Raw genomic sequence first — 47,653 nt, forward strand, 5'->3', positions numbered from 1 at the left:
AAAACCTAACTGCCCAGTTGTAACTCTTCAGTAGTTACTTTTATTTCCGTTAGTGTAAAATTACCTTAATACATCTAAGTAATTAATTTCTGTATTTTTGCGGAATCATCAATGGTTAATTCAGAGATATTGCTTATTCTGTAAGTGATACAGAGTTTTTTAATAAAATCCTAATTTACAGACAAATTTGTATATGAGTTGGCTTTCAAAGAGAATATTTATCACAGATTATTGTAATTGACACCTTGTAATGTAAGGTAAATGTAGGATTTTCACGCCTCGTTACAGCAAGTGAGGCTTTTTAAGTTTTTATCAGTGTGATGCAGAAAATACACTCATTACATAAAATATGTGCTAAATATATTTCATAACCTATCAGAGTAAGCCGAAGTTAGATATTTTACCTTCCCCGCAAAAACTATTCTGAGGAAAAGTTTTACATCACTCTTCAGTTAGATTTTCTGCATAGCAAAATGTTATAAATCTTTATGTAACGTGTGGACAAAAAGACAAACAAAATTTATGAAGACAAATTACAGCAAATTGCTGATCGCATTAGCAGGCATAGCAGGATTTAGTAGTTTCAACCTAGTTATTACTTTACCATCTGAAGCTAAAGAGGCACTAAATTCTAAACCCAGTATTTTCAACGAAGCCCCCTATAACAAGGGTCAACGCCTTCAAGTAAACGCTCAATACACGCCTACTGAGGCTGCTTCCGAAATAGAAAAGGGCAATGCCAAGCGCAAACAAGTAGCACAGAAAAGTGGCGGAACAAATCCCAGACCAAGTATTTTCAACGAGCCTCCTTATAATCGTGGTGGTAGCGCTACACCTACTGAACCAGCACCCAGCACACCAGGTACTATCCCGGGAACTCAACCTAGTGAGAAACCTACTATAACTCCACCAGGGCCAGGGGCAAGCGACAATCAAGGCAAAAACTTGTTAGCCTTGACAGAATCAAACGCTTCCTTTAAAACCTTAACCAAGGCTTTGAAAGCAGCAGGGTTGACCGGGGCTTTGCAAGGAAAAGATAACTTAACTATTTTTGCACCCACTGATGCAGCTTTTGCTAAGTTGCCAGCAGATGCTTTACAAGAATTGTTAAAACCAGCCAACAAAGAAGTATTGCTCAAAATCCTAACTTACCATGTAGTAGCTGGTAAGGTATTGTCAACTGATTTAAAATCTGGTGAAGTAAAAAGCCTTGAAGGTGGCACTATCAACATAAAAGTTGATCCTGCTACTGGTGTGACTGTCAATGACGCTAAAGTGACACAAGCAGATATCACAGGCTCTAACGGGGTAATTCACGCAATTGATCAGGTAATTTTGCCTCCTGACTTGTAGCTTTTAGATATTAGTACAATCAGTAACAGAATTAAGTGGGCATAAAGTATTAATACATAAAAATTCCGTTCAAGTTTTAATTTTGGACGGTTTTTTTGTAATAACGGTGAGTGAAATTGGCAATCCCACCCAATACTTCTTGATTAAAAGGTAAGAGTAAAGAAAAATCTTTAACTAAAATAATATATTTGGTTTATAGCTTAACTCTTTGTCAAGTTATTTTTTAACGTAAACGCATTTGTAGAGCGTCTCGTCGAGTACCGCAAACAAAGAAATCCTTAACTGAACTATATTAAGCGGTACTCAAAAAAAGTGGTTTTATTTTTTGTGGGCAATTAGCCTTTGGTCTTTATCTTGCATTACTAAAAGTTCAGGGATAGTAACAAAGCTATAGCCTTGTTTCCGAAAGTTGGCAATGATTTCTGGTAAAGCTTGTACGGTTTTAGAGCGATTACCACCACCATCATGCATCAACACAATCCCACCTGGTTTAGCTTTTCTGAACACATTATTAATTAACTTTGATACAGCAGGACGCGAGTAGTCTACAGAGTCTGATGACCAGCGAATGATAGCATATTTGTTATTTCTAGCGTAATCAGCCACCCCATTGTGCATAATTCCTCCTGGTGGTCGAAATAGATTTGTTTTAATCCCTGTAACTTGATAAATCAGGTCTGCTGTGTGGTTAATTTCATAAGCGGCTGCTTGGGGATTCATGAATTGATACCAATGATGCCAAGTATGATTGCCAATTACGTGACCTTCAGCAATCTCCCGTTTTACTAAGTTTGGATAATTCTTCACATTTTGCCCAATGAGGAAAAATGTCCCTTTGATTTGATTTTGTTTAAGAATATCCAGTACTTGCGCGGTACTCTGAGGCCATGGACCATCATCAAAGGTGAGAGCAATTACTTTCTGTTCGGGAGTAAGTTTTGCAGCATCAATTGTTGCCCCTTGAAAGCTTGGTGGCACAGCATAGGTAAGACCCTTTGTTTGTGCTTGTTGCTGCCAACTTTTAAGCATTATTGTTTTTAGTTCTTCAATCTGCTGTTGAATTCCAATCTTAGCTGGTGGATTGTTTACATTTATATTTTCTGTACTTTGAGCCTCAGACGATCTTGACTTGATAAGCATCATCGTAGTAGTACTCAAGACAAGCAACGCCATCAATATTTTTTGCACGCCAAAAAATGACTTATTGTCCTCCACTTCATAGCTCCTTCAATGATCGAACCGTTTTTTTCACAATACTTCTGGCAGTTTTTATCCTCTTTTAAACATTGCCATACAAACTACGCCATGATTGGTAATATCTTTTAAATTTAGCTCCACCCCTGACTCATAAAAAATACCTTATCCATCGAGTAATCTAAATATCATATAGGATTACTATTTGATTTTTGAACGAAATTAGGTATTGTAACGTGTGTTAGAACAGAGTTCGTAACGCACTATTATCGAGGGTTTGATGCCGTACTCTCCGCACTCACATCCTACGGATATTTTCTCCAAATCAAACTGGATTCCTATATATAAAACCCTCACCATGAAGGTGAGAGCCTTCTTGTGCTTTAGTTTCTGTAGACTATGAGGTATGAGAAGAATTTAGAGAGCTATAAAAAGCAATTAATTATGCCTTATAAAAAACATGAATATGCTTAATGTAGTTTAAATATTGCATATCTCATTGACGAAGCCATTGCGAAATTATGACGAAGGTGTGACCTAACTTAAGTGATGACGGTACAACACAGACCCATTAAAAAATTTGGCGTTGCATATTTGCGGCATGAATTAGCAGTTGGAAGCATTGAAAAACTATTCCGCATTAAACAAAATCATCCCATGATTCAGCAACGCCAAAAATTTAACAGTTTACACCCGGATTTCTCACCACATCTCGATTAAACCTGCGCTTGAGCAGGGGAGCAGGGGAGCAGGGGAGCAGGGGAGCAGAGGAGAGTTCAAATACCAAGTTCTTTCCCCTCTGCCCCTCTGCCCCTCTGCCCCTCTGCCCCTTTGCCCCTCTGCCCCTCTGCCCCTCTGCCCCTCTGCTCCTCTGCCCATCCTTCCCCTCAAGCTTGTGAAAAATGCGGGTTACAGACTAGACATTACATCCCGTGCAACTGCTAAAGTTTGCTCAATGTCTTCTTCAGTGTGAGCAAAAGACGTGAACCCAGCTTCAAATTGAGAGGGTGCTAGGTAAACACCACGCTCTAACATACCTCGATGGAAGCGTCCGAATTTGCCTGTATCAGACTTTTTCGCATCTTCGTAGTTATGAACTGGGCCAGAGGTAAAGAATAAGCCAAACATTGCGCTGATTTGACCGCCGCAAGCCGCATGACCTGTTTCTTTAGCAATTTGCAGCAAACCATCTGCTAGCTTTTTAGTTATCCGCTCAAGATAATCGTAAGTACCTGGCTTTTGCAGCAATTCTAAAGTTTTAATCCCAGCAGTCATCGCCAAAGGATTACCAGAAAGAGTCCCAGCTTGATATACGGGCCCAGCAGGGGCAACCATTGACATAATATCTCGCCGACCGCCATAAGCTCCTACTGGCAAACCACCGCCAATCACCTTACCCAAGGTTGTTAAATCGGGAGTAACCCCAAATTTTTCTTGAGCGCCACCGTAAGCAATGCGGAAGCCTGTCATCACTTCATCAAATACCAATAAGGCTCCATGCTCGTGAGTCAGTTCCCGTAATCCTTCTAGGAAACCCGCGTCAGGGGCGATAAATCCAGCATTACCAACAACTGGCTCAAGAATAACGCCAGCAATATCGTCACGGTTTTCTTCAAACAAGGCTTTGACGGATTCTAAGTCATTAAAAGGTGCGGTTAGAGTGGTGCTAGTTGCCGCTTTCGGAACTCCTGGTGAGTCTGGTAAGCCAAGTGTAGCAACACCAGAACCTGCCTTCACTAAAAAGGTATCGGCGTGTCCGTGGTAACAGCCTTCAAACTTGATGATTTTGTCTCGGTTGGTGAAAGCCCGCATTAGCCGCAAAACTCCCATACAGGCTTCAGTTCCAGAGTTGACAAATCTGACCATTTCGATACTAGGAACGGCATCGATGACCATTTCTGCCAAAACATTTTCTAGCGCTGAGGGAGCGCCGAAACTAGTGCCTTTTTCTAAGGCTTCATGCAAGGCTGCAATTACTTCTGGATGAGCATGACCGCAAATAGCTGGGCCCCAAGTGCCTACATAGTCTATATATTGGTTGCCATCTACATCCCAAATATATGCACCTTTAACACGATCAAAAACGATGGGTTGTCCGCCCACAGACTTAAAGGCACGAACTGGAGAACTGACTCCTCCGGGCATGAGGTTTTGAGCAGCAGCGAAGACCTCTTGTGATTTTGTTGTTTTAATTGTGGTATTTACCAAGGTTCTCTCCTAACAGTGGGCAATAAAAAGCTCTATCTCAGGATAGGGTCAAAAATTGCTTAGAATTTCTATCCTATAGAATTAATAGAACCAAAAAAATAACAATATGTTATACAAGTCCAACAAAGACTTGCCTCTAGATATTCAAACTCGATTATCTGAAGCATACCAGGATCTTTACCGAGCGGCTTTTAACTCGGCCATCCATTGGTATGGTGAGGCATCAAAAGCTCATAAAGTCGCGTTGAGTGCTATAAAAATGCAGTCTGCTATGGAGCGGAATGCACTTGTTTCGAGCTAGATAAGATAGTTGATTCAAAAAACATACCAGTTGCTCTATTCAGAATGGTATCGTGAATCCATAAGTTATTCTCATTAGAGCAAACTAGCTGGTATGTCTTCTAACGATTCGCGAGCGCTGCATTACGCCATCCCTATTAATGAAATTTGCTACGATGAACGGGGTCTAGTGCCTGCAATTGTCCAAGATTATTTGGATGGTACTGTCCTGATGATGGCGTGGATGAATCAGGAGTCGTTACAAAAAACTTTAGAAACTGAAGAAACTTGGTTTTGGAGCCGTTCCCGGCAAGAATTATGGCACAAGGGGGCGACTTCTGGACATATTCAAAAAGTGCAGAGTATCCGTTATGACTGTGATAGTGATGCGTTGCTTATAGGGGTAGAGCAATTAGGAGATATTGCTTGCCACACTGGAGAGCGCAGTTGCTTTCACCAAATAGAAGGGAATATTGTCCCACCACCAGGGGATACATTGTCGCAATTATTTCAAATAATATGCGATCGCCGCGACAATCCTACTGAAAGTTCTTATACCTCTAAGTTATTCGCTGGTGGTGATAATAAAATCTTGAAAAAGATCGGTGAGGAAACCGCCGAGGTGGTAATGGCCTTTAAAGATGATGAAGCAGATGCGATCGCAGGTGAAGTTGCTGATTTGCTATATCATACTTTAGTTGCCTTAGCTCACCATAAAGTTGATTTGAAATCTGTATATCGCAAACTCCAAGAACGTCGCCGATAAAGAATTATGGTGCTTGGGCAAGTTAGATTGCCAACTGAGTCATTTTGTCATGGGTTAGTCTAGACTCCAGTATTTAATATTTCTTTCGAGATTCAAAGGGTATTAACTATAACTTCAACACTACTGGCTCCAGGAACAGCATTTGTACCCACCTATTGAGATGGCGCGGACACATAGAAAACATCTTTGTTAAAGGTTTGTTTGTTACCTGTTGCAGTTGTTGCCCTCCAAGTCGTTCAAAATTTATATCAGAGTCGTCCTACTATCCACTTGGTTAATCCAGAAATCTAATTCATCGCGCGGTAGTGGCACATATATGTGCGTCACTACGATTTTTGATAACGCATCTATCCTATGGAGTAATTTATACCAAGTAAAAATAAATCTTTATATAGTTATTTAAAGATAATGTAATTTCAGCATTCAAACCCGACACTGTAATGCTGAGAACTTAAAGCATAGCCATCTATCAGAGGTGGCAGAACCAAAGTAGGAATGTCAAGATTAGAGGATGTATCTTTAGGTATTGATGTCAAGTAGCTGAAATATTTATTAATATTAGAAATAGGAAGTGTAACTTCAACATCAGGAGCCAGAAAAAATTCTTAATGGCAGCTATTTCGCATCAATCATCAAATTCCTCACCAACGGGACAGAAGATCGTGAAAGACCAAAAACCATCAGACTCTAAGGAATTCGTCGGAAATCTCAAGAATGGGATTTGGCTGTTTGGACTGTCATCCTGGGTATTCGGTATTACCGATCGCAGTATTGCTTCATTTGCAGATGGTTATCTATCGGCTTTGGATTTGACGCAACTATTCACGGCGGCTACGTTCTTTGTAGCATGGCTATTTTTGAAACCGACATCTAGAGTTTAAGATCGGCAACTGGTGAAATATTGAGTAAAGATTGGGAAAAGTATCTAAAGGAGAACACTTTTGCTCGCTATCTGGGGTGCTACACAGGATGCATAGATGCTTTCCTTTTCAAGTCAGAGTTCTAACTTCATTAATTTGGGTGTATCTAAAAAATTTTTCTAATTTTCCGGAATTGATTATGTTCAGATGGTAGTCTCTATCAGACAAGCGATTTATACTGAAACTCTATAACGAAAGCTTCGGGGTACATAACCCCAAATAAAAAGCCCAGTCATCAAGACTGGGCTTTTTTAATAATCAGGAGGTGGAAATTGTTCTTAACTCCTCACTACTAATTAAATTAGGCAAAAGCAGCAGTTGTTACATCGTTATTCGATAGGATTTCTTGCAACTCTTCAGCGTCTACCGTTTCTTTATCAACCAACATTTGGGCGATTTGATCTAAGATGTGGCGGTTGCCTATTAACACTTCTTTAGCGCGTGTATAGGCTACATCCACAAGTTTGCGGACTTCTTCATCAATGGCGGCGGCGGTTTCTTCAGAGAAATCACGCTCTGACATGATATCTCGTCCGAGGAACATGTTACCTTGCTGACGACCAAGGGCAACAGGGCCTAAGCGATCGCTCATGCCAAATCTGGTGATCATTTGACGCGCAACCCGTGCTACTTGCTGCAAGTCATTAGAAGCACCAGTGGTAACTTCTTCTTCACCAAAGATTAATTCTTCAGCAATCCGACCACCTAAAGCCACAGCCATCTGATTTTCCAGATAAGCGCGGCTGTATAAACCAGTGTCCATCCGGTCTTCGCTGGGGGTAAACCAAGTTAAGCCACCTGCGCGACCACGAGGAATGATGCTAATCTTCTGCACTGGGTCATAATCTGGCATCAAAGCACCAACTAAGGCGTGACCAGCTTCGTGATAAGCTACCAAGGTTTTGCGCTTTTCGCTCATTACCCGGTCTTTCTTCTCTGGGCCAGCTAATACGCGATCGATCGCATCGTTGATTTCATCCATTGAAATCTCAGTTAAATTCCGGCGGGCTGCCAGAATTGCGGCTTCATTTAGTAGGTTAGATAAATCTGCGCCAGTAAAGCCAGGGGTACGACGGGCGATTTTATCCAAATCTACATCTTTCGCCAAGGTTTTGCCACGGGCGTGTACCTTGAGAATTTCGCTGCGTCCGGCATAGTCGGGACGGTCTACCACAACTTGACGGTCAAAGCGACCAGGACGCAACAATGCTGCATCTAGGACATCAGGACGGTTAGTAGCGGCAATAATAATGATGCCAGTGTTACCTTCAAAACCGTCCATTTCGGTGAGCAACTGGTTGAGGGTTTGTTCCCGCTCATCGTTACCACCACCTAAACCAGCACCCCGTTGACGACCTACTGCGTCAATTTCATCAATGAAGACGATACAAGGAGCATTGGTCTTAGCTTGTTCAAATAAATCGCGGACGCGGGATGCACCCACACCTACGAACATTTCGACAAATTCCGAACCGGAGATTGAGAAGAAGGGTACACCTGCTTCACCAGCTACAGCACGAGCAAGGAGGGTTTTACCTGTACCAGGAGGGCCAACTAACAGCACACCTTTAGGAATTTTTGCACCAACGGCGGTAAAGCGATCGGCGTTTTTCAGGAAGTCTACGACTTCGTTTAATTCCAACTTGGCTTGATCGATACCAGCTACATCGCCAAATGTCACCTGAGTTTGTGGTTCCATTTGCACTCTGGCTTTGGATTTGCCAAAGTTCATGGCTTGGCTACCTGGGCCACTTTGAGCGCGACGTAACAAGAAGAATAAGCCAACCAAAAGCAATACAGGGAAAAATAAGCTGCTTAGTGCTTTAAACCAAAATCCTTCATCGGTTTGGGGCAAAACAGAAATATCAACGCCTTTTGAAGTCAGATTATTGATCAGGTCTGGATCGTTGACTAAGGTAACAATCTTTTTATTTGGGTCATATTTGGGTGTAACCAGTGCTGTAGAGCGATCTGCACTCAAACTGACTTTTTCGACTTTGCCTTGTTGAACTTCCTGAATAAAGCGACTGTATCGCCATGTCTCTCTGCTTTGGGGTTGTTTGTCAAAAAATGCTGTTCCCAGCGCAATGACGACAATGAACAGCAGCGCGTACAGCCCTGCATTTCTCCATCTTTTATTCACTAAGGTCTATCCTCCTGTATGTTTCGCGCCATCGCTTACCGTCTCTGCTCGGAAAGGTCATTATTAAGAATTATGTTAACTTATCTTAAGTGTAACAAAGTGCCGTAGCTATCATGCTACGAAAAGCTCCCTGATTTGCTGAAAGCTAGGATGGTAGGGATCATATTGTAGCGACCCTGAAGGCTGATTAACGGTATGAATGGGAATAATTTCGACGATACTATTAGTGTAGGCGATCGCTTCAAATCTCTCGACTAGCTCCACCGTCCAAGCTTCTTCCCGCACTCGCTGTTGGTGGTTTTGCAACCAGTTTACAAGTTGCGATCGCAAAATCCCCGGCAATATTCCTGCCTTTATTGGTGGTGTCCACCAAGTGCGATCGCACCATCCCCAAAGGTTGCCTGTACTGGTTTCTAGCCAATTTCCTTGAACATCGACTAATATTGCTTCTTGAGCATCTAAGCTAGTTTTTGCCAACCAAGCACTCAAATAATTTCCAGTTTTATGAGAGGGGAGAGAACGATAAAATTCCGAGCTGGCGACGGCGCATATTATACCATTATTTTGTTTTTCTATCAAGTCACGTGTTAAAAATCTACCTGTTATCCACTCTCGGCCATCGGGAAAAAGGGTAATTCTGAGAACGGGGAAGTGTATGAGGAGAATTTTAGCGCCTTGATGCACACGATTCCAATCTGGTTGTTGCCAACCAAAAGTTTGAATTGAGAAAAGTAAGCGATCGCAGTGTGCTTGCCAATTAGTTAAATTACTATCTAGGGAGTTCTTATAAATTCGCAATGTTGTAAAAACAGTTGCTCCATAAAGTAAGCCTGGATCGTTAATGTCTAACTCTAAAGTTTGGGAGTGAATTAATTTGCCGTTGTACCAAAAAATATCATTTTTCACAACCAGATTGCTTGTTCCTACAACTCTATTCCAAAGTGATGACTTGTAATCCTCATGCGTTCCATGAGATAAAACCTGTGAGCGCCAAATCGCTGAACCCCAGAATCAAGACTGAGGTGTTCACAGCCATGATTTTTAGCATATTCAATTAGCCATTGAAATAACTGTTTACCATAACCTTGCGATCGCTTCAACTCATCAACAACTAAGTCATCAACATATAAAAACTTTCCCAATGCTAAACACGTAGAGATGCGAAATCCAGCTACTGCAACAGCTTGCTCTTCTATTTCCAAAAATGCAATTTGATATCCTTCTTTCATTTGATATCGAACTTGTTCTAGAAACTTAGCCTCTTCAAAGTGAGGACGTAACTGGGAAATAACAGGAAAACACCCTAATATTTGAAATTCAGATTTTGCCAATTGTATTGACATCACTACTACTCCTCATATTACTTTACTAAGCGATAGAGATGAGCGCGATTTCAGATAGTTTTATTTGCAGTCAAATGCTATAAATAACAACTTAATCTTTAGGTGGAAAGAGAATTTTATTATTACCTTCAGGAGTTTTAATTACTTTTCCGCCCAAAGACTCAATTTCCCTAATTGCTCGTTTCCTAGTTCTCTCATCAACTTGATTATTTAGAACCATTGCCCATGTAGAAATCTGAGCATATTTACTGTTAGGATTTCGGCTCAAAAATTCCGCAGTTTTTTGGGAAGTATTAGCTACAAGCTGACTTTCTGGATCTGAAAATTTACTAGCCCAGTTTGCTGCCGTTGCAAAAGACTTTTGGGCGGCTTGAGCATTGCCTAAAAATAATAACTCATCAATTCCTTTGTAACGCCATGGGTAATAAGACTTATCGGGAACGAAGGGAGATAGCGATTTTAAGCCTTTCTCGGAGAGGGCGATCGCCCGTTCTGGCATAGCAGCATATAATGAAGTACTAATAGAAAGACTCCGATACGCTGCTAAAAATCGCGGGTCACGTTTTAGAATAACTTCAAAATATTCTGGACTTAAACCATAACCTGTTTTATCCCGAACTTCATCATCTCCGAAGTACTGCGAAAAATTGAGATATACCAAATCTGCGATGAAATTATCATAACCAAAACTAGGTGTTTTTTTGAGAAAATTAAGACGGAGACTTTCTGATTTTATTTCTTTTTCTAAAGTCTCTACAGATACAGATTGTTTGCTAGCTATCAGTTTTTGCAATTGGGGAAATTGAATCAAAGCAACTCCTAAAATACCCACACAAATTATAAAAGGTGTCGCAATGGCTTTACGTGGCAACAACATATTTTTTGTCTTCTATAACACAAGCAACTCATTGTATATAATATAGTTCTTGTAAAATTACTCAGCTACATAGTCACAATAGCTTACATAGGAAACTAGTTAGTATAGAAGTCTATCCTAAGCTTAAAAAAACTTAAAATAAATATGTCAATGTACTATGTATAATAGTATACAATTATGGTTTGATTTTTTAGGGTGTAATTTACGCCTCCTGATTTACAGCATCTAAATATAAATTATTTTCTTTTTTGAGATGAAATTAGATTCTAGAAATCTAGCTTTACTTTTGTTGAGTAACAAGCTATTCAATTATTAAGTTACTTTGGTATTACTTAGTTTTGTTAAAAAATAGCAGTAAAATTTGTGACATGATTTAAAATTCGATTTTGTTCTCAATTACACCTTTCTCCTTCTTAATCTTATGCTAGATACTGTAGTTACGAACAACTTGGAAAATAATAGTCTATCCATTCAACCAAAAATAGTGATTTTAAAACAATAGTTACTAATCTCAACGCTGATAAAAAAGGACTGGATGTTGACGAGATTATTGATGCCATTAAAACAGTAATAGTTGAAGCGATTGATTTAAAAATTACTACTTGGGTAGCAGAGTCATCTGAACAGCCACAAAATGAGATAGAAGCTGCCAAACCAGGCAATCGAATTTATACCCGAATTAATCTTGTTAGTGGCGATATCCAAAATGAAATTGGTAGTCAATTTACCGATAGTGGTTCCTATAAAGAAATTCGTGAATTTCATTTAACTCAAATTCGAGACGGTAGGGAGATTATTCGTAACTGCTCAGGCGATGGATCTTGTTTGAGGCTTTCAGCAACCATAAAAATAAAAGTACTTGTCTTGCAAATACGATCGCTGCTAATTCAACAGCGTAATCTCATACTACTAAAGTTTTATTCCGGCTAATTCGGCAAATTATCAACCCGCATCAAATCCAATTCCCGCTCAAATATTTCATCAATTGGCAACATTTGACCATCAACAGTCATAAATTTGTGGTCTTTTGTTGCCCGAATCAACGAACCATCTTCCAAACAATACTCAAATACTTCTTGTTGTCCGCGATCGTGCCACTGTGCTACAGGTTGCGTGTAAATATTCCCATTATTATCAACACTGTACACAGTACATTCAATGCGTTTTTCTACAATTTTACCAATTGGCAACAATCCATATTCTACTGTCAATATTTCCGTGTCATAGCTTAAACAATATTCAGCAAACTTCAACATTTGCTCAAATAATTCATCCGCAACTTTTTTCTGTACACCGTTTTTAGCTGCACCATCCACGAATTTTTCTCGCTGCTTTTGCATCTCAGAAACTTTCTTTTTACCCATCGCCCGACGCAACAAGTCAGCTTGTCCTAAAGAATATCCCGCCATATCTTGAGCAATTTTCATGATTTGCTCTTGATAGACCATAATTCCATAAGTTTCGTCTAATATTGGTTCCAGAACTTGGTGTTGATAATCAATGTTTTCTCGACCATGTTTGCGATTAATAAACTTAGGAATCAGCCCTGCATCTAATGGGCCTGGTCGATAAAGTGCCAAAATTGAAGAAATATCTTCTATATTAGAAGGTTTCAAATCTCGTACAATCTGACGCATTCCAGAAGATTCTAATTGAAATATCCCCTCTAACTCACCTGCTTCTAGTAATTCATAAGTTTTTTGGACATCTTTTGGTAAACTACTATGTTCACCTTTAGCTAATATCCTCTGGGCTTTTCTTTCCTGGCGGGGAATTTCATCAGGATCAACCCGATATCCTCTGGTTTCTTGAATCAAATCCACAGTTTTTTGAATCAGCGTCAGGTTCCGTAAACCCAGAAAATCCATTTTCAACAAACCCATTGATTCCAGGTCTTCCATGAAATATTGGGTAATTACGGAACCGTCATTATTCTTCTGTAGCGGGACAATTTCATCAAGTGGCTCGGCAGAAATTACCACACCTGCGGCATGAACACCAAAGGTTTTGTTAGTTCCTTCAATTCGCATCGCCATATCAAGCCAATGGCGAACATGGGGTTCTTTCTCATATTTATCTTTAAACTCTGGTTCTGGAGTTTTATCGGAAACCATCACCTTGAGTTTCGTTGGTTTCCCCCGCACCACAGGGATCATTTTCGCCATTTTGTCAGCTTCCCCGTAGGGAATATTTAATACTCTGGCGACATCTTTCAAAACTGCTTTAGAAGTTAAGCGGTTAAAAGTAATAATTTGGGCAACTCTATCTGCACCATATTTTTCAGTGACATAATCAATCACTTTATCCCGTTGTTCAATACAGAAGTCTGTATCAATATCAGGCATTGATTTACGTTCTGGGTTCAGGAAACGTTCAAATAATAGCCCATGATGCACAGGGTCAATGTTAGTAATTCGCATTGCATAGGCAACTAATGAACCAGCCGCAGAACCCCGACCTGGCCCCACAGGAATGTTATTATCTCTAGCAAATTTGATGTAGTCCCATACAACTAAAAAGTATTTAGAAAAACCCATTTGCTGAATCATTTTTAGTTCGTATTCCAATCTTTCTTTATAGACGGAATCGACTTCTTGGCGAGATTTGCGATTTAAGCGTTCTAAAAGTCCACTCCATGCAACATCTTCGGCGTAAGTGTCAGCAGTATGACCGGAAGGAATGGGTGGTGTAGGAATCTGAGGCTCACCCATGATATGGTAAGGCTCGACTTTATCAGCGACTTCATCTGTGGTGGCGATCGCTTCTGCAATCACATCATCCGGTAAATGGTCACGAAATAGCTGCCGCATCTCCTCACCAGATTTGAGATACTCTGTGCCGCTATAACGCATCCGCTTATCTTCAATAATTAACTTCCCAGTTTGAATACATAGCAAAGCATCGTGGGCTTCAACATCAAAACAAGAAATAAAATGTGAATCATTAGTGGCAACAATTTTAATGCCTAGCTCCCTAGCAATTTTGACTATTTCTACATTCACAATTCGGTCTTCTTGGGAACCGTGGTCTTGAATTTCTAGATAATAATCATCACCAAATACATCTTTATACCACTGAGCAACTTTCCGGGCTGCATCTGGCCTACCACTGAGAATTGCTTGGGGGACTTCTCCACCCAAACAAGCGCTGGTGACAATCAAACCTTCATGATATTGTTTGAGTAAATCTTTATTAATACAAGGACGAGAAAAAATTCCTTTACCTTGAACACCCTTGAGGTGAGAAATCGTGGTTAATTTAACTAAATTTTTGTAACCTTTAGTGTTTTTAGCTAAAACAACTTGATGATATTTCGGACGGCGTTCTTGTTTCTCAATATCGCCGTTAATTATATACATTTCATTGCCGATAATCGGCTTAATATTTTGACTACGGCAGATTTTGATCAGTTCAACCGCTCCATACATGACACCATGATCGGTAAGAGCGATCGCTTTCATCCCCAGTGCGATCGCTTGATCCACTAACTCTGGTAGCTGACTTGCTCCATCTAGTAGACTGTAGTCACTGTGAATATGTAAAGGGACAAAGGACATAAGCATCTCCAACCACAAGCCAAGATATCTCTAGGGGTCTACCTTGTGGTATACCCTTTCAAGCCGGATTTTGCAAAGCAACGGATATTACATTAGCAGTTTTTACCTCAAATTAAAGCTGTTCTTTTTCCGAAATTATCACTGTTATCAGTGTTGTTTTAATAGTTACAGCAGTTAATCAGCATCTAACTAATGAGTGAAACAGAGAGTACTACTTCGCCTGAAACCAAAGCTAGCCCTTGGTGGCAGCGTATCCCTCTCACATTGCAAATTCTCATCGCCCTTGTCGCCGCAGTCAGCGTTGGGATTGCCCTCGGTGCGGGGAATCCCAATCCCAGCAACGCCACCTTAATCAATAATTTAGCAATTCCAGCTGATTTAGTGTTAAAGGCTCTCCGCGCCCTAGCTACGCCCCTGATTTTGGTAGCGGTACTACACACCTTAATGACTACCAACATCCCCGGTACAGCCGGACGGCGACTGGCTGTACTACTTTTAACTAACACTACCGTAGCGATTTTAGTAGGACTTTTAGTCGCAAATGTGCTACGTCCAGGGACTTGGGGTAAAGTAACCACCTCAACAACTACACAAATAACTGCTCAGAGTATCGATCCTTGGGGAATACTAAAAGATGCTGTACCAGAAGCTGTCCTCAAGCCATTAGTTGATAATAATGTCATCCAATTAATTGTTATTGCCCTGAGTTTTGGCATTGTTCTGCGGGCATTAAAATCTGAACAAATCGCCCAAGGAAAAAAAGAATACCAGCCGATAGAGGATGTCATCGGGATTTTGTTTGAAGCGGTAGTCCGCGTCCTCAACTGGGTAATAGCCTTAGTACCTTTCGCAGTCTTTGGAATTGTTGCTAAAACTGTTGCTATGCAAGGATTTGCACCATTTAAATCTTTGGGTGCATTTATCCTAGCGGTGCTGTTAGCACTGGCATTGCAGGCGTGCTACTACCTCACCAGAGTAAAATTTGGTTCTTGGGTACCTCCGTTAAAATTCCTTGCTGGTGGTTCTGATGCTTTTTTGACAGCTTTTTCAACTTCTTCCTCGGCGGCGGCCATGCCCGTAACCTTTGAGGTTTTGCAAACAAAAGTCGGTTTAAGAGAATCTTCTGCTGCTTTGGGGGCATTAGTAGGAGCAAATTTCAATAATGATGGTACTGCTCTTTATGAAGCAATGTCTGCATTGTATATTTCCCAACTGATTGGGCAACATCTGACTCTAGGACAGCAGTTAATTGTCATCCTGACCTCCATTTTTGCATCTGTAGGTGCGGCGAATATTCCCAACGCTGGACTAGTAACAATGACACTGGTGTTCACTTCTGTAGGCTTACCAACCCAGTACATTGCTTTGCTAGTTACCATAGACTGGTTTTTGGATCGCTGCCGCACCGCGATTAATGTCATGGGAGATATGACTGTAAGTGCTTTACTTGACGGCAAAAAGCCTCGTTCTGTAGACGAGGCTTAGTCTGACGGCTTTTTAGGTAGCTAATGCTGTTGAGGCCCTTTAGCATCACATTCTTTAGCCCAGCAGCGTTCTAGAAGTCTAAGACGCCAGATCAATGCAAAGCGTTGGGGATTCAATACTAATTTAGTATCGTGACTAAATAAAGGCTGGTTCAGATACTGCCAAAGGGGAAATTTAATTTTGGTGTGTTTTGGAGTCATAAGAACAACAAATATTATAAAAGTTCAGACGCTATAGTTGGCATTTTGTCTAGCAATTGCCTAATACTGTTTTTCTAGTTAAAGACTACACTGCGGTTTGACAATTGTCCTGGTAAAAATTGCGGAATTTCACAAAGTGAATTTATGTTATTTCCGGTTTAATACTTAAATTACACCCACCATTTCTTGGATTCAATGAAATTTCGCATCTCTACATAAGTAGGCTGGCGCAATTAAAGCTAACTGGCGAACACGAATAGCAGCGAACACAGTAGAAAGCTGTCCTTTGTCATTAGTAAGGACTTTAAGCCTATTTACGTTTCGCAACATACTTAGTTTTTTTGCGTCAGCTTACTTGGGTTGATTGTCATAACCCAACCGTATTTAAACAGGAGTTAGGTAATTAAAACGCAAGTCCTGTTGTAGAAGACTTGCAATTTTGTTACCAAAGGCTAGTTATACAGTAATTATTCATTTTTTCGGGACGCAAGGTTTTGCGCCCCGACTTTGATATTAGACGATAGTGAAATTAGCAGCAGTCAGTGTGGTAGTGTTAATCCCAGTCAGGGTTGCCAAAATTTCATCGGTAGCTGTCACTACGATCTTGTTACTAGCGAAACTTAGTTGATTGAAGGTCAGACCACCAGACAAGCCAATCAAGTCAGCGCCCTTTGAAAAGTCGGTAATAGTATCACCGATATCACTCAAGCCTTGATAAATGAACAGGTCATCACCGCTACCGCCAGTCAAAGTATCCTTACCTATACCACCAACGATCGCGTCATTACCAGCATCACCAATGAGGCTATCGTTACCTGTCCCACCGCGTAGTAGATCGTTACCACTCTTGCCATTGATGCGGTCATCACCACCCTGACCATTGATAACATCAGATGAGTTGTCAAAACCATTGATATTATTGTTCAGGTCATTCAGAAAGGTGACTGTGTTTTTGTTGAAGATGGTGCTTTGGGTGGAGTTAGCATTCAGGACATCAAAGCTGTCACTAATTGTAGTTTGCCCATTAAACAGGATATTGCCCACTGCTGATAAGTTATCTAGCTTTTCCAGAGCAAAGTTTTGCAGGATAACTTTTTCACTAGCTACCCCTTCAAAAGTGATTTCCAGATTTTTACTATTCTGAGTAAGTAGTAGATTTCGTGCAGTTAAGCCTGAACCTTGGAATTTTAGGGTATCCACTTCGGCAACGATCGCTGCTGACGCATTTGAGCCTTTGCCTACACCACCAAAATCGGTGATGGTATCAACACCGTCACCTAAATTGTAAACAAATTTATCTTTGCCTTTGCCACCTGTGAGGATATCGCTACCAAGATCGCCAAATAACACGTCGTTGCCATTACCGCCATCGAGGTAGTCATTACCAGCAGTGCCATGAAGTACATCATTGCCATTGCTACCAAATAAGCGATCGCCTACTTGGACAGTAACCCTAGCAGTGCTGGTGAGTTGGCGATCGCTAATGGTGTAGTCGAAACTAGCCGTACCAGTAAATCCGGTATTTGGTGTAAATACGATGAAGTCATCTGTCAAGTTGTCGGGAGTGCCATTATTTTTCAGCACCGCAATACCATTAGTTACAGCGCTGATACCAGTGACACTAAGGCTGGGACTGTCAATGTCGCGATCGTTAGCTAGCAGGGTCTTTGCTTGAATACTTACAGCAGTATATTTGGCAGTACTAACAGGATCATTCACTGCAATAGGTGCGTCATTAACTGGGTTGATGGTGAGGTTAAAAGTACCGTTGATAGTGCCGCCATTACCATCATTGACAGTGTAGGTAAAACTATCAATACCGTTGTAGTTGGCGTTGGGGGTGTAAATAAAGTAATCGTCGTTGGTGTTGCCAGCAGTACCGTTGTTGTTGAGCGTCAGTGTGCCATGACTGGGGTTATTAAAGCCAGTAATGCTCAATTTATCACGGTCTACATCTGTGTATTTACTTAAGATTGGGCTAACAAAGATATTAACTGCGGTATCTTCGTCGGTATTAGCTATGTCGGCACTAGCTGGAGGAGTAGCAAAGCCAAAGATGACGTAGCTATTCCCAACACCAGATGGGCCGCGCCGAAAGTATGCTGCCGAACCGATAATCAGATCGTCAAAGCCATCACCGTTGATGTCCCCTGCGCTACTGACAGAAGAACCAGTGAGATCGCTCTCATTAATGCCGTTGATTAACAAGCCATTGCTGCCGTTAAGGTCAGAGAGGTTGAAGCTGGCTGCAAAGCCACTGCTCTTGCCAAATATTACGTAGCTCTGCCCAGCATAATACTTATCATTAACGAAAGCGGTAGGTGCCCCGATAATTAAGTCGTAGAAGCCGTCACCGTTGAAGTCCCCTGCACTGCTAACGGAGAAGCCTGAATTGTTAGAAATGCTGTTGATCGCGAAACCGTTACTACCGTTCAGGTCGGAGAGATTAAGGCTAGCTCCAAAACCACTGCTCTTGCCAAAGATTACGTAGCTGTTGCCACTAAATCTGCCGTAAGATCCCTTAGCTCCTGCCCCAATAATTAGGTCGTCGAAGCCGTCACCGTTGATGTCCCCTGCACTACTGACGGAGAAACCTAATGTATTTATACCATTGAGTGTGAAACCGTTGCTGCCATTGAGGGTAGAGAGGTCGAGGCTGGCTGCAAAACCACTGCTCTTGCCAAACACCACGTAGCTCTGTCCAACACCAGATGCCCCGATAATTAAGTCGTCGAAGCCATCACCGTTGATATCCCCTGCATCGCTAACGAAGGAGTTTGAATTCTCGGTAAATGGGTTAGTACCATTAATCACAAAGCCGTTGCTGCCGTTAAGTGTAGAGAGGTCAAGGTTAGCTGCAAAGCCACTGCGACTGCCAAATACTACGTAACTCTTTGCGGCATTTGGTACTCCGATAATCACATCATCAAAGCCGTCGCCATTGATATCCCCCGCAGTGCTGACGGAGTTACCTAAGTTGTCGCGGACATTGAAGCCCTGAATTGCAAAGCCGTTGCTGCCATTGAGGGTGGAGAGGTCGAAGTTGGCTCCAAAGCCATTGCTGCTGCCAAACACTACGTAGCTCTCACCAGCCCCATAGATGTCATTAGGACTGGCAAACGGTACTCCGATAATCAGATCGTCAAAGCCATCACCGTTAACGTCCCCTGCATTACTCACAGAGTAGCCACCCCTATCGATCGCAAAGCCGTTGCTGCCGTTGAGGGTAGAGAGGTCAAGGCTAGCTGCAAAGCCACTACTGCTGCCAAACACCACGTAGCTTTGCCCAGCACCGAGAGACCCAATAATTACATCATCAAAACTGTCACCGTTAATGTCCCCTGCATTGCTGACGGAAATACCTGAGCGATCGCTCTTATTGATACCCTTGATTACGAAGCCATTGCTACCGTTGAGATCGGATAGGTTGAAAAAAGAAAAAACTTCGGGTGCATCATTCAGCCCATTGATGGACAAGTTGACGGTAGCTGTAGCGATCGCGATGCCATCCCTAACATTGTAGGTGAAGCTGTCACTGCCGGTTTTACCAACACCTAAATTTTCAAATCGCCCATTGGGATCATAGGTGAAGGTACTATCAGCATTGAAGGTGACTAAAGCGCCAGAATCTAGCTGAATCGGAGTGCCAACTGTTAATGCACGACCGTTGAGATCCGTCACTGTTAAAGGGTTGCCGTCTGGGTCGCTGTCGTTGGCTAAGACCGAAATTTTAACTGCGGTGGCTTCGTCAGTGGTAGCTTTGTCGGCAACTGCAACTGGAGGTTGATTCGGAGCCGTAGTATTTGCAGAGCCAAAGATGACGTAGCTTTGTCCCTCTTCAGATAAGTTTTCCTGGTCGTTGCTGGCAGTTGACGCGCCGATAATCAGGTCGTCGAAACCATCGCCGTTGATGTCTCCTGCACTGCTGACAGAAATGCCTGAACGGTCACCCGCATCAATGCCATCGATCGCGAAGCCGTTACTGCCGTTGAGAGTGGAGAGGTTGAGGCTGGCATCAAAGCCACTGTTTTTGCCAAACACCACATAGCTCTGCCCAGCACTTATATTGCCATTAGGGTTGGCATTAAATACCCCGATAATCAAGTCATCGAAGCCGTCACCGTTGAAATCTCCGGCACTGCTAACAGAGGAGCCTAAGTAGTTACCCGCATCAATGCCGTCGATCGCGAAGCCGTTGTTGCCGTTAAGAGTGGAAAGGTTGAAGTTGGCTGTAAAGCCACTAGTGCTGCCAAAGACTACGTAGCTCTTCCCAGCCCCTAACTGGTCGTTGGGGTCAGCACCAGGTGCCCCGATAATCAGGTCGTCTAAGCCGTCACCGTTGATGTCTCCGGCATTGCTGACGGAACTTCCTAAACGGTCGTTTGCATCAATACCATTGAGCGTAAAGCCGTTACTACCATTGAGGTCAGAGGGGTTGAAGCTGGCTGTAAAGCCACTACTCTTGCCAAACACCACGTAGCTTTGTCCAGCATATCGCTGACCGTTGGGATTGGCATTGCTTGCCCCAATAATCAGATCATCGAAACCGTCACCGTTGAAGTCTCCGGCACTGCTAACAGAGGAGCCTAAGTAGTTACCTGCATCAATGCCGTTGATTGCGAAGCCGTTGCTGCCGTTAAGAGTGGAAAGGTTGAGGTTAGCTGTAAAGCCACTACCACTACCAAAGACTACGTAGCTCCCATTATTACGCGACCCAATAATCAGGTCGTCAAAGCCATCGCCGTTAATGTCTCCTGCATTGCTGACAGAGAAGCCTAATCGATCGAATGTATTGAAGCCTTTGCTCACGAAGCCGTTATCGCCATTCAGGTCAGAGAGGTTGAAGCTGGCTCCAAAACCATCATTACCAAACACCACGTAGCTCTTTCCAGGAATGGTATCGCTGAAACCGAAATCACCAGGTGCGCCGATAATCAGGTCGTCAAAGCCGTCGCTGTTGATGTCCCCCGCATTGCTAACGGAGTAGCCTGAATGTTCACCCACATCAATACCGTTAATCGCGAAGCCATTGCTGCCATTAAGGGTGGAGAGATCGAAGGTGGCTGCAAAGCCACTGCTCTTGCCAAACAGCACGTAGCTTTTCCCGGCATACGTGGAGGCACCAGGTGAGCCAATAATCAGGTCGTCAAAGCCGTCGCCATTGATATCTCCCGCATTGCTGACGGAATCGCCTAACAAGTCTCTACCATCGATACCGTTGATTACAAAGCCGTTTTTGCCGTTGAGGTCAGATAAGTTAAAAACTGCTGAATTAGATGCCATTGATGTTGATTCCTTTTAATTTTGAAATTTTGAATTGTTTCTCATCCCACCGTTACTACCCGCCGAATTTCGTCGCTGCGAAACCCGATCACCATTGGACGACGGATGCCCAAAAGTGCTACCACGTCGTACAATTCCAGCACCACCCCTTCTATTCGCAGGGAATGGACAATATCGCCGCTTCTTAGGTCAATTACTAATAAGCCACAGCGAGGCTCAACGTTTTTTTGGTGCAATTTCTCGTCCAAAGCCAAACCACTGAAGGTTTTGTTGTGTCTGGGTTGGGAAATTCCTACCACTGCAAAGTCACCATAAAATACACAACCACGCAGATATCCGGGACAGAAGGCAACTGGTTCAAACACTCCTCGCTTTAAGTCGGCAAAGCCAAACTCTCCCGCACCTGAGTTGAGTAGCCAGAGTTTTTCCTGATGCCACCTGGGAGAGTGGGGCATAGACAACCCTCGCAACACGATTTCATTGCTTTCTACGTCAATGACACAACCCCCATTTGCCCGATGTTCCCGCCAGCTTTCTGCTACGTCCGATTGGCTGACAGCAGTAACGTATTTGGCTTTTCCTGACTGCATTGCTAACCCATTTAGGTGACATCTATCTTCCGCCGCCAGTTTGCTGATAAACGGTGGCTGCCACAAGGGAACAAAACTGTGGGTTTCGCTGACTGTTCCCAAACAACTAAATAAAGTATTGACAAATAATAATTTTTGTGGTTCTAAATCTTTCTCTTCTGCTTTACTCAAAGCGATATCATGAATATCCAAATCTCCTGTCACATAACTCATCTGGGGCAAATAGAGAGCATCGTAACCTTGATGGTTTTGTCCGGGTTGGATAATGTTTTCAAATTTCCAAAGTTGGTACAGGGAACTCATGTAAAGGCTGTTGCCATTGGCATATAACCCCATACACCTTTCAAAGCTGCGTTCAAATACAGATAATTTACCGTTTGCTTGCAAGCCGATAAAGAACAACTTCCCCGCTTGATAAGTAGTGAAGGATAGACTGAGATTTTGCTCATACAGCCAAGCGGTGAACTGGCGAGAAGCGTTGATTTCTAAAGATGGTTTGTCAGTAGTGCGATCGCTGGGATTCACTTGGCACAGACTCCTTGATAACTCTGATGTTCGGTAGGTAAGAATTTCGCCGCCGGGCAAGAAATAACTTTTGACTCGATTCTCCTACTGTTGAACGTAAACTAAGTAATGCCACAGCAACAGATGACCTCTGTCGAGACAGTTCCTAGCCAGTAGTTCTTCATTTCAGAAATTTATCAGAGTATTGTCTAGAGTCTCTTTAAAAGAATAGATGGTTTTGTACTACAAAGATATATTGTGTATACTCTAAAACCTTGAATTCTGAAACATCTCTCTAAAGATAGATAACTAAAATTTACTTATGCCTATTCTGCATCTTGACAAAAAAATTGGGACGGGCAAAATGCCCATCCCATAATAAAAAAGAGACTTTTTGTCATAGAACGCCTTGGCTATATTTAAGCTAAAGCGGTTTCGTTAAGTTACATTCTAATAATGAGTGCCAGTTTTGCGATGGTTGATGGCAGTAACAGCATCAGGCTTGAGTAATTTACCTTCATCTACAGTTGCATACACAACCCAGTGATCGCCACATTCCAGACGTTGGTTGACTGAGCATTCCAAATATGCTAATGCGTCAGTGAGGACGGTACAACCGTTATCTGCAACTGCTGTACTAAAATTGGCAAATCGGTCTTCCCCAGGTGCAAAAGATTTACGGAAATGCTTCATGTAATCTTGGTGATTGCCTTCAGGTAGAATATTTAAGGCAAACTTACCGCCTGGATACATCAAAGATTCGATCGCTCGGTCTTTGGCGATCGCCAAAGATATTCCGGGTGGGTTGAAGGTTGCTTGAGAAACCCAAGCGCCTAGCATTGCGGTAGACACTTCTCCAAGTTTCGCTGTCACCACGCAGACTGAACCAACAATGCGACCAACAGCTTGTTCCACTGGGGTAGCGGCTTGTTGTGGTACGCGTACTTTTTTAGCTTTTTTCAGTGCTTGGGCAAAATCTGTACCTAGTTCTTCACAGAATTTGAGTGTGACATCATCAGGTTTAAACTTGACCTTCAAGGTGTCAAAGCCAAAGCGATATCCAGAATCGCGGAGTTTACCTTCTATTAAGTCAAAGGCTTCACCACTCCAGCCATAGGAACCAAATACTCCAGCGAGTTTGCTATTGTCACCGCTTGAGATCACAATCCCTAAAGCAGTATGAATCGGAGTTGGCGCATGACCACCGATGGTAGGAGAACCGATGATAAAACCTTCTGACTGTGCTAGGTTAATCCGAATTTCATCAGGGGTAGCAAATTCGCAGTTGATGGATTTGACTGCAACTCCACCTTTAGTTAATCCCAGAGCGATCGCTTGTGCTAAAGTCGCCGTATTGCCGTAAGCTGAAGCGTAAAGTAGGGCAACGGAAATCTCGCGATCGTTATGAGAACGGCTCCACTCTCCATAAGCTTTGGTAAGCTCAATTAAGCTGGTGCGTACCAATGGGCCGTGACCCACAGCATACATTCTCACCTGCAAATCTGATATTTTCTCCAAAGCTGCTTGCACATGAGGAATTTGGGGAGCCATCAGGCAGTTAAAGTAGTAACGCTGATCTTCTTTGAGCGCTTCCCAGTTATCATCAAACACTTCATCACCACAGAGATGAGTTGCAAATAACTTATCTGTGTAGAGAATTTGGGTTTGTTGATCGTAGGTACAAAGTCCTTCCGGCCAGCGCGGACTGGGAGTGGGTAAGAATTTCAAAACATGACCCTTACCTAAATCCAGAGTTTCTTTCCCCCGCATCACTAAGACGTTCAAATCTTGCTCTAGGAAAGCAGCACGCAAATTGTTCGCACCGGGAAGAGAACAGACAAAAGTTACCTGTGGTGCCAGTTCTAAAATTGCTTTGAGGGTTGCAACTCGATTGGGACTAAAATGGCCCAAGATTATATAATCCAAACTTTGTAAATCTAAAGTCTGCCGCAATGCCTCTAAATAAATTTCGGTAAAGCTTTCTGGCGGTGGATCGATAAGTGCGGTTTTATCAGCTTCAATTAAATAGCAATTGGAGGTAGTACCTCTTTCAAGTGCGTATTCAATTTCAAACCGCAGACGTGACCAACTACGCGCTCTGATAGCTTTAGTATTTGTAGCAATTGGTAAAATTTGTACGTCGCGTGGCTTGGAATTGGTCATAGCTGTTGGAAATAGGTTACAGGGGATAGGGAACAGGGAACAGGGAACAGGGAACAGGAAACAGGAAACAGGGAACAGGAAACAGGGGATAGTTTTCTTTTCTGTCCCCTGTCACCTGTCACCTCTTCCCTCTTTCTTAGTAGTAATTACCTACTTTGCGATGGCGGACGGCTGTGAGTCCATCGTTTTTGGAGACACGACCTTCTTGAACGGTGCAGTATAAAATCCAGTGGTCGCTGCATTCCATGCTGCTCTGTATTTCACATTCCATGTATGCCAGAGCATCAGTTAGAATCGGAGAACCGTTTTTCGCGGTTTGAGTTTTCACTCCTGCAAAACGGTCAGCACCTGGATGCAAGCGCTTGAGAAAGTGTTTTTTGAGTTCTTGATAGTTGCCTTCTTCCAAAACATTGAGGACGAAGCGATCGCCTACTTGCATTAAAGAATCAATGGCGCGGTCTTTAGCAACAGCAATTGTTAATCCTAACGGTTGCAAACTCGCTTGCGTTACCCAGGATGCCAGCATTGCACTTGAGACATTTTCTTTTTTTGTGGTGACTATATACAGTCCACTACTAATGCGACCCAACGCCTTTTCCATGTTGACATCAAGGGACTTAATGTGCTTGATGTTGCGATCGCGCACTAGCAATTGTCCCAAGTCTTTACCCGCTTCTTCACACAACTGGAATGTGGATGCGCTAGGAGCTTCTCTAATCCTAATGGCTGGGAAGGCTTCTTTAATGCCAGAGTCCAGAAATTTTCTGCGGAGTGTATCAATGGGTTCATCATCCCCACCGTAACATTCAAACAGCCCAACCAGTTGCTTGTTCTTGGCAACAGCTAACACCGAACTGATACTAGCTTGGGCGGCGGCGTTTGTAGTTGGGGGCATACCAATAATGATGCTAGCTGCTCTACCGGCTAGTTCTTGGATTTCTTGGCTCTGGGCAGTACTTAGATCCAGGACTTCTACCCCAACTCCAGTTTTCAGTATACCTTCGGCAACTGCATGACCAAGGCGCTCACTATAGCCGTAATCTGAGACAAAAAATAAGCCAACTGTGGTTTCTGCCTTGGCTTGTTTTTGGCTCCAATTTTCGTAGCACCCGGTTAGAACATCTAGATGGTGGTATAATAAGGGGCCGTGACCGTTGGCGATAATATTAATCTTCCCTAGTTCGCTCATCCGCTTCATGGCATTCACCAAAGAACGAGCGTTAGGGCCCATCAAACAGTCGTAGTAAAATCTAAAGTCAGCTTCAATCGCTTCTAAATCTTCGTCGAAGGTGCGATCGTCACAAAAGTGCATCCCAAAAGCATCACAGGTGTAAAGAATTTGGGTTTTGCGGTCAAAGCTAAAGATTGTATCCGGCCAGTGCAGGTTGGGCGCACTCACGAATTCCATTTCGTGTCCTTTGCCGATATCTATGCGATCGCCAGTTTTCACAACCCGCTTAGAAAAAGGATCGTGTACTAAGCCTTCTAAAAACTGAAGCGCAACTTTTGATGCTAAAACGGTAGCTCTAGGAGCTAACTGAAGAACATCTTCCACCAAGCCGCTATGATCTGGCTCTGTGTGACTAACAATTATGTAATCAATTGTTTTGGGGTTAACAAGACCTTTTAAAGTCTCTAAATACAGATCGCGAAACTTCTGGTGAGAAGTATCAATCAAAACTGTTTGTTCACCCCTAATTAGATATGAATTGTAGGTTGTGCCGTTTTGCAGTCCGAATTCGATATCGAAGCGATCGCGATCCCAATCAAGAGAGCGAATCGCCGTTGTGTTAGGGGCAATTTCTACAGTTTGTATAGTTAGCCGATGTTGAACGTTCTCTGCGATCGCTACCATTATTCGTCTCCGAGCGCAAATTATCAGGTTTTTCTTCTGCCCCCATTGTCTCTATTATTTTTTGTTTAAGTTGTAATGAATATCAGTTTTTGAAAAATTTAACTTGTATCAATTATTGCTTTTTCTTAGCAAAAAGTATGACTAAAAAATCTACTCGATCTGAATTTATCTAAAAAATATACTGAGTATTTATTTTTGCGACTTATCCCAGTTTCTCATAAATTAAAAATATCACGATCCTTATAATATTTGACAATAAAAACTGAAAAAATAAAGATGTTATCACATATCTAAGAATACTACTATATATAAGAATCCGGTTTGATTTGGAGAAAATATCCGTAGGATGTGTTAGCACGGAGAGTACGGCATCAAACCCATGATAATAGTGCGTTACGAACTCCGTTCTCACACAACGCCAGTTGCTACAACGGAGGGAACATCCCTTCGGGAAAACCAGTCGCCTAGGTTGGGAAACCCGCCTACAGCGCTGGATTCACCGCAACGCACTGGCTCCTCTACAATACCTAATTTCGTTCAAAAATCAAATAGTAATCCTATAGAACTCATCTCTGATTTTTTGAAAAACTCAGTACAAATAAAAAAGCTTTATCTACCCTTGCCTCTTGGGTATTGCCTAACTATACAAGTAAGTTAAAAAATTAATTTTAATTTTTTGAGAATGATGTATTAATGCTAAAAAAATATCAGAATTTATACATAAAGTCTGTAGTTATGGTGAAATATAACTGTCTTCAGCAAATAGAGTAGAAGTTAGTTTTTGAAGATGCTATCTCATAAATAAGTAGGAAAAGTAGGAAAAGTAGGAAAATTTGAAAAAGTAGGAAAATTAACAAAATAAGTTCTATCTCCAATAAGTATTGAATATATTTTTATCTCAACGAAGAATCTTGTTACGCAAAATATAAACTTTATGTAAAGTTGATAAAATAGATATTTCTTGTAGATAATTAAGAAAAACTTCCAGAGATTAGTTTAATAAAAAGGAACTAGGCTTATATATGTCTTTTTCTACTCATTCAAATGGAAACTCTCTCAAAAATAATTTTTAAAGTTTCGGTAAATCACCGTAAACATACGAATAATCTAATAATTTTAGTGATACAGTCCTTTATTATCGACTTTAGACACTAATTAGGATAACGCCAACAAATTATTCTTGTTATGGCTAACAGCTATAGCTTCTATCTCTCAGTCCAATTTGCTTATACATGCTAATGGTGTTCTTTTTGATGCGCCTAACTTTTTATAAAATTCCATTGTTGATGATAAATTGCAAATTTTGATATCCCTTTAAAGCCGATACTTATTACGTAACATCATTTTAGATACTGGCATCCTTAATATTTATAGTTAAATTTTAAGAGCGTGCTATTAAATACGTAAGTCATTAAGTATATAGGTGTGAATAGACACAAAAAAAAATAGAAAAAATTAATTGTGCAAAAGGTTATTAATTATGGGATGCCGATTAAAAGTCTTTCTAACTGAGCAAGAAAAGCTGACTTTAGAAGAGTTAAGAAAAGCCAAAGATGCTCCTCAACGTACTAAGGATCGCGCTCAAGTCTTATTGCTAAATAATCGCGGGTTAAAAAACGAGCAAATTGCTAAAGGCTTGAACTGGGCAATTTCAACAGTACGTCAAACCCTTCATCGTTGGGAAAAGATGGGTTTAGCTGGTCTGTGGGATGCTCCTGGTCGAGGTGGAAAACCTCGATATTCAGAATCAGATTTGGTTTATCTAGAAAATTGTTTAGCTCAAGAGTCGCAGACTTATAACTCTAAACAATTAGCAAAAAAACTGGCATCTGAACGTCAAGTAAGCTTGAGTGCAGATAGGTTACGACGGGTACTTAAGCAAAGGGGAAGAAGGTTTGGAAGCGCACAAAAACAACCCCAACAATAGAATACTTAGTAGTCTGTCAAGCTATTAATGAAAAGTTTGTAGTAAGCACTTTAGTGCTTTGAAAATCAGGACTGAAGTCGTGACTACGAACTTTCTTACCCCAGATCAACGATAATTCGATCTAATTAGTGTACCTCATAACTTTGGTAACTGCTGTATTGGCATATATAGCAAGGAACTCGGAACTAGGGACTGGGGACTGTGTGAAAAGTCTTCTTGTGTATAAGTTTCATCATCTGTTGATATCCTAACCACCAAGGCTTGTGCTATAGCTAGCTTTTGAGGAGAGGTACACAGACTCAATATCCGCTTTTTTGGTCAGAATATCCAACTGAATTCTGACTCCTGAATCCTCAATTCTGTTTAATAAAACAAAATCCACCTAAACATTAAATTGTTTGGTGGACTTGTTATTTATTCTTAGTGGATCCGAGCAGAGTCGAACTGCTGTCCAAATTGGGTATTGACCCCCCGCTCATTCACAGGTTTAGCCTTTCTAACCCTCAAGGCGGGAATCGTTCATTATCCCGAACGTAGGATGCTCTGATTTAATCTTAGCTAGCAAGCCAACCAGAGAACGCTTACTAGAGCATCCGTTGGGGTTTGGTCTTCAGTCCTTAACGGAGTCAAACTAAAGACGCTCGAACCTATAAGAGGCGTTTAGGCAGCTACTAGAGCATCCTTACGAGCAAAGCTAACGATGTTATTCGCATTTACTTTTTGTTTGAGCCTTTGATTTCCGAGAGGAGACTCACTCTCGACCTGAATCACAGAGCAGCGTTCGCCAACCTGTCGAAACCGTGACGGACCCATGCACTTTATATTTCAATTATAATACATAATTTGGGAATTCGTAATTCGTAATTATCAAAGTCTGGATATATGGCTCCAATTACTAAAAATAGCCAATCGCTAATTTTAAAACCATTAGCAATTGGCTATTTGCCACGATCCACAACAAGTATTTTTCTAAGTTAGTGCTTCAGCACCACCAACAACCTCAAGGAGTTCTTGAGTAATTGCAGCTTGTCGAGCTTTGTTGTAAGACAGTGTGAGGCTATTAATCAATTCACCTGCATTTTCACTGGCATTACTCATAGCTGTCATCCGCGCTGCTAGTTCACTAGCTGCCGATTCTTGCAGCGCCCGCAATAGCTGGTTACTCAGATACAAGGGCAACAGAGAATCGAGGATCTGTACTGGATCTTGCTCGAAAATCATGTCAGGGGCCAACGGGCGGGCTTCCTTGGTCACTTTTTCCCGTTCGACTTCAAATTTACCGCCACGGGTTGTCAAGCGGAAGATTTCATCATCGCCTGCTTCTAGTCCTTGCGGATCGAGTGGCAGTAGGGTTTGGATCACAGGACGCGAACTAACCAAGGAAAGGAATCTGGTATAGATTAATTCGATGCGGTCAACTTCTTCGGAAAGGAACAAGGAAAGTAGTTGATCGGCAATTTGATTGGCTTCGGCTGCGGTGGGAATTTGCTCTAGGCCGCTGTAGGTAGCATCAATGGGCTGATCGCGGCGTTGAAAGTATTGTGTTGCTTTGCGTCCGACTAGCACAAATTGATAGTTTAGACCTTCTGCCTTGATTTCTTTGGCGCGGTTTTCTGCACGACGGATAACGTTATTATTATAGCCGCCGCATAAACCGCGATCGCCTGAAATTACTAACAGCCCGACTGACTTAACTTGTCGTTTTTTCAGCAGTGGCAGGTTGGCTTCTTCAAAGCGCAGACGGCTTTGCAAACCATATAATACTTGTGCCAAGCGATCGGCAAAAGGGCGAGTCGCTAGCACTTGTTCTTGCGCCCGGCGGACTCTAGCCGCAGCTACGAGACGCATGGCTTCTGTGATTTTTTTGGTGTTTTTGACCGACTGGATGCGATCGCGTATTGCTTTTAGATTGGCCATATTTTTTTCCTTAGTAGTTAGTCATTTGTCCTTTGTCATTAGTCAGTAGTCATTAGTTCTATACCAATGACCAATGACCAATAACTCATGACTAATTACGCTGCTGCTTTGAAGGTCTTCTTGTATTCGGTAAGCGCTTCCTTCAAGGCTGCTTCTTCTGCGTCACCTAATGCTTTAGATGCTTGTACTCCTTGGGCATATTTACCAGCCTTTAAGGACTCCCGCAGACCTTGGGTAAAGGTGGTGACTTTATCTACAGGTACATCATCTAAGTAACCATTAATACCTGCATACAAAATTGCCACTTGTTCATATACTGAAAGTGGCGAATTTTGTGGCTGCTTGAGGAGTTCGCGCAACCGTTGACCCCGTGCCAACTGGTCTTGAGTGGCTTTATCTAAGTCAGAAGCAAATTGCGCGAAGGCTTGCAAGTCGTCAAATTGGGCTAGTTCCAATTTAATTTTACCGGCAACTTTTTTCATTGCCTTGGTTTGAGCCGCAGAACCCACGCGGGATACTGAAATACCAGGGTTTACAGCCGGACGGATACCAGCGTTAAACAAGTCAGAAGACAGGAATATCTGACCATCGGTAATAGAAATTACGTTGGTGGGGATGTATGCTGATACGTCACCAGCTTGGGTTTCGATGATTGGTAGGGCGGTCATGCTGCCTTTACCTAATTCGTCACTCAGTTTTGCGGCTCTTTCTAGCAAACGAGAGTGAATGTAGAATACATCTCCGGGGTAAGCTTCGCGTCCGGGTGGGCGACGTAGCAGTAGGGACATTTGGCGATAAGCTTGGGCTTGCTTGGAAAGATCGTCGTAAATTACCAGGGTAGCTTTGCCTTTGTACATAAAGTACTCGGCAATAGTTGCGCCTGTGTAAGGAGCTAGGTATTGCAGTGTTGCTGGTTCACTGGCGCTAGCGGCGACGACGACGGTGTAATCCATCGCGCCTTTTTCTTGCAATGTCTGCACCACGTTAGCGACGGTGGAAGCTTTTTGACCGATCGCAACGTATACACAAACTACATCTTCTTCTTTTTGGTTGATGATGGTGTCGATCGCGATCGCAGTTTTACCGGTTTGGCGATCGCCAATGATCAATTCCCGTTGACCGCGACCAATAGGAATCATTGAGTCAATAGCTGTGATACCCGTTTGCATGGGTTCGTGTACAGACCGACGAGCAATGATACCGGGTGCTGGAGATTCAATCAAACGACTTTCTGAGGACTTGATGTCACCCTTGCCATCAATGGGGCGACCCAAAGCGTCTACAACTCGTCCAATTAAGGCTTCTCCGACTGGAATCTGAGCAATTCTACCAGTGGCGGTTACAGAACTACCTTCTTGAATTTCCAGCCCTTCACCCATTAACACCGCGCCTACGTTGTCTTCTTCTAAGTTCTGGGCGATGCCGATTGTGCCATCTTCAAATTCCAAAAGTTCCCCAGACATGGCCTTTTCCAGACCATATATCCGGGCAATACCGTCACCTACTTGTAAGACAGTACCAACGTTAGCAACTTTGACCTCTTGATCGTATTGCTCGATTTGTTGTTGAATAATGCTGCTAATTTCGTCAGGTCTAATTGATATGCTCATGTGTCTATGTTGTTTGCTTTCGAGACGGAAGTAAAAGGTACTAGGGATTAGGGACTGGGGATTAGGGATCAGGGGTGGAAAGAATTTATGACTATAATCTTCTTCCTAGTCCCCAGTACCCAGTACCCAGTCCCAATTTTTTAGCTATTAGTTAAGCGCAATGAAAGGCGGCGCAACTGACCCCGGATACTGGCATCAATTACCTGCGAACCTACTTTAATGATCACACCACCAATTAACTCACTGTCTACCTTGCTTTCTAGTTCTACCTGGCGAGCATTAGTTATGGCAATCACTTTTTCTGTAATTGCTTGCTGTTGAGCTTCTGTGAGGGGAACGGCTGAAATTACTTCCGCTAATACGGTTTGATTCAGCTGCCGCAACAGCGCCAGATATTGTTGAAAAATCGATTCCAAGAATGCAATGCGACGTTTGTCTACTAGCACTAACAAAAAGTTACGTAAGTAGGGGTTAGCGCCTTCACCGAGTATTTGTTTGATGAGAGCTTTTTTGTTCTCAGACTGAATAAACGGGTTGCTGAAGAAGTTATGTAGCTGTTTGTCTGCCTTTAGCAGTCCCAGAAAAGTCCGCGCATCTTCCCCGAACTCTTCTGTCAAATTTTTCGATTGCGCTATTGACAAAAGCGCCTGTGCATAAGGTTGTGCGACTTCGGCTGTTGCTACCTGACTTGTCATACATTGCCTCCCAGTTGTGCGATGCTGCGGTCAATTAAACTTTGTTGAGCATCGTCGGCAATCCCGCCTTTAAGCTGCGATTCGACTTTCTGCAATGCTAGTGTAGCAACTCGTTGCCGTAATTGAGCGATTGCTCGCTCAGTTTCGGTGTTTAAATCTGCTGCTGCTGTTTGTTTCAAGCGTTCTACGTCTTGCGCTGCCTTTGCTAATAAGGCTTCTTTTGATTTTTGGGCGTTTTCTACGGCTGATTGGCGGATACGTTCTGCTTCTGCCTGAGATTGCTTTAACTGCTCTTGCGCTTGGGAAAGGGCAGTCTTTGCCTCTTTTAAGCGCCCTTCTGCTTCCTGAATTGCGGTGGCAATATTGGATTGTCGCTCGTTCAGGATATTGCTTAAAACTTTACGTCCGAAGTAGAATAAGATGCCAACCAGAATCGCTAAATTGATCAGATTGGTTTCAAAAATGTCTAGGTTTAGACCGAAACCACCTTCTCCTGCGCCTTCTGCCAATTCAGAGTGAACAGCGTTCGCTTCTGCGGCAAGTAATAAGAATGTCCCCATGATACCCATTTACAAGTGCGCTGCTCGCTTGCTAATACGTTGTATTTTCCCGAAGGGAAATTAAGTATCTTTCCCCAGAAGGGAAAAAGTGCCTTTTTTTGACACTTAATTAAGCGCTCTGGACTAGGGGCCAGTTGCGCGTATGCTTTACACAGAACCAATCTCGTTAGTTTATCTAACCGGAGTTGGCCCCAATAGTTTTTCTAGAATCTGCCGGCTTAAAGCATCAACTTGTTGCTCTAAGGTACTAAAAGCTTGTTGCTTTTGTTGTTCTATTTCAACAGAAGCTTGTTCTCGTTGAGACTGAGCTTCCTTTTGGGCTTCGGCTATTTTTTCGGCAGTAATTTTCTTAGCTTCAAGTTGAGCGGCTTCTACAGTAGCTTGCGATTGTCTGCGAGCGTCTGCGAGTTGCTGCTCATATTCGGTAGCCAAGCGCTCGGCTTTAGCCAAGCTTTCTCGCGCCTCAAGGGTATTAGTTCGGATATAATTATCGCGATCGTCTAGTACCTTGGTCAGTGGCTTATAGAAAATTGCATTCAATAAAGCTGCTAGTAGCAGGAATTGCAATGCCATGAAGGGCAAGGTAGCATCGAAATCAAACATTTGTCTCCTCTTTGGCTGGAGTAGCAGTTTTCATGGCTAGCAACGTCATCCAACCTTTCATATTTTAGAGACCCATAGCCAACAAGGGTCAACTGAACATTAGAAATATTACGATACCCAAAAAATTTTGATTGTAGAGGCGTGATGATTCACGTCTCCACACTCACAAAAATTTCAGGTATTAACCGAAAGGATTAGCAAACAGCAATACCAGGGCAATTACTAGACCATAGATAGTCAAGGATTCCATGAATGCCAAGGTTAATAGCAGAGTACCGCGAATTTTTCCTTCTGCTTCAGGTTGACGAGCAATACCTTCTACTGCTTGTCCAGCAGCGTTACCTTGACCAATACCAGGGCCAATTGCAGCTAAACCAATCGCTAAAGCAGCAGCGAGAACTGAAGCAGCCTGAACTAATGGATCCATGTTGATTTTCCTTGCTTTGATTACAAAACTAACAGACTTACGTTAACGATTAGAAACGTGGTTTTCACGCTGCACATGAGTTCTTTCGATCGCGCTTTGCGATGTTTTGAGCGAATATGCTCTTGGAACTGTGCTATCAACTGAGAAGTTTAATGCTCCTCATGTTCATCTCCACCATGCCCCTCCATTGCCTCATGAATGTATGCTCCGGCTAGGGTGGCGAAAACCAGGGCTTGAATGGCACTGGTAAATAAACCCAAGGCCATTACAGGCAGAGGTACAAATAGAGGAACTAGCAGCACCAACACCGCTACAACCAATTCATCCGCCAAAATATTACCAAATAGCCGGAAGCTTAGGGAGAGGGGTTTGGTGAAATCTTCAAGAATTGCGATCGGCAACAAAACGGGTGTTGGCTCTATATATTTCTTAAAGTAGCCTAAACCCCGTTTGCTAAAACCCGCGTAAAAGTACGCTAAGGATGTTAACAATGCTAATGCAACAGTCGTATTGATGTCATTGGTGGGAGCAGCCAATTCGCCCGAAGGTAGCTTGATGAGCTTCCAGGGAATTAGCGCCCCTGACCAGTTCGATACGAAAATAAACAAGAACAATGTGCCAATAAATGGCACCCAAGGGCGGTACTCTTTCTCACCAAGTTGGTTTTTGGCCAAATCACGAATAAATTCTAGGGCGTATTCCATCAAATTCTGGATGCCCTTGGGAATTCTTTGTGCGTTGCGAGTAGCAGCTATTGAAGCCACTACTAAAATGCTAATCACAAACCATGAGGTGAGAAAAACTTGCCCATGAATTTTAAGATTGCCCAACTGCCAATAGAAATGATGACCTACTTCTAATTCGGCGAGGGGAAAAGAATTAAAGGCGTTTAAGACACTAAGCATTTGCATTCTTCAAGCTTTTTCCCCAACGAGCGAGGATGGGATTACTATCTTTGTGAGCCTGAACTTTTTAAGAATCAGGAATGAACGCAATTTGCACCATATAGACGAGGAGCGTGGCTTTGTAAGTTAGAAATCCCAAAAATATGGGCAAAATCTGTAGCTCACGCCATTGAGTTGCTACGATCATGACTCCAATAAATAGAGCAAAACGAGTTTTGCTCAAACTGGTTTTTTCACTACCAAGTTGCTCAACGTCTCTAGCCAACATTTTTAAGTAAACCACACCTGTACACGCCCCAATTAAATAATTTAGGGCAATGTTTAAGGAATAAAAAATCCACACAGAGATAAAAATAACCCCCGTCAAGACAAGCGTGATTACCAACAATCGCTGGAAGAGTTGATGAAACTCTTGCATAGAGTTACCTGATTCTGTGTCTCCAGAACCAGTTTTAGCATCTTGTTGCGTTGTCGGAGTGGGCGCAATTGATTCGTCTGACAAGCTCACGAGACTTGAAACCAGTACAGCTAAATTATGATGACTGCACATTCAGTCAGCTGAATCATATCACGATCCGGTAACAATACTTTAGGAAAAAACAATTAACTTCTTGTCAACCTTAGACAGTCAGTAAAATTGCGCTCTCCGAAGTAAGAGAGTGACTGATGATGTAAGAGAGTGTGCGGATGAATAATCAATAATCGTTGCCGGAAAATTCAAATTTTCTTCTAATTCCAGCTTTTTTGAGTGGATTATCCTCCTCCAAAGTCGTTACATAACATCTTGGTGTTTGAATTAAGTCGGTGTCAATAAAATCAACTGGTGCTTGAGGAGTGTATGGACGTACCGCAAATCAGAAATTGTAGAGTAGCGGCTTGTCATCAAAGATCGCACCACTGCTAAATTCCAGAAAACTCCAACTTTTAGGATGTGCAATACCCTGTTTATTGGGTACTTTCCTAATTTACATTAATTTACCAAAAGTGGTGATGGGCGATCGCTCATCACCATGAGTATAAATTGCTTTTGTTAAGCCAGTAACAGAGTTCAGTTTAATTAAGAAGCTGGTGTCAATAAAATCAGTTGCTGCTGAAGAAGCGTTCTTACTCCATCTAATCCCAGTTCTACACCTGTCAAAATATTTGCAACTGTGGAATTTGCATCACACTTTTGCATAAATTCAAACTCTGGTACAGATAAATTAACAATCTGGTAATTGTAATTAAAGAAGCACTGACTAGGAAATCCTTCAAGACAAGGATTAAGTTCGGGAATCGCTGCCAATAAAGCATTATCGTCTGACCAGTCAGCTTTGGCTAAGGGAGGACGACCGAGGAAAAACTCGTAATGAGTTACTTCTGGATCTAGTAATTCTATCAGGCGATAAAGCTGGCGATCGCTCAAATCTTTTGCCCGTTCTACTAACTCCGGTGCTTTGCCCAAAAGTCTCTCCAAATCCCAGAAACTCGGATTCGAGAAACCAATAAACTCCAATCCCGAAGCATCAATTAATTCAAACAGCGTCTCAATGTTGTAGTCAATTTCTTGGGGATGAACGTACATATCAGCAAAGTGTTCATCCTTGTGATTTTCTAATGACCAGCGCTGCTTTTCGGATTTGACAATTCGGTTATTTTCTGGTAAAGAAGAAAATATTTTTCGCCCGACTTGGACACCATCGCGGTAGTCGCCTTTTTTGTCACCTTGCAGAAGTGCGATCGCTTTTTGCATGAGTTGAATTTCCCAGCGCCCCAATTCCCCATACACAAAAATGTGCATCAAGCCGCCTGGGGCTAACTTTTTCGCCAAGGCTTGAATACCGCGAATTGGATCGAGGGTATGATGCAAAACGCCAACACAGTTAATTAAATCAAACTCACCCGGTAACTGTTCCACATCAAACAAGCTGAGGTGATGAAACTCAACACGGTTAGCCCCAGAACGCTGACAACGTTCTTTTGCTACATCTAAAGCACCAGTACTGAGGTCAATTCCCACAACAGAAGCCTGGGGGTTGAGGTGAACCAGGTACTCTGTACTTACACCAGTACCGCAACCTGCATCTAAAATCCGAATATCTTGTCTTTGAGGTTTTTGACCTGTGCAGAAATTATGAGCGGCTAGCCAATTCCAGCGCCAGTTATAACCTGGAGGTGGTTCATCCAACAAAGCTTCCGGCGGAAAGGGATATGTATTGTAGAGTTTGGCAACAGCAGCACTAACGGTTTGGGAATCGGACATGATGAGGAGTAACGCAGCATTTCTGAGTTTAGCGAATGCTGGACACTTCAGGTAGACAAATAATTGCGATCGCCATCAACCCATATATTTTAGGTAGGAAAGTTGTTTCAGTAAAAACACTACTGTTTAAGTATCTATTAACTAATAAGCTTTAATTGTAATTTTATATAAAAACTTACTTATTAAGGAGCATGGAATGGCTATAGGATTGCCTGAATTCGTTGAGAATCCAGAAAATCGTTGCCCTGTAATTCTTTTACTCGATACTTCTGGGTCTATGTCAGGTCAGCCTATCCAAGAGTTAAATCGAGGACTTGCTGCTTTCAAAGCAGATGTACTCAAAGATTCTCAAGCATCGCTGAGTGTGGAAGTGGCAATGATTACATTTGGTCCTATAGTTAAACTGAAGCAAGACTTTGTAACAATTGACCAATTTACACCGCCTATATTGGAAGTAAATGGTGGTACCCCCATGGGTGGAGCGATTGAGTATGCTTTGGATTTTTTAGAAAACCGCAAACAGGCTTATAAAGACAACGGTATTCTCTATTATCGCCCTTGGGTATTTTTGATTACAGATGGAGCGCCAACAGACTCCTGGTTATTAGCCGCGCAAAGATTGAGAGAAGCAGAAGCACAAAGCCGACTGTTGTTTTTTGCAGTTGGTGTACAGGGTGCTGATATGAATATCCTCCAACAAATTTCACCACCTGAACGTCCACCAATTATGCTAAATCGCTTAGATTTTCGTGAGTTGTTTGTCTGGCTTTCTGCTTCGATGAAACGGGTTTCTAGTGGCAAAGTGGGACAGGCTGTAGCTTTACCGGCTGTGGGATGGGGTCAAATTACTACTTAGGGGAAATTTTGTGAATTGGAAAGCCGTTGCGGATTCTGCGATCGGAACAAGTCATCAAAAGCAGGAGATAGTTTGTCAAGATTATGTTGATTATGGCATCTTTGATGATGTTATTTTAGGCGCAGTTGCTGATGGTGCTGGTAGCGCCAAACATTCTGATGTTGGTTCTAAGTTGGCGATAGAAACGGTACTCAAATGCTTTTCTGAAATTAATGAATCTCCTCAGAAGGAAGATTTTTCTCAACCACTTTCCAAAGAAGAAGCAGAGAAAGTTTTTGCTAAGATTGTGAACCAAGTTATTAAAGAATTACAAAAGCAAGCAGAAGAAGGAGATTATTCTGTCAATGATTTAGCTTGTACGTTATTAGTTTTCGTGGCAACTCCTGACTGGATTGCAGCTATGCAAATCGGGGATGGATTTATTGTGCTGCGTTCCCAAGAGTCAGAATATAAACTGTTGTTTAAACCAGATAAAGGTGAGTTTGTCAATGAAACAACTTTTATCACCTCAACAAATGCAGTAAAAGATATGCAGGTAGAGGTTATTTCCGAAAAACAAGAGTTTATTTGTGCTTCCACTGATGGACTGGAAAAAGTGGCAATTCGCTTGAGCGACTGGAAACCTTTCTCACCTTTCTTTAAACCTTTGGAGGAATACTTACACGAAACTGTTAATCCAAAGGAAGATAAATATCTGACGGAATTCCTTAACTCTGAGCGGCTAAATTCTCGCACTGACGATGATAAAACTTTACTTTTGTGCTTGTTTGATAGAGAGTAAAATTCGATGACAGTTCTCACCTGTGCTAGTACGGGAAAATCAATTACTCTGCTGGGTGAACCGATAGCTAATAGTGGTGAAGGTAAAGTTTGGCGAACTAATCACAATGGTTACTTAGCAAAAACTTATCACTCACAAACTCCTGAGCGTGTGCAAAAATTGGCTATGATGATAGCGCACCGACCCAAAGAGCCAAACTCTCACCTCAATCATATTTCTTTTGCTTGGCCTAAGTCGGTACTGAAAGATGCTCAGGGTAATTGTGTGGGTTTTTTGATGCCGGAAATTAAGGAAGCAAAAGAACTTATTGATGTATACAATCCCAGCAAAAGAAAGGCTTTAAAACTTGATGTTGATTGGCGTTTTCTCCACACAACGGCTCTTAATATAGCCTCAATTATTGAAGCAATTCACATTTCTGGCTATGTTTTGGGTGACATCAATCAGCAAAATATTCTTGTTAACGATCGCGCCTTACCTTCAATTATTGATACTGATTCTTTTCAGGTTCGGAATCCGGTAAATGGCAAGATTTATCGTTGTCCAGTTGGTTCACCAGATTATACACCACCGGAACTGATTGATAAAGATTTTTCTACTATCGATCAAACGGAAGTACACGATCGCTTCCGGTTAGCAGTGATTATCTATCAATTGTTGTTTGGTGGTCAAACTCTTTTTACGGGAGAGTGGATAGGGGCGGGGAAAATTCCAGAAACTAATGAACTTATCCGTCAGGGTTTATGGCTGTATGCACCAAACAGTTTGTTTCAGCCTGTAGATAGGACAATTCCGCTTGAGATTGTTCATCCAGAGGTTCAGCGATGTTTTCTCAAATGCTTTAATGATGGTTATAAAAATCCTAACTTGCGCCCAACTGCTGGGGATTGGGTAAAGGCGCTGAGACTTGCTGTTAATGAGTTAACTATCTGTGGAAAGTTAGACAGCCATTATTACAGCCGAACTTATGGTAAGTGTTATTGGTGCGATCATTCTACAAAACTTGGTATTGATATATTTCCTGGAGTTATTAAATCAACATCAAAAAAGGGAATTTTGGCGGCATCTAAAACCCTACAACTGGATATTCTCTGTCGCCAAAATCGGTATCTGAAATTCCTGCTGGAACTAAACTAGTTTTACCCTCACCTAATGGGTCTTTTCTAACTTTACATACAGGGAATACGCCAACTTTGGCTGGTTGCTTGCGAAATTGCCAAGCTGTAGCGGAGTTTGCTCAAAAGTATGGCGATCAAATCGCTGTAATTCCTGCCGGTGAGAGGTGGAAAGAAGATGGTAGCCTACGTCCTGCATTTGAAGATTTAATTGGTGCTGGAGCAATTCTTAGTTATTTACATGGCAGTTTATCACCAGAGGCAGAAGTTGCTGTGGCAACATTTCAAGCTTTCCAGCAAGATTTACTGGGGTACTTGAAAAAATGCAGTTCGGGTAAAGAGTTGATTGAAAAAGGTTTTGAGTTAGATGTTGAACTGTCTGCCGCCTACAATATTAGTGATTGCGTGCCTTTGTTTATTGCTAACGCCTATGTAAATTCTGCTTACATTAATTAAGCATGTGCCATATTTAGATGCCTTTGCCTTGCCAAGTTACCTTTGTGTTTTTCCCAGGTAATGGTTGTGTCGATAATCTCGTCTAAGTCATCGTGCTTTGGTTGCCAACCTAAAACTCTACGGATTTTATCAGCACAAGCTGCAACACAGGCAGGATCGCCCGGACGACGTGGAGCAGCAATAACAGGAAAATCTACACCGGAAATAGACTTGACTCTTTCAATAACTTGCCGCACACTGTATCCTTGCCCGTAACCGCAGTTGAAAATTTGGCTTTCCCCTCTTTTTTCTAGGTAATCCAAAGCATCTAAGTGAGCAGTTGCTAAATCCTCGACGTGGATGTAATCTCGGATTGCAGTTCCATCGGGCGTAGGAAAATCAGTGCCAAAAATTCGGACTTCTGGCTTGCGCTTGAGTGCCGCATCACAAGCAGCCCGAATCAAGTGAGTGGCATTCGGTGACATTTGCCCCAATAATCCATTTGGTTCAGAACCTGCTACGTTAAAGTAACGTAGAATTACGTACCGTAGTGAAGATGCTGCTGCATAATCCCGGATCAGCCATTCACTCATCAATTTGGAGCGGCCGTAAGGGTTAATGGGCTGTGTAGGATTTGACTCAGTAACGGGATTATCTTTAACTTCACCGTACACTGCGGCTGTGCTGGAAAAGATGAACTTGTTAACACCCATAACGCTACAGCAGTGGAGCAAATTTAAGGTGTTACGGGTGTTGTTTGCGTAGTAGTCGAGGGGATGAGCTATTGAATCTGGAACAATCAGACTAGCAGCAAAGTGTAAAACTGCACTAAATTGATGCTGGGCAAAAATTTGATAAAGATGCCCAGTATCTACTAAATCGCCAATAATTAGTTTCCCGTAGATTACAGATGCAGGTGAACCAGTAGAACAGTTGTCGTAGACCACGACATCATAACCAGCTTCCCCCAGTTGACGAACTACATGGGAGCCAATGTAACCAGCACCACCAGTTACCAATATTTTCTTTTTCATTTCTTTTTCCTTATCTACCTTTACCTAGCAAAACAACTCGAATGGTTTTAAAGGCGATCGCTAAATCCAACCAAATGGAATAATTTTTGATGTAATACAGATCGTAAGAAAGCTTTTCGTAAGCATCTTCAATAGATGCTCCGTATGGATACATAACCTGTGCCCAGCCTGTAATTCCCGGTTTTACCAGATAGCGTACTTCATAGTAGGGAATGGCTTGTTTGAGTTTGACATCAAATTCTGGTCGTTCTGGACGAGGCCCAATCAGACTCATTTCACCCTGTAAGACGTTCCATATTTGAGGTAATTCATCAATACGCAACAAACGTAGCCAGTATCCGACTCTGGTGATTCGTGGATCGCGTTGACTAGCCCACTGCGCCCCCAACTTTTCTGCATCCTGAGACATGGAGCGAAATTTATAAACTCTAAATGGTTTACCATACAACCCACTTCGCTGCTGACTGTACAATACTGGGCCAGGACTATCTAATCTAATTAGTAATGCAACCAACAACAGCAGTGGTGCAACTAATACTAGTAAAAAGAGGATCAATATCAGATCGACAACTCGCTTCAGTTTCATACTGAAGTAACCAGGCATTAGGTTAAAACCATCGCTAAAAGCCAACCATTTATCTTGTAGGAGCGATGAAGGAAGTTTATACCAAAATGTTTGGTAAACATCCGGCAGTGTATAAACCGGAATACCTCGCAACCGTATCTGCATTAACTGTTGTGTTTGAGATTGGGAAAAATTTATCTGGGCTGTAACTATCACCCCAGACCAGGATTCTTGACTCCATTGCGACAGATCGCTCAGATTTCCCTGATAACTCAGATTGCTTTTTGGTAAGTCTATAGTTGTTTGATTTTCTTCTGCTAGAATAGTCAACTTTCCTAAAGGATTAAGCACTAGCAGTTTTTGTGCAAATTTAATCGCATTATCCCCTGCTCCTAGTATTAACCAACGACTTTTCAGGTCGTGCGATCGCACCCATTTGACTGCCATCACGCGCAATATTACAGCCCAGATAGTAAAGATTCCCAAGCTAGGTAAGAAGACACTCCGCCACAATACCGGATGATGTTTGCCAATGCCTGACAAGTAAATTAGGGCGGAAATGAAGAAGGCGATCGCAATGTTACAAACAATAATTCGAGCAGGCGCTCTTAAACCTGCGATTTGTCGCTCTGGATGGTACGCATCTGCTAAATAAAATGCTGCAAGTGTCATACACACAAATCCATAAGGCAATGAATTGAGCCAATGCAAGGGTTGATCTAAACGCAACCATTGTGCGATCGCTAAACAAATGAGCAAACCAAAAATATCTCCTAACAAAAGCAATATTGGTAGGCTGCGGACTATATTGGGCAGCCTAGCATTAGCAGGGTAACTAACAGAACTTGTAAGAGTCATTAATTTTTCTTATTCTTTCAGTATCCTGGTATTGATTTGTTCACTAAAGTCAGCAATAAATTCCAAGATAGCAATACTAAGGATTAGCTATCTATGTCAAAAGGCACACAAGCAATAAATTTTTTGAATGCTCTGTTTTTCAAAAGTATTGGGTATTGGGTATTACGGACTAGGAGAGTCAGCATCAGCAATTTCCCGTAGTATATATGTCAAACCTACATCTTACTTGCGTAGGCTGTCCGATTTTTTACTTTACATTTGCATTATACTTGCATGATGATATGAATGTAGTAAATATAAACTTTAAAATTAAATTATTGCCAATATACTTACTTAACTTTTAGTAAGGTTTTTGAATTAAATACAACTAAATATAAAAGTTATTGCTCCCAGCTAATTATAAATTTAAGTATAAAGAGTTTATAAATTATAAATAAAAATATTTATAATCCTTACTCGTTAGGACTTTAAGCGTTTTTATGTACGTAAATATTAGTTAATTTAATAACGTTTTCATCAATTATAATATTTTGAGTATTAATACTTAAAAAATAAAAACATTATTTGATTTATAAAAAAAAGCTAAAAATAATTTGTATTTTATAATACCAGTACAGCAGCTTGTATGAAGGTTATATGAAGGTCAAGGCTTTATTTAATTCAAATATTTGTCAAAGAAATATAAAATCCTAGAGAAAGAATATTAAAAAAACCTTGACAATTAGATAATGTTTCTGAGATAACATCTAAAAAGAGCAACAGAAAAGAAAATAATCTAAAGAACCATGATTAAATAGTTGTTTTTTATACAAGATTTTAAAGGTAATTATATTTAATAATGTCCAAATGATTATCTTGGACTACTGAAATTGGGAAGCAATATTAGTAACTTTTTCAACTATTAGCAACATATTCTATGCCCTCTAACCAAGAAGACCAAAACTCTCTAGATTTGCAACAATACTCGCTGATTATGAAAAGGCGTTGGCTAGTCATAACTGCGGTGACTGCCTCTGTTTTTGGACTTTCAGCTTTAATTGCTATCAGGCAAAAACCAATTTATGAAGCAGAAGGCAAGTTACTGTTTAGTAAAACTGACCGGGTTTCTTCGTTGACAAGTCCCTCGGCACAAGTTGGAGAGTTGAGTAGTGTGACTCAATTAAGTAGCCCATTGGATACAGAAGCAGAGGTAATTCGTTCTAACCCAATAGTTGAGAAAACTATTACTAGTCTCAAATTGGTAGATAAGCGAGGAATACCCTTGGCAATAGATGATTTTCTCAAGAAAATCAAGATCAAGAGTATCCGAGGTACGGATATTTTGGCGATTTCCTACAGGAGTAGCAATCCCATAGAAGCAGCAGATGTTGTGAATTTGCTAATGAGATATTACCTAGAGAATAATATTCGCATTAACCAAACCCAAGCGACAGTGGCACAGAAGTTTTTAAATAAGCAATTGCCTGAAGTTGAAGCAAGGGTAGTCAAATCAGAGGCAGCTTTACGTCGGTTTAAAGAAGAAAATCGCGTAATTGCCTTAGACCAAGAAGCAACACAAGGAGTAGATAGACTCGCAGGTTTATTAGACCAGATTACCGAAGCCCAGGCAAATTTAACGGATGCTGAGACTCGCTCACAACTTCTGGAGCGTCAATTGAGATTGAATTCGCAGCAGGCTGTAGATATGGGGAATTTAAGTCAATCAAAAAGCGTACAGGAGGTGTTAACAGAGTATCAGGAGACGGAAAACGAGTTAGCGGTGGCACATACTCGCTATACAAATGAACATCCAGCGATCGCTAATTTGACAGCAAAAGAAGCAGCCCTGAAAAAGCAGCTAGAGACTCGAATTATTGAGAATGCAGATAGAGAAAAATCTGTATCATCTCAAAATTTAGGGATGGGAGAACTCAAGCAGACCCTACTGGCCCAACTCGTACAGTCGAATGTAGAGCGGTCAGCATTAGCTAATCGAGTTACAGTTTTGCAGAATGCTTATACACTTTCCCAAAGACGATTGAGTATCTTACCCCAACTGCAAGAAAAACAGCAGCAGTTAGAGCGACAGTTGCAAGTAGGGAGGTCTACCTATGAAGAACTGCTAAAGCGATCGCAAGAAGTCGAAGTAGTAGTAAATCAGAATGTCGGTAATGCCAGGGTAGTATCTGCGGCTTTGCTTCCTAAAAAAGCTGTTTCTCCCAACATTGCTCTTTACCTAGCGCTGGGTGGATTTTTGGGCATTTTGCTCGGTGTAGGGTTAGCTCTGATGTTAGAAGCTATGGATCAATCCCTCAAAACTCTCGAACAAGCCCAGCAGTTATTAAGTTATCCCTTACTCGGTACGATTCCTCACTTGGGTCAAAAATCTAAAAATGATGGGGAAGCTTTAGTCGAACTGCCGGTGAGAGATAATCCATATTCGGCAGCAAGTTCAGCTTTTGAGATGCTTCAGACAAACCTGGATTTTACCATCTCTGATAAACCATTAAAAGTAATTGCCGTAGTTAGTTCAACTCCAGGTGAAGGTAGATCGTTTGTAGCAGCGAATCTAGCAGTAGCTAAGGCACACATGGGACGTAGAATCTTATTAGTAGATGCGGATATGCGTCACTCCTGCCAACAGGAAATCTGGAAATTATCTAACCCAGTCGGACTAAGTAATGTTTTAGTTGGTCAAACGGAGTTCTGCAACACCGCCCAAGAAGTATTAGTTAACTTGGATCTGTTAACGGCTGGGACAATTCCACCCAACCCCGCAGCATTGCTAGATTCACAGCGTATGGCTTTGTTAATTGAAGAGGCAGCCAAAGAGTACGATTGTGTGATTATTGATACTCCTGCCTTGAGTTTGTTTGGTGATGCATTGATGCTGGGCAAGATGGCAGATGGGATATTGCTAGTTGTACGTCCTGGAGTGCTGGATTGTGCTGTTGCCAAGAGTACAAAGATGATGCTTGAGCAAGCGCGATCGCGCGTTTTGGGAATGGTGATGAATGGAGTTACTGCTGATAGTGGTCTTATTCACTACAGCCAGAAAGGTTATTACGACAAAAATAGCAGCGATGCCTACGGCGGCAAGCTACGCAATGGTAAGGGTGAACTGAAGTTCCCCAATATACGCATTTCCTGATCGTTAGATGGCGGTTTAATTTAACTCTTCTGGTTTTTTACGGTAATGCTTGTATTAAAAGAGAATATTTTTGGTGAACAACAGCATACTTAAGAACGGTTTTTACAATTCAATAACAGGATTAATCAAAATAGGGCTAGGTATACTGATTATCCCTATACTAATTCGCCTGTTGGGGATTGAAGAGTATGGACTATGGACTTTAGCTTCTGCTGTGGTGGTAATGGTTACTTTAGCTGAAGCTGGTCTTTCTACAGCCACAACTGTATTTGTCTCGCAAGACTTAGGAAAGAAAGATATTAATGGTCTGTCACAAACCTTGACTGTAACTTTTGGAGCAATGCTGATATTAGCAACTTTAGCAGTAGTTGCTCTTTGGATGGGTGCTGAACCGATTATGAATTTATTTCCTAAATTGGGTCAGTTACAACAGTTAAAAGTTATACAGGCTATCAAAATTGGTGGCTTAGTAGTAGCAGCGCGATTACTGCAACAAATCTTGATTGGTGTCGAACAAGCCCATCAGCGTTATGACTTGATGAATGTGCTAAATACAATGCAGTCCGTCCTACTGAATGTCGGAATGCTAATTGTAGTATTGCTAGGAGGTCGCACCGTTGAGTTAATGCAGTGGCAGGCTGGAATTGGTGTAGTGACTTTGTTAAGTCATATCTGGGTAGTGCGATCGCTACTTCAAAATTTGAACCTTCGTCTGAGTTGGAATCAACAAAAAGCAATAGCAGTCGGAGGCTACAGCTTAATGATGTGGTTAAATACATTGGGAAGTATGCTTTTTAGTCGAGGCGATCGGTTGATTGTTGGAAGCTTTTTAGGTAGTCAAGTGCTTGGAGTATATGCAGGAATCACAGATATCACCGCCCAAATAAACTCATTTTCTGCCTTACCTGTACAACCTTTACTTCCAACTTTAAGCAATCTAATTGGACAGCAGAATATTAATCAGCGTCAATTGGAGCAGCAACTTAAACAAGCTACCCAAATTAATGGATTATTTGCTTTAGGAATGGGAGCAACTCTCATAACACTTTCGCCACTAATTCTCAAAATACTATTTTCTGAGCAAACTGCAAGTCAATACTTAATTACGTTCTGTATTGCAACAGTAATTTATGCACTTTTTTCCTGCCATGCAGTTGGCTACTACTCTTTGTTAGCAACAAATGCAGTTAAAGCCTGTGCATTGATTCAGCTGCTAGCTAGTTTTTCGTCACTAGGATTAATTGCCATTGGTGCTTATAATTTTGGCTTAACA

The 47,653-nt window shown here is 41.9% G+C and carries 37 protein-coding genes and 1 other RNA gene; 14 read left to right on the plus strand and 24 right to left on the minus strand.

Features of this window, described 5'->3' with window-relative positions; genetic code table 11:
• The first annotated feature begins 522 nt into the window (after positions 1–522).
• Positions 523–1,353, plus strand: a complete 831-nt coding sequence (locus V7K42_RS26675; RefSeq protein WP_334920425.1) for a fasciclin domain-containing protein — start codon at positions 523–525, stop codon at positions 1,351–1,353.
• A 318-nt stretch (positions 1,354–1,671) separates the two neighbouring features.
• Here V7K42_RS26675 and V7K42_RS26680 read toward each other — a convergent pair whose 3' ends face one another.
• Positions 1,672–2,568 carry a polysaccharide deacetylase family protein gene (locus tag V7K42_RS26680; RefSeq protein WP_334920427.1) on the minus strand — a complete coding sequence of 299 codons (897 nt, stop codon included), beginning with the start codon at positions 2,566–2,568 and terminating at the stop codon, positions 1,672–1,674.
• A 528-nt stretch (positions 2,569–3,096) separates the two neighbouring features.
• Here V7K42_RS26680 and V7K42_RS26685 point away from each other — a divergent pair.
• A complete protein-coding gene (locus tag V7K42_RS26685) occupies positions 3,097–3,267 on the plus strand; it encodes a hypothetical protein (RefSeq protein ID WP_334920428.1) in 171 nt (56 codons plus the stop codon).
• A gap of 189 nt (positions 3,268–3,456) precedes the next feature.
• On the opposite strand, the gene hemL is transcribed toward V7K42_RS26685, so the two are convergent.
• Entirely contained in the window at positions 3,457–4,755 is a 1,299-nt protein-coding gene (gene hemL, locus V7K42_RS26690; protein WP_334920430.1) for a glutamate-1-semialdehyde 2,1-aminomutase, read from the minus strand.
• A gap of 106 nt (positions 4,756–4,861) precedes the next feature.
• Between hemL and V7K42_RS26695 the strand changes: the two genes are divergently transcribed.
• The 3 genes from V7K42_RS26695 to V7K42_RS26705 all read left to right on the plus strand — a co-directional run bounded on the left by V7K42_RS26695 (position 4,862) and on the right by V7K42_RS26705 (position 6,681).
• Positions 4,862–5,056: a ChaB family protein gene (locus tag V7K42_RS26695; RefSeq protein WP_334920432.1), complete on the plus strand. Its 195-nt coding sequence runs from the start codon at positions 4,862–4,864 to the stop codon at positions 5,054–5,056.
• Between the two features lie 93 nt (positions 5,057–5,149).
• Positions 5,150–5,800, plus strand: a complete 651-nt coding sequence (gene hisIE / locus V7K42_RS26700) for a bifunctional phosphoribosyl-AMP cyclohydrolase/phosphoribosyl-ATP diphosphatase HisIE (protein WP_334920434.1) — start codon at positions 5,150–5,152, stop codon at positions 5,798–5,800.
• A gap of 662 nt (positions 5,801–6,462) precedes the next feature.
• Complete coding sequence (locus V7K42_RS26705) at positions 6,463–6,681, plus strand: hypothetical protein (protein WP_094330884.1); 219 nt, start codon at positions 6,463–6,465, stop codon at positions 6,679–6,681.
• A 340-nt stretch (positions 6,682–7,021) separates the two neighbouring features.
• On the opposite strand, the gene ftsH3 is transcribed toward V7K42_RS26705, so the two are convergent.
• From ftsH3 to V7K42_RS26730, 5 genes are all read right to left on the minus strand, one after another.
• Positions 7,022–8,863: an ATP-dependent zinc metalloprotease FtsH3 gene (gene ftsH3, locus V7K42_RS26710; RefSeq protein WP_094330865.1), complete on the minus strand. Its 1,842-nt coding sequence runs from the start codon at positions 8,861–8,863 to the stop codon at positions 7,022–7,024.
• A gap of 111 nt (positions 8,864–8,974) precedes the next feature.
• Positions 8,975–9,769, minus strand: a complete 795-nt coding sequence (locus V7K42_RS26715; RefSeq protein ID WP_334920436.1) for an aminotransferase class IV — start codon at positions 9,767–9,769, stop codon at positions 8,975–8,977.
• Positions 9,770–9,786: 17 nt separating this feature from the next.
• Positions 9,787–10,206 carry a GNAT family N-acetyltransferase gene (locus V7K42_RS26720; protein WP_334920438.1) on the minus strand — a complete coding sequence of 140 codons (420 nt, stop codon included), beginning with the start codon at positions 10,204–10,206 and terminating at the stop codon, positions 9,787–9,789.
• 91 nt (positions 10,207–10,297) lie between these two features.
• A complete protein-coding gene (locus tag V7K42_RS26725) occupies positions 10,298–11,083 on the minus strand; it encodes a hypothetical protein (protein ID WP_334920442.1) in 786 nt (261 codons plus the stop codon).
• Positions 11,084–12,009: 926 nt separating this feature from the next.
• Entirely contained in the window at positions 12,010–14,640 is a 2,631-nt protein-coding gene (locus tag V7K42_RS26730) for a DNA polymerase III subunit alpha (RefSeq protein ID WP_334920444.1), read from the minus strand.
• 192 nt (positions 14,641–14,832) lie between these two features.
• On the opposite strand from V7K42_RS26730, the gene V7K42_RS26735 reads away from it, so the two are divergent.
• Positions 14,833–16,125 (plus strand): dicarboxylate/amino acid:cation symporter, encoded by a 1,293-nt coding sequence (locus tag V7K42_RS26735; protein ID WP_334920445.1) that lies wholly within the window; start codon positions 14,833–14,835, stop codon positions 16,123–16,125.
• Between the two features lie 20 nt (positions 16,126–16,145).
• On the opposite strand, the gene V7K42_RS29010 is transcribed toward V7K42_RS26735, so the two are convergent.
• From V7K42_RS29010 to V7K42_RS26755, 5 genes are all read right to left on the minus strand, one after another.
• Positions 16,146–16,325 carry a hypothetical protein gene (locus V7K42_RS29010; RefSeq protein WP_012411172.1) on the minus strand — a complete coding sequence of 60 codons (180 nt, stop codon included), beginning with the start codon at positions 16,323–16,325 and terminating at the stop codon, positions 16,146–16,148.
• Positions 16,326–16,838: 513 nt separating this feature from the next.
• Entirely contained in the window at positions 16,839–21,608 is a 4,770-nt protein-coding gene (locus V7K42_RS26740; RefSeq protein WP_334920447.1) for a beta strand repeat-containing protein, read from the minus strand.
• 41 nt (positions 21,609–21,649) lie between these two features.
• Entirely contained in the window at positions 21,650–22,783 is a 1,134-nt protein-coding gene (locus tag V7K42_RS26745) for a TIGR03032 family protein (RefSeq protein ID WP_334920449.1), read from the minus strand.
• 369 nt (positions 22,784–23,152) lie between these two features.
• Positions 23,153–24,865: a diflavin flavoprotein gene (locus V7K42_RS26750; RefSeq protein ID WP_334920451.1), complete on the minus strand. Its 1,713-nt coding sequence runs from the start codon at positions 24,863–24,865 to the stop codon at positions 23,153–23,155.
• Positions 24,866–25,001: 136 nt separating this feature from the next.
• The gene (locus V7K42_RS26755; RefSeq protein WP_334920453.1) at positions 25,002–26,720 is read right to left on the minus strand and encodes a diflavin flavoprotein; all 1,719 of its coding nucleotides are present in this window, start codon (positions 26,718–26,720) and stop codon (positions 25,002–25,004) included.
• Between the two features lie 1,480 nt (positions 26,721–28,200).
• Here V7K42_RS26755 and V7K42_RS26760 point away from each other — a divergent pair.
• Positions 28,201–28,647: a helix-turn-helix domain-containing protein gene (locus tag V7K42_RS26760; RefSeq protein WP_334920455.1), complete on the plus strand. Its 447-nt coding sequence runs from the start codon at positions 28,201–28,203 to the stop codon at positions 28,645–28,647.
• A 421-nt stretch (positions 28,648–29,068) separates the two neighbouring features.
• Here the strand turns inward: V7K42_RS26760 and ssrA are convergent.
• The 9 genes from ssrA to V7K42_RS26805 form a co-directional block, all read right to left on the minus strand.
• Positions 29,069–29,458: a transfer-messenger RNA gene (gene ssrA / locus V7K42_RS26765) on the minus strand.
• 158 nt (positions 29,459–29,616) lie between these two features.
• Positions 29,617–30,564 (minus strand): F0F1 ATP synthase subunit gamma, encoded by a 948-nt coding sequence (locus tag V7K42_RS26770; RefSeq protein ID WP_334920457.1) that lies wholly within the window; start codon positions 30,562–30,564, stop codon positions 29,617–29,619.
• Positions 30,565–30,659: 95 nt separating this feature from the next.
• Positions 30,660–32,174, minus strand: a complete 1,515-nt coding sequence (atpA, locus tag V7K42_RS26775; protein ID WP_334920459.1) for a F0F1 ATP synthase subunit alpha — start codon at positions 32,172–32,174, stop codon at positions 30,660–30,662.
• Between the two features lie 140 nt (positions 32,175–32,314).
• Entirely contained in the window at positions 32,315–32,869 is a 555-nt protein-coding gene (gene atpH, locus V7K42_RS26780; RefSeq protein WP_334920461.1) for an ATP synthase F1 subunit delta, read from the minus strand.
• Entirely contained in the window at positions 32,866–33,438 is a 573-nt protein-coding gene (locus tag V7K42_RS26785; protein ID WP_334920463.1) for a F0F1 ATP synthase subunit B, read from the minus strand. The genes atpH and V7K42_RS26785 overlap by 4 nt, the downstream gene beginning before the upstream one ends.
• A gap of 162 nt (positions 33,439–33,600) precedes the next feature.
• Positions 33,601–34,032 (minus strand): F0F1 ATP synthase subunit B', encoded by a 432-nt coding sequence (locus V7K42_RS26790; RefSeq protein ID WP_334920464.1) that lies wholly within the window; start codon positions 34,030–34,032, stop codon positions 33,601–33,603.
• Between the two features lie 181 nt (positions 34,033–34,213).
• Positions 34,214–34,459, minus strand: coding sequence for an ATP synthase F0 subunit C (atpE, locus tag V7K42_RS26795; RefSeq protein ID WP_012411162.1), 246 nt, complete (start codon positions 34,457–34,459; stop codon positions 34,214–34,216).
• Positions 34,460–34,608: 149 nt separating this feature from the next.
• Complete coding sequence (gene atpB / locus V7K42_RS26800; RefSeq protein WP_175586935.1) at positions 34,609–35,370, minus strand: F0F1 ATP synthase subunit A; 762 nt, start codon at positions 35,368–35,370, stop codon at positions 34,609–34,611.
• 61 nt (positions 35,371–35,431) lie between these two features.
• Positions 35,432–35,914 carry an ATP synthase subunit I gene (locus tag V7K42_RS26805; RefSeq protein WP_334920466.1) on the minus strand — a complete coding sequence of 161 codons (483 nt, stop codon included), beginning with the start codon at positions 35,912–35,914 and terminating at the stop codon, positions 35,432–35,434.
• Positions 35,915–36,240: 326 nt separating this feature from the next.
• Here V7K42_RS26805 and V7K42_RS26810 point away from each other — a divergent pair, with 326 nt between their 5' ends.
• Positions 36,241–36,378 carry a hypothetical protein gene (locus V7K42_RS26810; RefSeq protein WP_334920468.1) on the plus strand — a complete coding sequence of 46 codons (138 nt, stop codon included), beginning with the start codon at positions 36,241–36,243 and terminating at the stop codon, positions 36,376–36,378.
• 43 nt (positions 36,379–36,421) lie between these two features.
• Here V7K42_RS26810 and V7K42_RS26815 read toward each other — a convergent pair whose 3' ends face one another.
• Positions 36,422–37,606: a class I SAM-dependent methyltransferase gene (locus V7K42_RS26815; protein ID WP_334920470.1), complete on the minus strand. Its 1,185-nt coding sequence runs from the start codon at positions 37,604–37,606 to the stop codon at positions 36,422–36,424.
• Between the two features lie 196 nt (positions 37,607–37,802).
• On the opposite strand from V7K42_RS26815, the gene V7K42_RS26820 reads away from it, so the two are divergent.
• The 4 genes from V7K42_RS26820 to V7K42_RS26835 are packed head-to-tail and all read left to right on the plus strand — an operon-like array spanning position 37,803 to position 40,814.
• Complete coding sequence (locus V7K42_RS26820; RefSeq protein WP_334920472.1) at positions 37,803–38,462, plus strand: vWA domain-containing protein; 660 nt, start codon at positions 37,803–37,805, stop codon at positions 38,460–38,462.
• 10 nt (positions 38,463–38,472) lie between these two features.
• On the plus strand, positions 38,473–39,243 hold the full coding sequence (locus V7K42_RS26825) for a PP2C family serine/threonine-protein phosphatase (RefSeq protein ID WP_334920474.1): 771 nt from the start codon (positions 38,473–38,475) through the stop codon (positions 39,241–39,243).
• A 6-nt stretch (positions 39,244–39,249) separates the two neighbouring features.
• Complete coding sequence (locus V7K42_RS26830) at positions 39,250–40,380, plus strand: helix-hairpin-helix domain-containing protein (RefSeq protein ID WP_334920476.1); 1,131 nt, start codon at positions 39,250–39,252, stop codon at positions 40,378–40,380.
• The gene (locus V7K42_RS26835; RefSeq protein WP_334920485.1) at positions 40,359–40,814 is read left to right on the plus strand and encodes a 2-phosphosulfolactate phosphatase; all 456 of its coding nucleotides are present in this window, start codon (positions 40,359–40,361) and stop codon (positions 40,812–40,814) included. Before V7K42_RS26830 ends, V7K42_RS26835 begins: the two co-directional genes overlap by 22 nt.
• Here the strand turns inward: V7K42_RS26835 and galE are convergent.
• Positions 40,811–41,827 carry a UDP-glucose 4-epimerase GalE gene (gene galE, locus V7K42_RS26840; RefSeq protein ID WP_334920478.1) on the minus strand — a complete coding sequence of 339 codons (1,017 nt, stop codon included), beginning with the start codon at positions 41,825–41,827 and terminating at the stop codon, positions 40,811–40,813. The genes V7K42_RS26835 and galE overlap by 4 nt on opposite strands.
• 10 nt (positions 41,828–41,837) lie before the next feature.
• Entirely contained in the window at positions 41,838–43,250 is a 1,413-nt protein-coding gene (locus tag V7K42_RS26845) for a sugar transferase (protein ID WP_334920480.1), read from the minus strand.
• 916 nt (positions 43,251–44,166) lie between these two features.
• On the opposite strand from V7K42_RS26845, the gene V7K42_RS26850 reads away from it, so the two are divergent.
• A complete protein-coding gene (locus V7K42_RS26850; protein ID WP_334920482.1) occupies positions 44,167–46,380 on the plus strand; it encodes a GumC family protein in 2,214 nt (737 codons plus the stop codon).
• Between the two features lie 73 nt (positions 46,381–46,453).
• Positions 46,454–47,653 (plus strand): oligosaccharide flippase family protein (locus V7K42_RS26855; protein ID WP_334920483.1); only part of this gene is annotated, 1,200 nt, incomplete at its 3' end.

This window comes from Nostoc sp., from assembly GCF_036917455.1.
GTDB lineage: Bacteria > Cyanobacteriota > Cyanobacteriia > Cyanobacteriales > Nostocaceae > Nostoc.

Coding starts and splice junctions, on each gene's coding strand:
- V7K42_RS26725 (WP_334920442.1), bottom strand. CDS start 11,083: ATGTTGTTGCCACGTAAAGCCATTGCGACACCTTTTATAATTTGTGTG.
- V7K42_RS26845 (WP_334920480.1), bottom strand. CDS start 43,250: ATGACTCTTACAAGTTCTGTTAGTTACCCTGCTAATGCTAGGCTGCCC.
- galE (WP_334920478.1), bottom strand. CDS start 41,827: ATGAAAAAGAAAATATTGGTAACTGGTGGTGCTGGTTACATTGGCTCC.
- V7K42_RS26740 (WP_334920447.1), bottom strand. CDS start 21,608: ATGGCATCTAATTCAGCAGTTTTTAACTTATCTGACCTCAACGGCAAA.
- atpH (WP_334920461.1), bottom strand. CDS start 32,869: ATGACAAGTCAGGTAGCAACAGCCGAAGTCGCACAACCTTATGCACAG.
- V7K42_RS26760 (WP_334920455.1), top strand. CDS start 28,201: ATGGGATGCCGATTAAAAGTCTTTCTAACTGAGCAAGAAAAGCTGACT.
- V7K42_RS26820 (WP_334920472.1), top strand. CDS start 37,803: ATGGCTATAGGATTGCCTGAATTCGTTGAGAATCCAGAAAATCGTTGC.
- V7K42_RS26750 (WP_334920451.1), bottom strand. CDS start 24,865: ATGACCAATTCCAAGCCACGCGACGTACAAATTTTACCAATTGCTACA.
- V7K42_RS29010 (WP_012411172.1), bottom strand. CDS start 16,325: ATGACTCCAAAACACACCAAAATTAAATTTCCCCTTTGGCAGTATCTG.
- V7K42_RS26735 (WP_334920445.1), top strand. CDS start 14,833: ATGAGTGAAACAGAGAGTACTACTTCGCCTGAAACCAAAGCTAGCCCT.
- V7K42_RS26785 (WP_334920463.1), bottom strand. CDS start 33,438: ATGGGTATCATGGGGACATTCTTATTACTTGCCGCAGAAGCGAACGCT.
- V7K42_RS26790 (WP_334920464.1), bottom strand. CDS start 34,032: ATGTTTGATTTCGATGCTACCTTGCCCTTCATGGCATTGCAATTCCTG.
- hisIE (WP_334920434.1), top strand. CDS start 5,150: ATGTCTTCTAACGATTCGCGAGCGCTGCATTACGCCATCCCTATTAAT.
- V7K42_RS26675 (WP_334920425.1), top strand. CDS start 523: ATGAAGACAAATTACAGCAAATTGCTGATCGCATTAGCAGGCATAGCA.
- V7K42_RS26815 (WP_334920470.1), bottom strand. CDS start 37,606: ATGTCCGATTCCCAAACCGTTAGTGCTGCTGTTGCCAAACTCTACAAT.
- V7K42_RS26695 (WP_334920432.1), top strand. CDS start 4,862: ATGTTATACAAGTCCAACAAAGACTTGCCTCTAGATATTCAAACTCGA.
- V7K42_RS26805 (WP_334920466.1), bottom strand. CDS start 35,914: ATGTGCAGTCATCATAATTTAGCTGTACTGGTTTCAAGTCTCGTGAGC.
- V7K42_RS26730 (WP_334920444.1), bottom strand. CDS start 14,640: ATGTCCTTTGTCCCTTTACATATTCACAGTGACTACAGTCTACTAGAT.
- atpB (WP_175586935.1), bottom strand. CDS start 35,370: ATGCAAATGCTTAGTGTCTTAAACGCCTTTAATTCTTTTCCCCTCGCC.
- V7K42_RS26685 (WP_334920428.1), top strand. CDS start 3,097: ATGACGGTACAACACAGACCCATTAAAAAATTTGGCGTTGCATATTTG.
- V7K42_RS26755 (WP_334920453.1), bottom strand. CDS start 26,720: ATGGTAGCGATCGCAGAGAACGTTCAACATCGGCTAACTATACAAACT.
- V7K42_RS26770 (WP_334920457.1), bottom strand. CDS start 30,564: ATGGCCAATCTAAAAGCAATACGCGATCGCATCCAGTCGGTCAAAAAC.
- V7K42_RS26720 (WP_334920438.1), bottom strand. CDS start 10,206: ATGTCAATACAATTGGCAAAATCTGAATTTCAAATATTAGGGTGTTTT.
- V7K42_RS26830 (WP_334920476.1), top strand. CDS start 39,250: ATGACAGTTCTCACCTGTGCTAGTACGGGAAAATCAATTACTCTGCTG.
- V7K42_RS26850 (WP_334920482.1), top strand. CDS start 44,167: ATGCCCTCTAACCAAGAAGACCAAAACTCTCTAGATTTGCAACAATAC.
- atpE (WP_012411162.1), bottom strand. CDS start 34,459: ATGGATCCATTAGTTCAGGCTGCTTCAGTTCTCGCTGCTGCTTTAGCG.
- atpA (WP_334920459.1), bottom strand. CDS start 32,174: ATGAGCATATCAATTAGACCTGACGAAATTAGCAGCATTATTCAACAA.